At 44.0% G+C, this 57,671-nt stretch carries 54 protein-coding genes (1 of these 54 only partly in view); 26 read left to right on the forward strand and 28 right to left on the reverse strand.

What is annotated here, in order from left to right; translation table 11 throughout:
- The first annotated feature begins 187 nt into the window (after nt 1-187).
- Nucleotides 188-1,045: a bifunctional methylenetetrahydrofolate dehydrogenase/methenyltetrahydrofolate cyclohydrolase FolD gene (folD, locus tag B3014_RS09000; RefSeq protein WP_289244013.1), complete on the forward strand. Its 858-nt coding sequence runs from the start codon at nt 188-190 to the stop codon at nt 1,043-1,045.
- Nucleotides 1,046-1,084: 39 nt separating this feature from the next.
- On the opposite strand, the gene cysS is transcribed toward folD, so the two are convergent.
- Both cysS and B3014_RS09010 read right to left on the reverse strand, forming a co-directional pair.
- Nucleotides 1,085-2,476, reverse strand: a complete 1,392-nt coding sequence (gene cysS, locus B3014_RS09005) for a cysteine--tRNA ligase (RefSeq protein WP_289244014.1) — start codon at nt 2,474-2,476, stop codon at nt 1,085-1,087.
- 1 nt (nt 2,477) lies between these two features.
- The gene (locus B3014_RS09010) at nt 2,478-4,151 is read right to left on the reverse strand and encodes a glutamine--tRNA ligase/YqeY domain fusion protein (RefSeq protein WP_289244053.1); all 1,674 of its coding nucleotides are present in this window, start codon (nt 4,149-4,151) and stop codon (nt 2,478-2,480) included.
- A gap of 344 nt (nt 4,152-4,495) precedes the next feature.
- Between B3014_RS09010 and B3014_RS09015 the strand changes: the two genes are divergently transcribed.
- On the forward strand, nt 4,496-4,996 hold the full coding sequence (locus B3014_RS09015) for a peptidylprolyl isomerase (protein ID WP_289244015.1): 501 nt from the start codon (nt 4,496-4,498) through the stop codon (nt 4,994-4,996).
- Nucleotides 4,997-5,040: 44 nt separating this feature from the next.
- On the forward strand, nt 5,041-5,796 hold the full coding sequence (locus tag B3014_RS09020; protein ID WP_289244016.1) for a UDP-2,3-diacylglucosamine diphosphatase: 756 nt from the start codon (nt 5,041-5,043) through the stop codon (nt 5,794-5,796).
- On the opposite strand, the gene B3014_RS09025 is transcribed toward B3014_RS09020, so the two are convergent.
- The 8 genes from B3014_RS09025 to ffh all read right to left on the reverse strand — a co-directional run bounded on the left by B3014_RS09025 (nt 5,782) and on the right by ffh (nt 11,422).
- Nucleotides 5,782-6,495: a DsbC family protein gene (locus B3014_RS09025; RefSeq protein ID WP_289244017.1), complete on the reverse strand. Its 714-nt coding sequence runs from the start codon at nt 6,493-6,495 to the stop codon at nt 5,782-5,784. The genes B3014_RS09020 and B3014_RS09025 overlap by 15 nt on opposite strands.
- Before the next feature lie 7 nt (nt 6,496-6,502).
- A complete protein-coding gene (locus B3014_RS09030) occupies nt 6,503-6,988 on the reverse strand; it encodes a YajQ family cyclic di-GMP-binding protein (protein ID WP_289244018.1) in 486 nt (161 codons plus the stop codon).
- 73 nt (nt 6,989-7,061) lie between these two features.
- Complete coding sequence (gene xerD / locus B3014_RS09035) at nt 7,062-7,961, reverse strand: site-specific tyrosine recombinase XerD (RefSeq protein ID WP_286305433.1); 900 nt, start codon at nt 7,959-7,961, stop codon at nt 7,062-7,064.
- A gap of 108 nt (nt 7,962-8,069) precedes the next feature.
- Nucleotides 8,070-8,414, reverse strand: coding sequence for a 50S ribosomal protein L19 (rplS, locus tag B3014_RS09040; RefSeq protein WP_286305434.1), 345 nt, complete (start codon nt 8,412-8,414; stop codon nt 8,070-8,072).
- A gap of 13 nt (nt 8,415-8,427) precedes the next feature.
- Nucleotides 8,428-9,171 carry a tRNA (guanosine(37)-N1)-methyltransferase TrmD gene (gene trmD / locus B3014_RS09045; RefSeq protein ID WP_289244019.1) on the reverse strand — a complete coding sequence of 248 codons (744 nt, stop codon included), beginning with the start codon at nt 9,169-9,171 and terminating at the stop codon, nt 8,428-8,430.
- Nucleotides 9,172-9,184: 13 nt separating this feature from the next.
- On the reverse strand, nt 9,185-9,703 hold the full coding sequence (gene rimM / locus B3014_RS09050; protein ID WP_286305436.1) for a ribosome maturation factor RimM: 519 nt from the start codon (nt 9,701-9,703) through the stop codon (nt 9,185-9,187).
- Between the two features lie 19 nt (nt 9,704-9,722).
- Nucleotides 9,723-9,971 carry a 30S ribosomal protein S16 gene (gene rpsP, locus B3014_RS09055; RefSeq protein WP_286305437.1) on the reverse strand — a complete coding sequence of 83 codons (249 nt, stop codon included), beginning with the start codon at nt 9,969-9,971 and terminating at the stop codon, nt 9,723-9,725.
- Between the two features lie 83 nt (nt 9,972-10,054).
- Entirely contained in the window at nt 10,055-11,422 is a 1,368-nt protein-coding gene (gene ffh, locus B3014_RS09060) for a signal recognition particle protein (protein ID WP_286305438.1), read from the reverse strand.
- 156 nt (nt 11,423-11,578) lie between these two features.
- Here ffh and B3014_RS09065 point away from each other — a divergent pair, with 156 nt between their 5' ends.
- The 10 genes from B3014_RS09065 (at nt 11,579) to amt (ending at nt 25,005) form a co-directional block, all read left to right on the forward strand.
- A complete protein-coding gene (locus B3014_RS09065) occupies nt 11,579-12,376 on the forward strand; it encodes a cytochrome C assembly family protein (protein WP_289244020.1) in 798 nt (265 codons plus the stop codon).
- A gap of 6 nt (nt 12,377-12,382) precedes the next feature.
- On the forward strand, nt 12,383-13,663 hold the full coding sequence (locus B3014_RS09070; RefSeq protein ID WP_289244021.1) for an HlyC/CorC family transporter: 1,281 nt from the start codon (nt 12,383-12,385) through the stop codon (nt 13,661-13,663).
- Between the two features lie 2 nt (nt 13,664-13,665).
- The gene (locus B3014_RS09075; protein WP_289244022.1) at nt 13,666-15,603 is read left to right on the forward strand and encodes a hypothetical protein; all 1,938 of its coding nucleotides are present in this window, start codon (nt 13,666-13,668) and stop codon (nt 15,601-15,603) included.
- 65 nt (nt 15,604-15,668) lie between these two features.
- Nucleotides 15,669-18,137, forward strand: coding sequence for an AsmA family protein (locus B3014_RS09080; RefSeq protein WP_289244023.1), 2,469 nt, complete (start codon nt 15,669-15,671; stop codon nt 18,135-18,137).
- Nucleotides 18,138-18,205: 68 nt separating this feature from the next.
- Nucleotides 18,206-19,246, forward strand: a complete 1,041-nt coding sequence (gene mutY / locus B3014_RS09085) for an A/G-specific adenine glycosylase (protein ID WP_289244054.1) — start codon at nt 18,206-18,208, stop codon at nt 19,244-19,246.
- Nucleotides 19,247-19,254: 8 nt separating this feature from the next.
- Nucleotides 19,255-19,524, forward strand: a complete 270-nt coding sequence (locus B3014_RS09090; protein ID WP_091713471.1) for an oxidative damage protection protein — start codon at nt 19,255-19,257, stop codon at nt 19,522-19,524.
- A gap of 292 nt (nt 19,525-19,816) precedes the next feature.
- A complete protein-coding gene (locus tag B3014_RS09095) occupies nt 19,817-20,026 on the forward strand; it encodes a cold-shock protein (protein ID WP_286305444.1) in 210 nt (69 codons plus the stop codon).
- A gap of 125 nt (nt 20,027-20,151) precedes the next feature.
- On the forward strand, nt 20,152-20,919 hold the full coding sequence (locus tag B3014_RS09100; RefSeq protein ID WP_289244024.1) for a DUF4197 domain-containing protein: 768 nt from the start codon (nt 20,152-20,154) through the stop codon (nt 20,917-20,919).
- Between the two features lie 78 nt (nt 20,920-20,997).
- Nucleotides 20,998-21,762, forward strand: a complete 765-nt coding sequence (locus tag B3014_RS09105; protein ID WP_286305446.1) for an elongation factor-1 alpha — start codon at nt 20,998-21,000, stop codon at nt 21,760-21,762.
- Between the two features lie 192 nt (nt 21,763-21,954).
- Nucleotides 21,955-25,005 (forward strand): ammonium transporter, encoded by a 3,051-nt coding sequence (amt, locus tag B3014_RS09110; protein ID WP_289244025.1) that lies wholly within the window; start codon nt 21,955-21,957, stop codon nt 25,003-25,005.
- A 6-nt stretch (nt 25,006-25,011) separates the two neighbouring features.
- Here the strand turns inward: amt and B3014_RS09115 are convergent, their stop codons facing one another.
- The 3 genes from B3014_RS09115 to ung are packed head-to-tail and all read right to left on the reverse strand — an operon-like array spanning nt 25,012 to nt 29,535.
- Nucleotides 25,012-26,907, reverse strand: coding sequence for an ATP-binding cassette ATPase Uup (locus tag B3014_RS09115; RefSeq protein WP_289244026.1), 1,896 nt, complete (start codon nt 26,905-26,907; stop codon nt 25,012-25,014).
- Nucleotides 26,908-26,909: 2 nt separating this feature from the next.
- On the reverse strand, nt 26,910-28,805 hold the full coding sequence (locus B3014_RS09120) for an ATP-binding cassette domain-containing protein (RefSeq protein WP_289244027.1): 1,896 nt from the start codon (nt 28,803-28,805) through the stop codon (nt 26,910-26,912).
- Nucleotides 28,806-28,848: 43 nt separating this feature from the next.
- Complete coding sequence (gene ung / locus B3014_RS09125; protein WP_289244028.1) at nt 28,849-29,535, reverse strand: uracil-DNA glycosylase; 687 nt, start codon at nt 29,533-29,535, stop codon at nt 28,849-28,851.
- Between the two features lie 179 nt (nt 29,536-29,714).
- Here ung and B3014_RS09130 point away from each other — a divergent pair, with 179 nt between their 5' ends.
- Nucleotides 29,715-30,209, forward strand: a complete 495-nt coding sequence (locus tag B3014_RS09130) for a hypothetical protein (RefSeq protein WP_286305450.1) — start codon at nt 29,715-29,717, stop codon at nt 30,207-30,209.
- Nucleotides 30,210-30,276: 67 nt separating this feature from the next.
- On the opposite strand, the gene B3014_RS09135 is transcribed toward B3014_RS09130, so the two are convergent.
- Nucleotides 30,277-30,801 carry a Spy/CpxP family protein refolding chaperone gene (locus B3014_RS09135; RefSeq protein ID WP_289244029.1) on the reverse strand — a complete coding sequence of 175 codons (525 nt, stop codon included), beginning with the start codon at nt 30,799-30,801 and terminating at the stop codon, nt 30,277-30,279.
- Nucleotides 30,802-30,917: 116 nt separating this feature from the next.
- On the opposite strand from B3014_RS09135, the gene B3014_RS09140 reads away from it, so the two are divergent.
- Both B3014_RS09140 and B3014_RS09145 read left to right on the forward strand, forming a co-directional pair.
- Nucleotides 30,918-31,604: a response regulator transcription factor gene (locus B3014_RS09140; protein WP_286305452.1), complete on the forward strand. Its 687-nt coding sequence runs from the start codon at nt 30,918-30,920 to the stop codon at nt 31,602-31,604.
- Nucleotides 31,605-31,612: 8 nt separating this feature from the next.
- Nucleotides 31,613-33,064: a sensor histidine kinase gene (locus tag B3014_RS09145; RefSeq protein WP_289244030.1), complete on the forward strand. Its 1,452-nt coding sequence runs from the start codon at nt 31,613-31,615 to the stop codon at nt 33,062-33,064.
- 5 nt (nt 33,065-33,069) lie between these two features.
- Here B3014_RS09145 and B3014_RS09150 read toward each other — a convergent pair whose 3' ends face one another.
- Nucleotides 33,070-33,543 carry a hypothetical protein gene (locus B3014_RS09150; protein ID WP_289244031.1) on the reverse strand — a complete coding sequence of 158 codons (474 nt, stop codon included), beginning with the start codon at nt 33,541-33,543 and terminating at the stop codon, nt 33,070-33,072.
- Between the two features lie 521 nt (nt 33,544-34,064).
- On the opposite strand from B3014_RS09150, the gene msrB reads away from it, so the two are divergent.
- The 3 genes from msrB to B3014_RS09165 all read left to right on the forward strand — a co-directional run bounded on the left by msrB (nt 34,065) and on the right by B3014_RS09165 (nt 36,374).
- Nucleotides 34,065-34,463 carry a peptide-methionine (R)-S-oxide reductase MsrB gene (msrB, locus tag B3014_RS09155; RefSeq protein WP_286305456.1) on the forward strand — a complete coding sequence of 133 codons (399 nt, stop codon included), beginning with the start codon at nt 34,065-34,067 and terminating at the stop codon, nt 34,461-34,463.
- Nucleotides 34,447-34,707, forward strand: a complete 261-nt coding sequence (locus B3014_RS09160; protein ID WP_286305457.1) for a GIY-YIG nuclease family protein — start codon at nt 34,447-34,449, stop codon at nt 34,705-34,707. Before msrB ends, B3014_RS09160 begins: the two co-directional genes overlap by 17 nt.
- Before the next feature lie 65 nt (nt 34,708-34,772).
- Nucleotides 34,773-36,374 carry an ABC-F family ATPase gene (locus B3014_RS09165; protein WP_289244032.1) on the forward strand — a complete coding sequence of 534 codons (1,602 nt, stop codon included), beginning with the start codon at nt 34,773-34,775 and terminating at the stop codon, nt 36,372-36,374.
- 47 nt (nt 36,375-36,421) lie between these two features.
- On the opposite strand, the gene B3014_RS09170 is transcribed toward B3014_RS09165, so the two are convergent.
- A complete protein-coding gene (locus B3014_RS09170) occupies nt 36,422-37,846 on the reverse strand; it encodes a dihydrolipoyl dehydrogenase (protein ID WP_289244033.1) in 1,425 nt (474 codons plus the stop codon).
- A 23-nt stretch (nt 37,847-37,869) separates the two neighbouring features.
- On the reverse strand, nt 37,870-38,079 hold the full coding sequence (locus B3014_RS09175) for a dodecin (RefSeq protein ID WP_007145985.1): 210 nt from the start codon (nt 38,077-38,079) through the stop codon (nt 37,870-37,872).
- A gap of 193 nt (nt 38,080-38,272) precedes the next feature.
- On the opposite strand from B3014_RS09175, the gene B3014_RS09180 reads away from it, so the two are divergent.
- From B3014_RS09180 to B3014_RS09205, 6 genes are all read left to right on the forward strand, one after another.
- Entirely contained in the window at nt 38,273-40,105 is a 1,833-nt protein-coding gene (locus tag B3014_RS09180; protein WP_286305460.1) for a DEAD/DEAH box helicase, read from the forward strand.
- A gap of 112 nt (nt 40,106-40,217) precedes the next feature.
- Nucleotides 40,218-41,447, forward strand: a complete 1,230-nt coding sequence (locus tag B3014_RS09185; RefSeq protein ID WP_289244034.1) for a nucleoside recognition domain-containing protein — start codon at nt 40,218-40,220, stop codon at nt 41,445-41,447.
- 153 nt (nt 41,448-41,600) lie between these two features.
- A complete protein-coding gene (locus B3014_RS09190) occupies nt 41,601-42,239 on the forward strand; it encodes a 2OG-Fe(II) oxygenase (RefSeq protein WP_286305462.1) in 639 nt (212 codons plus the stop codon).
- Nucleotides 42,236-42,775 carry a peptide deformylase gene (gene def, locus B3014_RS09195; RefSeq protein WP_289244035.1) on the forward strand — a complete coding sequence of 180 codons (540 nt, stop codon included), beginning with the start codon at nt 42,236-42,238 and terminating at the stop codon, nt 42,773-42,775. Before B3014_RS09190 ends, def begins: the two co-directional genes overlap by 4 nt.
- A gap of 7 nt (nt 42,776-42,782) precedes the next feature.
- On the forward strand, nt 42,783-43,337 hold the full coding sequence (locus B3014_RS09200) for a pyridoxamine 5'-phosphate oxidase family protein (RefSeq protein ID WP_289244036.1): 555 nt from the start codon (nt 42,783-42,785) through the stop codon (nt 43,335-43,337).
- 3 nt (nt 43,338-43,340) lie between these two features.
- Nucleotides 43,341-43,970 carry an NAAT family transporter gene (locus tag B3014_RS09205; RefSeq protein WP_286305465.1) on the forward strand — a complete coding sequence of 210 codons (630 nt, stop codon included), beginning with the start codon at nt 43,341-43,343 and terminating at the stop codon, nt 43,968-43,970.
- A 5-nt stretch (nt 43,971-43,975) separates the two neighbouring features.
- Here the strand turns inward: B3014_RS09205 and B3014_RS09210 are convergent, their stop codons facing one another.
- The 4 genes from B3014_RS09210 to B3014_RS09225 form a co-directional block, all read right to left on the reverse strand.
- Complete coding sequence (locus B3014_RS09210; protein ID WP_289244037.1) at nt 43,976-45,025, reverse strand: DUF3549 family protein; 1,050 nt, start codon at nt 45,023-45,025, stop codon at nt 43,976-43,978.
- Nucleotides 45,026-45,038: 13 nt separating this feature from the next.
- Complete coding sequence (gene argJ / locus B3014_RS09215; RefSeq protein ID WP_289244038.1) at nt 45,039-46,265, reverse strand: bifunctional glutamate N-acetyltransferase/amino-acid acetyltransferase ArgJ; 1,227 nt, start codon at nt 46,263-46,265, stop codon at nt 45,039-45,041.
- The gene (gene secA / locus B3014_RS09220; protein ID WP_289244039.1) at nt 46,265-48,982 is read right to left on the reverse strand and encodes a preprotein translocase subunit SecA; all 2,718 of its coding nucleotides are present in this window, start codon (nt 48,980-48,982) and stop codon (nt 46,265-46,267) included. Before secA ends, argJ begins: the two co-directional genes overlap by 1 nt.
- Nucleotides 48,983-49,128: 146 nt before the next feature.
- Nucleotides 49,129-50,043, reverse strand: coding sequence for a M23 family metallopeptidase (locus tag B3014_RS09225; protein ID WP_289244040.1), 915 nt, complete (start codon nt 50,041-50,043; stop codon nt 49,129-49,131).
- An 81-nt stretch (nt 50,044-50,124) separates the two neighbouring features.
- Between B3014_RS09225 and B3014_RS09230 the strand changes: the two genes are divergently transcribed.
- Nucleotides 50,125-50,526 carry a DciA family protein gene (locus B3014_RS09230; RefSeq protein WP_286305471.1) on the forward strand — a complete coding sequence of 134 codons (402 nt, stop codon included), beginning with the start codon at nt 50,125-50,127 and terminating at the stop codon, nt 50,524-50,526.
- On the opposite strand, the gene lpxC is transcribed toward B3014_RS09230, so the two are convergent.
- The 7 genes from lpxC to murC form a co-directional block, all read right to left on the reverse strand.
- Nucleotides 50,523-51,440, reverse strand: a complete 918-nt coding sequence (gene lpxC, locus B3014_RS09235) for a UDP-3-O-acyl-N-acetylglucosamine deacetylase (protein WP_286305472.1) — start codon at nt 51,438-51,440, stop codon at nt 50,523-50,525. The genes B3014_RS09230 and lpxC overlap by 4 nt on opposite strands.
- Nucleotides 51,441-51,513: 73 nt before the next feature.
- Nucleotides 51,514-52,668, reverse strand: a complete 1,155-nt coding sequence (ftsZ, locus tag B3014_RS09240; RefSeq protein ID WP_286305474.1) for a cell division protein FtsZ — start codon at nt 52,666-52,668, stop codon at nt 51,514-51,516.
- Between the two features lie 50 nt (nt 52,669-52,718).
- Entirely contained in the window at nt 52,719-53,969 is a 1,251-nt protein-coding gene (ftsA, locus tag B3014_RS09245) for a cell division protein FtsA (protein ID WP_286306070.1), read from the reverse strand.
- Complete coding sequence (locus B3014_RS09250) at nt 53,969-54,754, reverse strand: cell division protein FtsQ/DivIB (protein ID WP_289244041.1); 786 nt, start codon at nt 54,752-54,754, stop codon at nt 53,969-53,971. Before B3014_RS09250 ends, ftsA begins: the two co-directional genes overlap by 1 nt.
- The gene (locus tag B3014_RS09255) at nt 54,754-55,692 is read right to left on the reverse strand and encodes a D-alanine--D-alanine ligase (protein WP_289244042.1); all 939 of its coding nucleotides are present in this window, start codon (nt 55,690-55,692) and stop codon (nt 54,754-54,756) included. Before B3014_RS09255 ends, B3014_RS09250 begins: the two co-directional genes overlap by 1 nt.
- Nucleotides 55,689-56,579 (reverse strand): UDP-N-acetylmuramate dehydrogenase, encoded by an 891-nt coding sequence (murB, locus tag B3014_RS09260; RefSeq protein ID WP_289244043.1) that lies wholly within the window; start codon nt 56,577-56,579, stop codon nt 55,689-55,691. The genes B3014_RS09255 and murB overlap by 4 nt, the downstream gene beginning before the upstream one ends.
- On the reverse strand, nt 56,576-57,671 hold the 3' portion of the coding sequence (gene murC, locus B3014_RS09265) for a UDP-N-acetylmuramate--L-alanine ligase (RefSeq protein ID WP_286305477.1). It continues 329 nt past the right edge of the window; the window shows 1,096 of its 1,425 coding nt (coding positions 330-1,425); the start codon falls outside the window, past its right edge; its stop codon occupies nt 56,576-56,578. The genes murB and murC overlap by 4 nt, the downstream gene beginning before the upstream one ends.

The following is a 57,671-nucleotide window of genomic DNA, read 5'->3' on the forward strand; positions in this document are numbered from 1 at the left end:
CCCTCTGGTCCCAAACCAGATGCGCTACCAGACTGCGCTATGCCCCGACTTAATTCGAGAAGTCATCCCCGAAGAAGGCGAAATAATACGTGGTTAGAATTTAAGAGTCAATCACTGTTTTGATATTTTTTGCTGTTCAGCTCACATCATGCGATCATAGCCGCTTTTGCATAAGCGGGAATGATGAATGAGCGCAAAGATTATCGATGGCAAGGCAGTTGCAGCTGACCTGAAACAACAATTGAAATTAGCGACGGCAGAACGATTAGCAGAAGGAAAACGTCGTCCAGGTCTTGCGGTCATATTGATAGGCGCTAATCCGGCATCGCAGGTCTATGTAGGTAGCAAACGAAAAAGCTGTGAAGAAATTGGATTCAAATCTGAAGCCTATGATCTTCCAGAAACAGCGACCGAAGAAGAGTTACTCTCTCTGATTGATAAATTAAATCAAGATGACGATATTGATGGCATTCTGGTGCAATTACCTTTGCCTCAGCACATTTCTGCGGAAACAGTGATTGAACGAATCGCCCCACATAAAGACGTCGATGGCTTCCATCCATATAATATCGGCCGTCTCGCTCAACGTAATCCACAACTCAGACCATGTACACCAAAGGGAGTGATTACCCTACTACGCACTACCGGAGTCGATCTCAAAGGTCTCGAAGCTGTGGTAGTAGGTGCCTCTAATATAGTTGGTAGGCCTATGGCACTGGAATTATTATTGGCTGGCTGCACTACCACCGTTTGTCATCGCTGGACAAATAATCTCGAAGAGCAGGTTCGTCGTGCTGACTTATTAGTGGTCGCCGTAGGTAAAGCGGGTTTTATTCCTGGTGAATGGATAAAACAAGGTGCCATCGTCATTGATGTCGGTATTAATCGCTTGGAAAATGGCAAACTCACTGGTGACGTAGAGTTTGAAAAAGCCAAAGAAAAAGCCAGTTGGATAACCCCCGTACCAGGTGGTGTCGGTCCTATGACCGTGGCGACACTTCTGGAAAATACCTTATTTGCTGCAGAAACTTTGCACAAAGACTAGCTCTGTAAGCGCCTGCTAGAAAGCAGGCGCTTATATTCACTACACACGACGCCAGCTGGTTTTACCAGCCGCATCTTCAAGCACGATACCCATTTCCGTCAACTCATCGCGAATCTCGTCAGCACGAGCCCAGTTTTTATCCGCTCTGGCCTGATTACGTTCAACCACTAAGCTATCGATATAATCAGCTTGTTGATCAGAGTCGCCATCTCCGGTCAGGAATTTGTCTGCATCTTGCTGAAACAAACCAAGTACCTCACCAAATGATGATAACAGGCCAGCAAGATAAGCCACATTATCTGATTGACCTTGCTCTCTCGCCTTGTTTATCGCTTGTCTGACATCAGCCATCACTGACAGCGCTAATGCGGTATTGAAATCATCATCCATAGCCGATTTGAATCGTTGACCGTATTCCTCATCATCCTGCCAACGAACACTTTCTGCCGTATCCACATCACGCAAAGTCGTGTAAAAGCGGGTTAATGCAGATTTGGCTTGATCCAGTTGATCTTCAGCATAATTCAAAGGACTACGATAATGACTCGAGAGAATAAAATAACGAATCGCCTCGGCCGGATACAGCGCTAACACTTCACGCACCGTGAAGAAATTGCCCAGAGACTTAGACATTTTTTCATCGTCTATACGAACAAAGCCATTATGCATCCAGTAATTGACTGACTGACAATCGTGAGCGCCTTCGGATTGTGCTATTTCATTTTCATGATGAGGGAATTGTAAATCCTGTCCACCACCATGAATATCAAAGCGCTCACCCAAGCAGTGTGCTGACATCGCTGAGCATTCAATATGCCAGCCAGGTCGTCCTGGTCCCCAAGGTGATTCCCAAGCAGGTTCATCAGCTTTGGCCGCTTTCCACAAAACAAAATCAAGAGGATCTGTTTTCGCTTCATTGACTGCAATTCGTTCACCAGCGCGTAAGTCTTCAATATTACGACCAGATAATTTGCCATAACTGTCGAATTCGCTGACGTCATAATACACATCGCCATTATCGGCTTTGTAGGCCAGCCCTTTGTCCATCAAGGTCTCAATCATCGCCAGAATTTCTGCCATTGATTCAGTTGCCTTAGGCTCAAGATCAGGTCTGAGAACACCCAAAGCATCTGCATCCTTATGCATTTCTTCAATATAACGCTCAGTCAAAGATTGAATAGATTCGCCATTCTCTGCTGCACGTTTAATGATTTTGTCGTCAATATCCGTAATATTTCTCACGTAGGTCACGTTATAACCTAGTGCACGTAAGTATCGGGTCACAACATCAAAAACAACCATTACCCTTGCATGACCAACGTGACATAAATCGTAGACCGTCATACCGCAGACATACATGTTGACTTTGCCTTCATGTATGGGAGTGAAAACATCTTTCTGTCTGGTAAGGGTGTTATAGATTTTTAGCATATTAGTTATTCTTCGACGTATCTTCTTTTAAACTGATAGTGAGATTAAATACCGGAGAGTCAGCGGTGTGATCATAACGGTCGCTAACAAAATAGCCTTCTCGCTCAAACTGAAAAACCGTTTCTGGTTTACAATCCACTATAGCAGGCTCTGCAAGTGCTTTAATCACTTTCAATGACTCAGGGTTCACATCATCCAGATAATTACCCGTTTCTTTGCCAGGTGCTTCGGCCAAAAACAATCTATCATACAAACGTAGTTCGACTTCTTTGCCTTCTGTTGCTGACACCCAATGAATGACGCCTCGAGGCTTCATTTCAGGTGGTGGATTCTGCCCCACGGTATCATGCACTAATGAGGCAATCACTTCTATCACGTCACCGCTATCATTTTTAATAACGTCATCCGCTTTGATTACATAGGCACCACGCAAACGCACATAGTCCCCTATCACTAAGCGTTTGAATTTTTTTCGGCTCAGACTGGTGTCTTCAGTAAAATCGGACGCATCGATATAAATCGTTTGGGTAAATGGTATTGAGCGGTGACCCATAGACTCTTGCTGCGGATGATTCGCGACTTCAAGCCATTCAGTGTTGTCAGCGGCATTAGTGATCGAGACTTTTAATGGGTTGAGCACGCACATGGCCCGTGCTGCGTTTTCATTCAAGTCATTACGAATTTCAAATTCCAACTGTGCAATATCCACCACACCGTCTGTTTTGGCTACGGCAAGTCCATTACAAAAAGCGCGAAGAGCTGCTGCGGTATAGCCACGTCTTCTCATACCTGAGATGGTTGGCATTCTCGGATCATTCCAACCAGCGACAATTTGATCATCAACTAGTTGTTTCAAATTACGCTTACTGGTCACTGTGTAGTTCAGATTCAACCGTCCAAACTCATATTGCTTTGGCTTGGAAGGTACTGGCAGGTTTTCAATAAACCATTCATATAAAGGACGATGGTCCTGAAACTCCAGTGTACAGATACTGTGCGTCACCCCTTCAATCGCATCGCCCTGACCATGAGCAAAGTCATAGCTAGGATAAATACACCATTTGTCACCGGTTTGGTGATGTGCTTTTTTACGTATGCGATAAAGAATCGGATCACGCATATTCATATTCGGAGAAGCCATATCAATCTTCGCCCGCAGCACACAAAAACCTTCGTCAAACTCACCCTGCTTCATTTTCTCAAACAAAGTCAGGTTTTCTTCAACACTACGGTTACGGAAAGGTGACTCTTTACCTGGCTTGGTTGCCCAGCCGCGATATTCGCTGGCTTGTTCAGCGGTCAGATCGCAGACATACGCTTTACCCTGTTTGATGAGGTGAATAGCCCAAGCGTAAAACTGTTCGAAATAATTAGATGCATAATGTACATCCCCTGCCCATTGAAAGCCCAGCCATTGCACATCATCCTTGATAGCTTCAATGTACTCCTGTTCTTCCTTAGCTGGATTGGTATCATCAAAGCGTAAGTGACAGTCACCGCCGAACTCTTCAGCTAAACCGAAATTCAGACAGATAGATTTCGCGTGACCAATATGGAGGTAACCGTTTGGCTCAGGTGGAAAACGTGTGACGATTTTGCCAGTCACCCTTCCCGTATCAATATCTTCCTGAATGATAGGACGAATAAAATTATGATTAACAGCAGACTCGGACATATTGAATGACAAATTTTTTATGAAAACGCGCATTATACGCTCTCCGTTAGGCTGGGTAACAGCGCTGTTTTTCATCCTGATATAGAAAACCGCTAAATCCTGAACGATTGTTCTTTCATATAGCCCCATTGTCGATTCACATTGAATCCCCTGTTTGTGATAGACATAGTTCAGTTATTACAAGATAGCGACCTGTTTATTCCCATCAGCCCCCATATTGCTCTATCATGTTGTGTTTGAAATTGATCCGGGCCCTTTCCGTTATGATCAGACATTTTACGCAAATATTGCTATGGCTATTTGCCACTTTTTCTTTTTCAATACAAGCAGATGGGATATCCAAAATGCCACAAGTCAAACTTGAAACCAGTCATGGTGACATCGTTATCGAACTCAATGAAGATAAAGCGCCTGTCACTGTTGCCAACTTTCTTAACTATGTTAACGAGGGTTTCTATGACGGTACGATTTTTCACCGTGTTATCAAAAATTTTATGATTCAAGGCGGTGGTTTTACTCAAGAATTCCAACAAAAACCCACCAAATCAGCCATTGAGAATGAAGCTGACAATGGTTTGAGTAACAAGCGAGGCGCTGTTTCTATGGCGAGAACCAATGATCCTCATTCAGCCACTGCTCAATTTTTTATTAACACTGTCGACAATGGCTTTCTTGATTTTCAGGGTAAAGTACCCAGCGGTTGGGGCTATGCCGTATTTGGTGAAGTCATTGAAGGTATGGATGTCGTCGACTCGATAAGAGAAGTCGATACAACTATGCGTGGACCACATCAGGATGTGCCTGCTGAAGACATCATTATCATTAAAGCCAGCGTCATCAATTAATCAGATAAAACCTGCTTGTTGTTACACAAGCAGGTTTCTTTCTTATGACCAAACTATTTATCTCTGACCTTCACTTAAATCCTGCCAAGCCTGAATTAACCACGCTAGCCTGTCAGTTTCTTCAACAACAGGCTGATGCTGTTTCTGAGATTTATATTCTGGGTGATATTTTTAATACTTGGTTAGGAGATGACTTAGTCCCTGCTGAGTTTTCTGATTTCACCGACACTCTGCGTTCATTGACCAAAGCCGGAATAAACCTTTATCTGATGGTGGGTAACCGTGATTTTATGCTCGGTAAAGCATTCGCAGACGCTGTGAATGCCACATTGATTAAAGACGGCTTCGAGCTCGATTTGGCAGAGACACCAACCCTGTTATTACATGGTGATAGTTTATGTATTGATGATGTCAGCTATCAACGTTATCGAAAAGTGGTGAACAATCGTTTTCTGCAATGGTGCTTTTTAAAGCTCCCCGCCCGTTTTCGCCAAAAAATATCCGACAAAATAAAACAACAAAGTCAGCAAAAGAAACAATATAAATCCAGCCAAATCATGGATGTGAATCAGGCCGAAGTTGAGAAAGTGATGTTTGAGAGTAATGTCAGACTACTGATTCATGGTCATACCCATCGTCCCGCCATTCATCAAGTTAGATTGAGAGACAATCAAGATGCCTATCGCGTTGTATTAGGTGATTGGGAAAATAAAGTCAGTTATCTTTTGGTCGATGATCAGCAACTCACATTACATGATCACCGACTAGATAATCAGCAGCAAACTTTACGATTGCGATGAATTTTCGTCCAGTACCTGAATCAACTTTTCAGGTGGCAAATAGCCAGGCAAATTCTGGCCAGACTCGAGAAAAATAGAGGGAGTGCCTTGTACACCCAGTTGCTGACCTAATTCGAACTCAGCTTTTACCGGATTAGCGCATGTCTTTGTAGGAATTTCCTGACCCTGTTTTGCCTTGGTCATAGCTTTCTGTCTATCGGCCGCACACCATACATTGACAGCATCATCATAAGATTTAGACCCTATCCCACCTCGCGGGAAAGACAGATATCGGACTCGAATGCCCAAATCGTTGTATTTCTCCATTTCAGCGTGCATCTTACGGCAATAGCCGCAATCAATATCAGTAAACACAGTAATGGTGTATTTCGCTTTTTGGGGACCGAAGATAATCATATCTTTTTCATCAAGCTTGGCTAAAGCATCTTTACGTAAACTCACCCGACGTTGTTCAGTAAGATTGATTCTTGAATCCAATGACACCATGTCACCCTGAATCACATAACGGCCATCTTTAGAAAAATAGAGAATTTGACCATTAATAACGGCTTCATAAAATCCAGTATCGTCTACCGCTTTTAGGCTAGTAACTTTTACATCGGGTAATGACTTTTCTATCTTTTTACGGAGCTCATCATTATCGGCGTGGACGACACTGACACCGAACAAAGACAGTACTAATATGGCATATTTCAACATGGAGTTATTAATCTCTAAAGTTATTAAACTGTAATGGCATATCGATTTTATCGTGACCTTTTAGCATGGCAATAATAGATTGCAGTTCATCACGCTTTTTTCCCGTTACTCTGACGCTCTCGCCTTGAACCGCTGCTTGCACTTTCACTTTACTTTCTTTGATGAGTTTAACAATCGTTCGGGATAAGTCTTTGTCGATACCTTCTCTTACTAAGACATCCTGTTTACGCATTTTACCGTTACCTACAGAATCTTTGACTTCTAAACAGCTGACATCAACGCCTCGCTTGACGAGCTTGAGTCGTAAAATATCGAGAAGTTGATCTAACTGGAAATCACTATCTGCATGCATTGTGAGCACTTTGTCAGACTGCTCTACTTTGGCATCAGTTCCACGGAAATCAAACCTGTTCTTTAACTCTCGGTTTGTTTGGTCCACTGCATTGGCAAGTTCATGTTTATCGACTTCAGAAACGATATCAAAAGAAGGCATCTGTTCACCTGATTGCGCTATAAAATCGAGCCAGTTTAGCATTAATGTTTGATAGCGTCAGGCTTATCAACTCTTAGCCACGCGGGTGGTGCTGGCCGTGTAATTGTTTTAATCGCTCTTTGGCTACGTGAGTATAAATTTGTGTTGTGGATAAATCAGAATGACCGAGTAATAACTGCACGACCCGTAAATCTGCGCCATGATTGAGTAAATGTGTTGCAAAGGCATGTCTTAATGTATGGGGTGACAAATGCTTATCAATACTTGCTTGGCTGGCATAACGTTTAATGATGTACCAAAAGGCCTGCCGAGTCATTGCCTTGCCTCGGCGAGTAGGGAATAAGTCATCCGTGATTTGCCCATTCAATATCGCAGGCCGACTTTCGTAGAGATAGTCCTGTAACCAATCCAATGCAATTTCACCAATGGGCACCAAACGTTCCTTGTTTCCTTTGCCAATACAACGAATCAGACCTTGCCGAAGATTAACTTGCTCTAACTGCAATGACACCAGTTCAGAAACCCGAAGTCCTGCTGCGTAAAGCAGTTCTAGCATTGTTCTATCTCGTAAGCCAAGAGCATCAGTAATATCTGGTTGAGCTAATAACGCTTCGACTTCTGTTTCCGTCAGACTGTCAGGTAAAGATCGACCTAGTCTTGGTGAGTCTAGCTGGGCCGTCGGATCGGAATCACGAATATCTTCACGCAATAAATAGCGGTAGAATCGTCTCAGAGAAGATAAAAGTCTGGCTTCACTTCGGACTTTTCTTCCTTCGCGTAAGCGCTGGCTTTGATAGCGTTGGATATCTAATTGCGTGGCTGAGACTAAATCAATATCAAACTGATTCAACCAGGCAGAGAAGGCTAATAAATCTCTACGGTAAGCGTCCACTGTATGTTGACTTAGCCCAGATTCTAACCATAAGCTGTCTAGGAAAGGTTCAAGATAATAAGAAGGTTGTGGCTCGCTCATATAACTACTGTTAAATATCCGATATTTAATAGTAACAACTAAGCAATAAAAAAGGGCAGTGTGTACACACTACCCTTTCTTTCCAATCGTCTGTTATGACAATTCGGATTATAGCTTTTCTTTAATACGTGCTGCTTTACCAGTCAAATCACGTAAGTAGTAAAGTTTAGAACGACGGACATCACCGCGACGTTTTACTTCAACACTGGCGATTGAAGGGCTGTGTGTTTGGAAAACACGCTCAACACCGACACCACTAGAAATTTTACGAACAGTGAATGCTGAGTGCAGACCACGGTTGCGTTTAGCAATAACGACACCTTCGAACGCCTGTTCACGTTCACGGTCGCCTTCTTTGATTTTAACTTTAACAACAACAGTATCACCCGCTGAAAATTCAGGGATATCCTGTCTCACTTGTTCAGCGTTAAGCTGTTCGATAATGTTACTCATTGTTAACTCCCAACTAATCCTGCCCGCTCTCGGCAATAAACTCTTTTAATAACGCAGCCTGTTCATTAGTCAACGTGTCTTTGTCTAATAAATCAGGTCGTCGCAACCATGTTCGTCCCAAGGACTGTTTGAGACGCCATTTACGAATTGCTTCATGGTCGCCTCCCAGCAATACCTCGGGTACTGACTGGTCATCTAAAACTTCTGGTCTGGTGTAATGTGGGTAGTCCAGCAAGCCAGCTACAAAAGAATCTTGCTCTGCAGACTGCTCATCACCTAATACACCGGGTATCAACCTGGCCATGCCATCGATCATCACCATGGCTGCCAATTCTCCACCACTAAGGACGTAGTCACCTATCGACCACTCCTCATCAATTTCTTTTTCTATCAAGCGTTCATCAACGCCTTCATAACGCCCGGCCAGCAGAATCAACTTCTCTTTACCAACCAGTTGTTGCAGACTTTCCTGGTCCAGTTTTCTGCCCTGCGGTGAGAGATAGATAACCGTTGCATCTTCACCCAGCTTTTCTTTTGCTGATGATATTGCCTCTTGCAGAGGCGCAACTTTCATTACCATACCAGGACCACCGCCATATGGCCTGTCGTCTACAGTTCGATGTCGGTCATAAGCAAAATCTCGCGGATTCCAGTAGTCTACTTTCAATAAACCATTTGTTACCGCTCTGCCTGTTACACCGTAATGAGTAACCGCATCAAACATTTCAGGAAAAAGGGATATCACACCTAAGTGCATTATCCGTCTCCCATCAATAGTCTTTACTCCAATCAACTTGGATTAGTTCTTCATCCAAATCGACCAGTTTTACAATCTCATCCACAACAAAGGGAATCAATATCTCAGTTTTATTGCCTTCAGCTTTAACAACCAACACGTCATTTGCACCGGTTTCAAGCAGATGGTCAACTTTTCCTAATATTTCTTGCTGAAGATTGATTACGGTCAGACCTTCTAAGTCATTCCAATAAAACTCATCTTCATCAACAGGTTCCAGTTGAGATTTTTTAATCGCCAACTCAGCACCAAGTAGTGGCTGAACCTGATCGCGGTCTGTGACGTTCTCAATTCCCATCACAACCCCTTTTCCTTGCAAACGGCCTCCAGATACTTTTATCTCAAGCCATTCACCACGTCTTGATAAAAACAGTGGTGAATATTGCAGGATATTCGCCCTAGGTTCAGTAAAAGAATACACTTTGACCCAACCTTTGACGCCAAAGGCACCGGATATTTTACCTACCGGGATAAACTCCTCGGATGTTGACATATCCTAGCGCCCTTGCGATTTATGCTGCTTTTTGTGCTTCTTCAATCAGCTTAGCAACGCGTTCTGATGTTTGCGCGCCTTGGCTGATCCAATGAGCAACACGGTCTAAGTCAACGCGAAGCTTTTCTTCTTGACCACGAGCAACCGGGTTGAAGAAACCAACGCGTTCGATGTAACGACCATCACGCTTGCTGCGTGAGTCTGTTACGACGATACCGTAAAAAGGGCGTTTTTTTGCGCCACTGCGTGTCAATCTAATTGTTACCATAATTTAGCCCGTTGAAAACTGGATCGGAAAACCGTCGTATTCTACGCAACTCTCCGATATTTGAAAAGTCCTTTTAACACTTATTAGAAAGGAAGGCCTCCACCCATCGGAAATTTACCACCTAAACCTCTCATCATTTTGGCCATCCCGCCTTTAGAACCCATCTTCTTCATCATTTTTTGCATCTGGCTAAACTGTTTTAGAAGACGATTCACATCTTGAATTTGTGTGCCACTCCCCGCGGCAATTCTTTTTTTGCGCGAGCCTTTAATAATTTCAGGCTTTTGTCGTTCTTTCTTCGTCATGGAATTGATAATAGCTTCGAGCTTGGCTAACTCTTTATCATTCACCTGCTGTTTAGCCGCAGCCGGAATATTCCCCATGCCAGGCATTTTTTCCATTAAAGAACCTATTCCGCCCATCTTGCCCATTTGGCGCAATTGTTCCTGAAAATCTTCCAGGTCAAAGCCTTTACCTTTTTTCAGTTTATTAGCCAGCTTTTCTGCCGAGCCAACATCCATTTTACGCTGAGCTTCTTCGACCAATGACAGCACATCGCCCATTCCGAGGATTCGTGAGACAACACGATCAGGATGGAAAGGTTCAAGTGCCGCTGTTTTTTCACCCACCCCCATAAACTTAATGGGTTTACCAGTAATATGTCTTATTGATAAGGCAGCACCACCACGAGCATCACCATCTGTCTTAGTGAGAATGACCCCTGTCAGGGGTAAGGCTTCATTAAATGCTTTTGCGGTATTCGCGGCATCTTGGCCGGTCATACTATCGACGGTAAATAACGTTTCAATCGGATTAATAGCAGTATGAATCTGCTTAATCTCATCCATCATGTCATCATCGATATGCAATCGACCAGCCGTATCAATGATGACCACATCGACATAATCTCGCTTTGCTTGCTCTATGGCATCACGAGCGATATCAACCGGATTTTGTGAAGACTGGCTGGGGAAAAATCGAGCATCAACTTCTTTTGCAAGTGTTTCTAATTGATCAATCGCGGCAGGTCGATAAACGTCCGCACTAGCGACCATGACAGATTTACGCTCACGTTCTTTTAGCCATCTGGCTAACTTCGCCACACTGGTTGTTTTACCTGCACCTTGTAGGCCAGCCATTAAGATTACAGCGGGTGGCTGGGTATTAAGATTCAGTGATGAAGAGCCATCGCCCATGACAGCGACGAGTTCATCATTAACGATTTTTACTAAAGCCTGACCTGGCGTTAAACTACGGAGAACATCTTGCCCCATCGCGCGTTCTTTGACATTTTCAATGAACTCGCGCACCACGGGTAGAGCGACATCAGCCTCAAGTAATGCCATACGTACTTCACGAAGTGTTTCTTTGACATTTTCTTCAGTGATACGTCCCTGACCACGAATTTTTTTGAGTGTACTGCCGAGTCTATCGCTTAAGCTATCAAACATAGATCACCTTGTTAGCTGATGATGTCCTAATAAGAATTTTAGGATTAGTTAATTCAATACACCATTATAACTGATATATTGTTTCGGTCATTGTTACATCGTTATATTATTGAAGTAATAGGGTAAAAAAATTAGGTTCAAGGATCACACATAATTATGGCAATAGCGAATGCATTAGCATTTCTACTTTATTTAAGCAGTAGCGTTATTCTTATCAGACGTTTTGTACAAAAGGATCCAACGTCAGTCAATGCCAGTATCCCCGTTGGGATTTTGATCATCATGGCATTACTTTTTCATGGCACAGATATCTTTTTTACTATGAAAAATGCTGGAGGTTGGGAACTGGGTCTGTTTACAACGTTTTCACTGACCACTTGGCTGATGGCATTTATCGCGTTGATTATCGGTTTTCGTTTACCTAACGCGCATCCAGGCATTATTGTCTATCCTCTGGTGGCCTTGAGCTTGATGCTAAAGGTGGAGCTCCCCTCTCCTGAGCCTCCATCTATCTCTCAACCCGCATTGGAATGGCATATACTATTATCGCTTGCCGCTTATAGTTTTTTTATGCTCGCTGCCATACAAGCCATCATCCTAGCGGTCCAGGAAAAACAACTTCATCAACGTCACCTGAATGGGTTAATCCGGAAACTACCGCCCCTACAAACGATGGAACGGGCCCTCTTTCAACTCTTGAGCAGTGGCTTTGTACTATTGACGCTGGGCTTGATTACCGGCCTGATGTTTGTTGATGATCTCTTTGCTCAACATCTTGTGCACAAGACCGTCCTATCTATCATTGCCTGGTGTGTATTTGCCAGTCTGCTTTGGGGAAGATGGCGATATGGCTGGCGCGGACAAACAGCAGTGAAATGGACACTTGCTGGATTTATTTTTTTGTTACTTGCTTATATGGGCAGTAAATTCGTTCTTGAATACTTAATGAGCTAACGGTTTATGCTAGAAGAAACCTCTATATTGGTTCTATTCCTTATCCTGTTTTTTTTATTGTTTCTGTCGGCATTTTTCTCAAGCTCAGAAACGGCGTTAATGTCACTCAACCGTTATCGTCTGAGACATTTAGAACAAGAAGGTCACCGTGGCGCGGTGATTGCCAGTCAGCTATTAAATCGCCCCGACAGACTGATCGGCCTCATTCTACTTGGCAATAATTTCGTCAATATCCTCGCTTCAGCTATCGCCACAGTCATTGGCATAAAACTGCTTGGTGAAAACGGTATCGTTGCCGCCACGTTTGCACTCACCCTTATTGTGTTGCTTTTCGCGGAGGTCACACCAAAAACACTGGCAGCCTTACACCCTGAAAAAGTCGCTTTTCCAGCCAGCTTTGTATTGAAACCTCTACTATTCTTGTTATACCCACTTGTCTGGTTCACAAATGGTATTACCAATAATATGGTCAGACTGTTTGGTGTCTCACCTGAACAAGCGGCTACTTCTGCGATTAATACTGAAGAACTGCGGGTCGCACTAATGGAAGCGGGTAGCATGATTCCGACACGTCACAAAGACATGCTGATGAGTATCCTTGATCTGGAAAAAGTGACAGTGAATGACGTCATGGTGCCAAGAAATGAAATCGAAGGTTTGGATATCAATGCCCCCTTTCCTGAGATTGTGCAACAACTCTCTCATTGTGGTCATACCCGTTTACCTGTTTATGAAGACAGTATGGATAATATTGTGGGTATTCTTCACCTACGCAAAGCCTTACATCTCATCTCCCAGAATAATCTCACTCTGGACAGTCTCCGCAGTATCATTAAAGGCGCTTACTTTGTTCCAGAAGGCACGCCTTTAAATACACAACTCATCAACTTCCAAAGAAATCGCCGTAGAACAGGGCTGGTTGTGGATGAATATGGCGATCTATTAGGCCTGATAACACTGGAAGATATTTTCCGGGAAATCGTAGGTGAGTTCACTGCTGATACCATTGACGAAGACAAAGATATTCATCCACAAAATGATGGCAGTTATCTTATCAACGGTACGGCCAACATTCGCGAAATAAATCGAAATAATACCTGGGACTTACCAACAGATGGCCCTAAAACCATCAACGGTCTCGTGCTTGAGTATCTGGAAAGTATCCCTGATCCTGGCGTCAGCGTTCGAATGGGAGAATACGTTATTGAGGTCATTCAGACATCAGATAACGCCATTAAAACTGTACGTATCAGACATTTACAGTCTGAACTGGAACAGGAAGAATAAACTTGTCGCTCAGATATATAAAATTATCTGGTCTGAGCGAAAGTGAAAGTCGTGCCTTAAAATCGATGTTACGTATCGCATCGCCCTTACTCACTTGTCAGTGGAGTATTACAGAAAAAGATGATGCTGATTTAGAAATTTATAGTTTTGACTCAGCTGCAGGGCTCAAAGCGTGGAAAAGTCATTCCTCCACCCTGGCCGCACTGTTGACTCACCAGTCTGAGCATAACGATGCCATTGATATCATTTTCAAAAAACCGCTACATAAAACCCAGTTTGCTGAAACACTAAACCTGGCAGCAGAACAATTGTCAAAGCACTATTTGCAGTTAGCAGATGAGACTAATTTACAACCAATTCAAACCGATAAAAAAAGCTGGCTCAGCAAAATTACAGACTTTATACGTATTCAAAAAAGACCCGCGCCCCACCTTCCTGCATTGAACTTGCAAGTCATTACGCATGAAACAAGTACGGCTTCAGCAATAAAAGATCCAGCATTACTACTGATATGGATCAACCAACTACCCCATGATTTTTATCAACGAGTCCCTTCTTTATTAAGCAACCTGAAAGCGCTTCTTCATCAGAAAATCAAACCAGGCCTCTTATTGCAGCTATTAGAAATGTATCGGGCTCAGGTCAACGAACTATTGTTCACCCGAGATATCGCCGCAGTAAAGCGTGATTTATATATCAACACGGAAAGTCTTCGTACGATAAGCCTGATAAACGAGCTCATCAGTTTGCTGTCCATAGCCTATCAACAAATCATTCAGGTTCATTACCAACGTGGGAAAACGCCACTTGCTAATCCAATCATGTTGTTGGCACTGAACAGAACGGCTGAGATGCTTAGCTTGCAGTTACTTCATAACTTTCAGTACTACCGGCTAGCCCCAACTGGCGCCTGGAAACAGCTGCACGAAATGCTTATCTATCAAGAACAAGCACAAACTTTACATCAGGACGTCTCCGTTAAACCTTATTATCAAAGTCGTAGTTTTTTCGAAATATATGGCCAGATTGTTCTGACTGCATTGACCGATCCTTATAGTCAGATGAGGTTTGATGTGCTGCGCTTGTACAGACTTATGGCGCAATTCACCGATAAGGTTGTGATCGACAGCATGTCTGAACAGCAAAGTAAGGTAAATAGTCGCTTCTTACTACTGGGGCACTTCTGCATTGATGCTAAGCAGGATATCTGTCCACAACCACTTCATAAAACAGACATACCAATAAGACATGACCCAACAAGTCGGCGTCTGGACACACAAGCCGTATTAAGAGCCATTGAATCAACGTTACGCGATGCAAAAAGTCATCGTACACAGACGGTTATGTCGTCGGAATTGAGACTGGTCAAACATATTATTCCTCAACTCAACACAACTTATGAGCGACGTTTTGAACGTATCAGAGTACAGTCATCCAAGCCCATACATATTAGTTTAGGTCTAGAGTCAGTTCATCAAAGCCTTCAAGGTAATGTCGTCAATGCGCTGGAGTGGCAATTAATTAATAAGAGCCAGACAGGGTTGATGGCAAAGCGCGCGAATAAAGGCTGTTATCACCTAAATATCGGTGATTTTGTGGGTATTTTCGAAAAAAACAGCCTTCTTATGCTGGCTGTCATCAAATGGTTACAAATTGATATCCATAATGACGTCCAGATTGGGCTTGAACAAATAGAGGGACGACCAGTTCCTGTAAAATGCCACCCCGAGAATGATGAGGAAGCACATCCTGGTTTGTTACTGGAGACAGAATTTGATTCTCGCTCACACATCATTTTGACAGACAAAGGCTTATTCTCACCCAAAAGAAAAATACGGCTCGAAGGGCAAAATCTATCTAATTCAATTATTGCTAATGGGCTTATCGACAGCAGTTTGGATTATGAAATTTTCAATTACAGCCTCAATCTTGGTTCATAAATGCGTGTCGATCGCATATCATGGATGGACTTGTCGAGATAAAAACTCAAAAACGGAATACCAATATGCGTACCTTTATAAAAATTGTCGTCTTTTTAATCGTTATTGTTATAGCAGGCCTTATCGCTCTGCCATTTTTCATCGATCCTAACGACTATAAAGATGAAATTTCACGTGAAGTAGAAAAAGTCACTGGACGAAATTTGACTCTACAGGGTGATATTGGTTTATCGGTGTTTCCCTGGATTGCCCTCGATCTAGGTCCGCTGTCACTAAGCAATGCAGAGGGTTTTAAAGCAGATACATTTGCTAAAGTTCAGGCCGCAGAAATTCGTATCAAGCTTATTCCGCTACTAAAAAAGCAGTTAGAAATGGATACCATCATCCTCGATGGTCTTGTACTTAATCTTGAAACAGATAAAAGCGGAAAAACCAACTGGGATGATCTGGTTAAGCCTGATGCCACAGAAGAAGCAACAGCTACCGAGACGGAATCTACAGCTGATTCTGATGAACAATCCAGTCCCGCATTACAAACCATCACCGTTGCTGGCATCAAACTCAGCAATGCTAATATTCTCTGGTCAGATGCGTCTAAAGGAGAAAGTTATCAGTTACGTAATCTTAATCTGACAACGGACCCTCTCGAACCAGGCGTTCCTACGGCTGTTGATATGGACTTTGATGTCATCAGCACAAAACCAGAAGCCAAAGCGCATGTCACACTGACAACCAATGCTGCTGTGGACATGGAGAAACAGCAATATGCCTTAGAGGGCTTCTCATTCTCAGCCATTGCAGAAGGTAAAGAGCTGGCTTTCAATCAGGCTGATTTATCTCTGAAAGGTGATCTTAAAGCGGATCTAGCAAAACAATGGGTGGAAGTAAGCGACCTCGCGCTAGCAGCCAAAGCATCAAATAACCAGCAAAAAGTGGATGCCAAATTAACGGGACAAGTCACTTCCAATCTGGCTACCCAGCAATCCAATATCGATAATTTAGATATCACTGCCACCATTCAGGATCCAAGCTTACCTGATGAACAAGCTGAATTTCACCTGACCAGTGGCATCAAAGCTGATTTAAAACAAGAAACCCTCACCGTGTCTGCTCTTGTATTAAAACTGCAGGATTTACTCCTTGAAGGGGATATTCAGGCGAGAGATATCCTCAAAGAGAAACCGACCTTTGCAGGCAGCATTCATATCCAACCTTTCAGCTTAAGAAAACTGGCATCTGATATGAAAATCGAATTGCCTGAAATGAGCGATGAATCCACACTGGAGAAAGTCGAACTTCGTTCAGAACTGAGTGGTTCTATCAATCAAATTAATCTAAAACAGCTGGCTCTGACTTTGGATCAAAGTAATCTGACAGGACAATTTGCTGTAAGCAATTTCAGCAAACCTGCGTTCAATTTCAATCTGAAACTGGATCAAATTGATGCAGATCGCTATATGCCGCCTGCAAAAGAAGAAAAAGAGACAGATAAAACTCCAACCACAACTGACAACGCAAACAAAGCAGCGACAGCTGAAGAAGCTCTACCACTGGATGCATTACGCCAAATCAATGCGAAAGGCAGCATTGATATTGGCAAATTAAAAGCCACAGGCCTGAACAGTGAAAATATTCATATCTCCATTGATGCCAACGATGGCGTGGTTAAGCTGACCCCACTTAAAGCAAACTTATATCAAGGACAATACAACGGTAATATCATTCTTGATGCACGCAGTGACGCATTAAAACTGTCACTGAATGAACAAGTAAAAAATGTTCAGGCTGGCCCCTTACTCAAAGACATGACCGGGGATGCCAAAATCAGTGGAACCGCCAATGCAAATGCCAAGTTAACAGGCTCTGGAGCCACTGTTTCACAAATCAAGCAGACCCTGACAGGTAATGGTGGCTTTGCTTTTACAGACGGTGCATTGCAAGGTATCAATATTGCCGAAATTATTCGTAAAGCCAAAGCGGCTTTAAAAGGTGAGTCACTGCCTGCATCTGACGCGCCCGTTCAAACTGACTTTTCCAGTATGTCTGGCACGTTTACGGCAAACAATGGTGTTATCAACAATCAGGATCTCGCCGTTAAATCCCCTTTGCTGCGTATCGATGGCGCCGGCAAAGCAAACCTGGCAAATGAAACACTAGACTATGGCTTAAAAGTCGCTGTCGTCGGAACAAGTAAAGGTCAAGGCGGTAAAGAGCTTGAAGAACTTAAAGGTGTGACCATTCCCATCAAAATCACTGGCACATTCTCAGAACCTAAACCCACCGTGGACCTCGCTAATCTTGTCAAAGATAAAGCAAAAGAAGAACTCAAATCTAAAGCAGAAGAAAAGCTTAAAGAAAAACTGGGAGATGATTTAGGCGGTCTTCTTGGTGGCAAATTAGGAGGTTCAAAAGCCAAGTCTGAAACTCAATCAACAGAGGCGGAGAATGCAACTGATGCTGAGTCTGAAGAAGAAAAGTCCTCTGATAAAAAATTAGAAGATGCCGTCAAAGATAAATTGAAAAACTTCTTCTAAACGCTAAATACTCTTTTCGTATCTGCCCGCCTTGATACACCATCAGGCGGGCTTTTAATTTGAAAAACATGACAAAACCTTTCCATTTCGCTGATGCATTACTCGACTGGTTCGATCACTACGGTCGTAAGAATCTGCCCTGGCAACAAAATCCAACGCCCTACCACGTCTGGTTGTCTGAAATCATGTTGCAGCAAACGCAAGTTTCCACTGTCATTGATTACTACACACGATTTATTCAGCGCTTTCCCAGCGTCTACTCATTAGCCGAAGCAAAACAAGATGATGTTTTAGCGTATTGGTCAGGTTTAGGTTACTACGCCCGTGCTCGTAATTTGCACAAAACAGCTCAAATAGTCAGCGCAGACTACACCGGCGCTTTTCCAGAAACGTTAGAAGAACTGATCAATCTACCAGGTATTGGACGCTCTACCGCGGGTGCGATTCTGACACTCGCCTATCACCAGAAATATCCTATTCTAGATGGGAACGTGAAACGCGTCCTGACACGTTTTTTTGCGATAGATGGCTGGCCTGGCAATAAAAAAGTAGAAGATAGTTTATGGGAAAAAGCGGAATCACTACTGCCCGATAAACGTATTGCTAATTATATTCAGGCACAAATGGATTTAGGGGCAACACTTTGCACACGAAGTAAACCGGACTGCCCACGTTGCCCATTACAATCCCACTGTTTAGCCTATAACAATGGTAACCCCACAGCTTATCCAGAAAAAAAACCTAAAAAAGCCATCCCTACCAGAACATGTTATTGGCTTGTCTGTCAGAATAACGATGAGTTGTTTATGGAGCAAAGACCTTCAACGGGTATCTGGGGCGGTTTATGGAGTTTTCCAGAGCGTCCGGATAAGCAGGATCTGATGGCTTATTGTGAGCAGACTTTGCATTTTTCTATCGATGGCATTGAAGAGTTACCTGAAATGACGCATGTGTTTAGCCATTTCAGATTAATGATTCGACCACTCTTAATAAAATCACGTATTAATGCTGTGACCGACAACAGCATCGGCAACTGGTATAAAATAAACGACATTATGCAACTGGGTCTTCCGGCACCAGTGCGTTCTTTTTTACACACTTTACAATAGAGGCAAATATGGCACGCACAATACACTGTGTAAAACTTAACAAAGAAGCCGAAGGTTTAGACTTCCCCCCTTACCCTGGTGAAATGGGAAAAACGCTTTATGAATCTGTTTCAAAAGAAGCATGGCAAATGTGGTTAAGCCAACAAACCATGCTGATTAACGAATATAGGCTGTCACTTGCCGATCCTAAGTCGCAAGCATTTCTGAAAACTGAAATGGAAAAATTCTTTTTTGGTGAGGGTTCGGCACCTCCAGCAGACTTTGTTCCAAAAGGATAAAATCCGCAAACCAATCAAAAAAATGAGGGCTGTTAGATTTAACGGCCCTTTTTTTATTTATCACCAAAAGCTATTACATTGCCAATAAATATATATAAAACAATTTAATAAAACATAAATCATCTTTGCATTCAGACTTAACCCAGGATATGTAACAAAAAAAATATTGCTTTTTATCATAAATAAAGTGTCTTTTTTTTATTTTATATGGTTACAATGCCATTAAGCTTCTTAGAAGTGTCAATCGGTCAACAAGGAGTTGTGCCGATAGTGTTATTAAATTGAGGTTGATATGGCAGAGCAAGTTACAGGTAAAGTTAAGTGGTTCAATGATGCAAAAGGATTCGGTTTTATAGAGCAAGTTGATGGTCCAGACGTATTTGTCCATCACTCAGCGATTAAGTCAGAAGGCTTTAGAACATTGAAAGAGGGTCAAACAGTTACCATGGAGGTAACTCAGGGGCAAAAAGGTCCGCAAGCAGAAAACGTCATCCCCGGTTGAGTAAGAAGTAAACCAAAAATAGAAAGGCCGTTCAGCCATCACTGCACGGCCTTTTTCATTTCAAAATGCTTTAAATAAAGCCATAGAAATAATTGATAGAACGACTATTGCAGCAAAGGACTCACATGAAATTAACACCAACCAGCATCATTTTAGGCATTGCTTTCAGCTTCACTACTTCTCATGCCATGGCAGACTGGGGCGGTTTAGTTAAAGATATGCAAGAAAATAGTAAAACATTACTCAATTCCTCTATCTCAGACGCTACATCATCCAAACAGTCTAACAATCTGGATATATCTACTATTATTTCTGGTCTTAAAGAAGCATTGAAGGTAGGCAGTGAGCGTGCCGTTGCGAGTGTCAGCCAACCGAACGGTTATCTAAAAAATGCCGATATCCGTATCCCACTCCCTCCTCAAATTGAAAAAGTGGGTATGGTAATGCGCCAGTTTGGAATGGAAGGTCTGGCAAATGAATTTGAGACCAGTATGAATAGAGCGGCTGAAAAAGCGGCACCACAAGCAACGACTATTCTAGTCAATGCTATAAAAGCCATGAGCATTAATGACGCGAAAAAAATATTGAATGGTGGTGACAACGCTGCAACACAATATTTCAAACAGCACACAGGGGAAGAACTACGAACATTATTCAAACCAACCATAGAGGAAAGTCTGGACCAAGTGGGCTCGACTAAGTACTACAATCAGCTCACCGATAAAGTTGCAGACGTACCTGTGGTAGGAAAAGAGATTAATATGGATTTACCTGATTATGTGACTGAACAGGCTCTTGATGGCTTGTTTACCATGTTGGCAGCTGAAGAGAAAAAGATCCGGGAAAACCCAACGGCTCGCACAACAGAATTGCTTAAAACTGTATTTCAATAATGAATCTTTCTCAATAGCTACTATTGAACGATTGAATGTAATAACATAGCGCTTACATAGAAAATAAAGGAAAAATTCATGGCTCAATCGCACAAGCTGAACCTCGCCAGTCAAGGCACTTCATTAAAAGCTTTGTTTAGTGGATACCTGATGGTGGTCGCTGTTGGCTATCTGATGGCTATCGTTCAGATTCAACTCACGCATGGCTTGGCGGATGGTAAATACGGTCTATCTGTTGATGATATTGTTATCAGCTATTATGGCAACCGAAATAACTCTTTATTGGAAAACAAACTAAGTGGCTCAATGAAACCGATGGCGAGTGATGAAGATCGTGCTGCCATAGTCACATGGGTGCATCAGGGCGCCACTGAAGCCGCTTATGAAGGCACTGGTATTAAACAAATCTTTGAAGCCAATTGTATCCCATGTCACAACGCTGACTCAGGTATGCCTATCCCTGACTACACTGATTTTAAAAATATCAAAGAACGTGCGGTTGTAGACACCGGCGCCTCATTCCAGTCACTCGCTCGTGTCTCACATATTCACTTATTTGGTATTGCCTTTATCTTTATGTTTGTAGGTTTAATCTTCAGCTTGGCTTCAGGCGTACCTAAAGCACTGAAAGTCACCGCAATAGTGACACCTTATGTCTTCCTAATTGTTGACATTAGCTCATGGTGGCTGACAAAACTTAATCCAAACTTTGCATGGATGGTCATCATAGCCGGTGGCGCCATGGCGATGTCATTTGCCTTTATGTGGTGTGTATCGATGTATGAAATGTGGATTATGCCAAAACGCCACAGTGACGACCGTGATGCATTATTAGACGAATAAGTCATCACAAAACACTACTTAAAACTCAAGCCATTTACCCCTTTCGGGTAAATGGCTTTTTTATTTGTTTCTCTTCAGAATAATGGTTGGTCTATCGGGAAAGTCTTCCATTTCGTTATATAACGTATAGATTTATTTTCTGAAATATCGTAAAAACAGAATAAATCAGATCTAGAAAGGGTACCCCCAGTCGTGGATACATTATGGTTACTTTGCTCAGCTTGCCTTGTGTTTACTATGCAGGCCGGATTTCTCTGTTTGGAAAGTGGCTTGGTCCGCAGTAAAAACAGCATTAACGTCGCCGCAAAAAATATCACTGACTTTACTATATCCAGCGCCATCTTTTGGTTAATTGGCTTTGGCATTATGTTTGGGGATAGTGTTTCTGGCTTTTTTGGTTTAAGCCATTTTATGTTTGGGGATACCCCCACAGCTAATGCCACCACTTTCTTTATTTTTCAGATGATGTTCTGCGGCACTGCCGCCACCCTGGTTTCTGGTGCCGTAGCCGAACGCACCAGTTATATTGGTTATGTGATTATTACAGTGACTATCACCTTATGTATCTACCCTATTATCGGTCATTGGGCCTGGGCAGGTATTTTCACAGGCACTCCCACAGGCTGGCTTGAAATGCTGGGATTTGTTGATTTTGCTGGCTCAACAGTTGTGCACTCTGTCGGTGGCTGGGTAGCCTTAGCGGCTATTTTGATCATTGGGCCACGTATTGGACGCTATGATGTCGATAACCGGCGTATCCCTGGCAGCAATCTGCCCATGGCCGTGTTAGGTGCGATGCTTATCTGGTTTGGGTGGTTTGGCTTTAATGGTGGCAGCACACTGGCCTGGTCAGATAATGTGCCCAGTATATTACTCAATACTTTAGTTGCCGCACTTTGGGGTGGTATCTCAACCACCCTTCTGAAATACATCTCCGACGGCTATGTTGATGTATTAATGATTATTAACGGCGTATTAGGCGGTTTAGTCTCTATTACAGCAAACTGTCATGCAGTGAGCAGTGACCAGGCGTTTTTAATTGGCATCATTGGTGGGATTATCGTCTTTTATGGTGACAAGCTGCTCGAGTGGAAAAAGATCGATGATGCTATCAGTGTTATTCCTGTGCATTTATTTGCAGGTATCTGGGGTACGGTTGCACTCGCATTACTGGGCGATCCTGCCAAAATTGGTACAGGGTTGAGTCGATTAGATCAGTTAGAAGTGCAACTTTTAGGGATTGCCAGCATCGGTCTTTACAGTTTTGTCATTGCCTATGTAGTGTTCAAAATAATCAATCACTTTTATCCACTGCGTGTTGATGCGAATGCAGAATTAATCGGGCTCAATGTGGCGGAGCACCGTGTCAGTACCGAAGTTTTTGACCTTCTTGCTGCCATGCATCACCAGCAACAAAAGTCTGATTTTTCATCTACTGTCCCTGTTGAGCCTTTCACTGAAGTGGGTCAAATTGCTCAACAATACAATCGCGTTATAGATAAGGTTAATCAAGAGATAAAACAACGCGATCAAGCATTCTCTGCTTATAAAGAGAGTGAGTTTCGAAAAGGTGCCATTTTGCAGGCAGCCATGGATTGTATTGTGACTGTCAACGAACGCGGAGAAATTATTGAGTTTAATCCAGCTGCTGAGCAGTGTTTTGGTATGTCGAAGCGCTCAGTGATGGGACAAAACTTTTTTGCTTTATTTATTACTGAACAGTCTCGTACTGCAGCGATGAATAATTTATCACAAGGCTTTGTCAGTGGTGATGGATTGGTGCTGAAACGACACAATATTGCTGAGTTAACACGAAGTGATGGCGAAGAGTTTCCTGCTGAAGTAGTCATCACACAAACTACAGACACAACACAGCCGCGTGTCGAATATACCTTGCATATCCGTGATATTACCCAGCAAATAAAGCTACAGAATCGCCTTAAACAACTGGCTTATAACGATCCGCTCACCGGGCTCTATAACCGTACTTATTTTATGAGCCATTTAAAACAGCTACTGCAATATCATCAACAAACCCCCGGTTCGGTCGTGTTGATGTTTCTGGATTTAGATCAGTTCAAAAAGATTAATGACAATCTAGGTCATAAAGCCGGTGATGAACTGTTATGCGAAGTCGCTCATCGTCTCGGTAAAGTAACACGAGAACTTGATCTGGTTGGACGCTGGGGTGGTGATGAGTTTGTCATTGTCCTGTCTGGTGATATCACGCTCGAGAATGCCGAAAGCAAAGCCATGGATATTTTGAGTGTGATGCGGGCTCCAGTGACCTTGGCTCAACAAAATCTGGTCGTGCCTACCAGCATTGGTATTGCTATATCCGTAAACGGTCAGGTTCAAGCTGAACAGCTGTTACAGCACGCTGACATTGCTATGTACAAAGCCAAGCAGGCAGGACGCAACACCTATCGCGTTTTCCTTGAAGAAATGAGCGAAAAATCGCTGCAACATTTTCAACTTGAACATGCATTACCTGATGCTATCAAGAAAAATCAGTTATTTTTGGAATATCAACCAAAAGTGTCTTGTGAAACCAGTGAAGTAGTCGGTTTTGAAGCCTTATTACGCTGGAAACACCCGGATCATGGCTTAATCATGCCTGGTGACTTTATTCCGGTTATTGATGAATCCAATATGATCATAGATGTGGGGGAATGGGTCATTGAAAATGTCATCAAGCAGTTGTCAGCATGGCGTGATGCCGGTGCGACCCTATTACCCATCGCCATCAATATCTCAGGTCATCACCTGCACTCCAATACATTAAGCGCTTATGTTGAAAAACTGATGACGCAGTATGGCATCCGCGGCGACATGATGGAATTTGAGATTACTGAAGGTGTATTAACCGGCAACACAGAAGAAAGTATTGCGGCTTTGTCAGCGTTGAAAAAAACGGATATCCGCTTATCGATCGACGATTTTGGCACCGGCTATTCCTCACTCAGTTACCTGAAAAAATTTCCTGTGGATGTGCTGAAAATTGATCAGGCCTTCATTAGAGAGTGCAGTATCAATATTGAAGATGCCGCGATTTGCAAAGCGATTATTACATTAGCCAAAAGTCTTGGCCTGGAAGTCATCGCAGAAGGCGTTGAAAATCAGGAACAATTACAGTTCCTGAAACAACACCACTGCGATGTTTATCAGGGATATTATTTCAGCCGGCCGATAGCAGCAAAACACGTCATGACGTTATTAGAGCAAAACCTTTCTGTGACTTAAACCTGCTTAGCTGTTGGCCTTTTCCTCCAACAGCTCCCAGCGTTCGAAAGCTTCTGACATTTTTGCTTCTAATTCAGACAGTGCTTGTTGAACCTGGCTGACTTTGTCTGCCTCTTGCTGATAGAAATCTGGCTCCGACATCTTTGCTGTTAAGGCTTCCTGCTCCATTTCCAGCTTTTCAATAATGGCTGGCAACGCTTCAAGATCCAGTTTTTCCTGATAAGTCAGTGTGGATTTCTTTGCGGGTTTACTCGCTGGCTTTTCAACTGCAGGTTTAGTTTCAACTTTTGGTTTGTTGTTTTGTGTTTCCGTGCGTTGTCTTAACCAGTCATCATAACCACCGACATATTCACGTAGTTCGCCGTCGGTATCAAACACAATACTGCTGGTGACCACATTATTAATAAAAGAACGATCATGGCTGACCAACAGTAAGGTACCAGAGTAGTTCAGCAACAAATCTTCCAGCAATTCCAATGTCTCAGCATCGAGATCATTAGTCGGTTCGTCCATCACCAGTAAGTTAGCAGGTTGGGTAAACAGTTTCGCTAGTAACAGCCGATTTCGTTCGCCGCCAGATAAGGCTTTGACCGGTGTTCTCGCTCGGTCAGGCGTAAACAGAAAGTCCTGCAGATAACCAATAATATGTTTACGGCTACCGTTAATTTCTACGTGATCACTACCCTGTCCCACGTTTTCAACCACCGATTCTTCTTCATCGAGTTGGCTGCGTAATTGATCAAAGAAAGCAATTTCCAGGTTGGTACCGAGTTTCACTGAACCGTGTTCAGGTTCGATTCTTTTCAACAAGATGGATAACAGCGTACTTTTACCGCAGCCATTCGGACCAATGATACCGATACGATCACCACGCTGAATGACAATAGAAAAATCGTCAAACAACATTTTGCCATCATAACTTTGGCCAATATGTTCAGCCTCTAATACCAGCTTGCCGCTTCTGTCAGCTTCCTGCAGTTGAATATTTGCTGTTCCCTGACGCTCACGTCGTTGACTACGCTCTTTACGCAAAGCTTCCAAAGCTCTGACGCGGCCTTCATTACGCGTGCGACGAGCCTTGATGCCCTGGCGAATCCAGACTTCTTCCTGAGCCAGTTTTTTATCAAACTGCGCATTTTGTTCAGCCTCTGCCGCCAGCAACTCTTCACGCTTTTTCAGGTAGTTTTCATAGTCACCAGGGAAGCTGACTAGATTGCCACGATCCAGTTGAACAATACGTGTGGCTAATGCCTGCAGGAATGTCCGATCATGGGTGATAAACAAGACTGTGCCACCATAACTTTTCAAAAAGCCCTCAAGCCAGGTGATCGATTCGATATCCAAATGGTTAGTCGGCTCATCGAGCAAAAGAATATCTGGCTGTTTGACCAATGCCTGTGCCAGTAACACCCGACGTTTTTTACCACCAGATAAACTATCAAATTCTGCATCAGGGTCTAAAGACAGTTTGGAAATAACCGTTTCGACGCGTTGCTCTAGTGACCAGCCATCGGCCGCTTCAATTTTATGCTGTGCTTTTTCGAGTTTATCCAACAGAGCTTGTGAGCTATCTGTTTGTAGTTGATGAATAATATCGTGATATTCCACCAGCAGCGGCGCCACTTGTCCTAAGCCTGCCGCCACCACATCAAATACTTTGCCGTGTGTACCACTGGGGACTTCTTGTTCCAGACGCGAAATGACGAGGTCTTGAATACCGATCATTTCACCTGAATCAGCAGTGACTTCACCTGCAATCAATTTCATCAGTGTCGATTTACCGGCACCGTTGCGACCAACTAAACACACTCGCTCACCACGATCGAGTTGAAAATCGACGTTATTTAATAAATTTGGACCGCCAAAACTGACGGTGATTTGCTTTAATGACAGTAATGCCACAGTTATTCCTCAGCAGCTTGTGCTGCTTCTAATTGTTCGCTGGCATCAAACCATTGCATTTCAGTTTCTTCCAGCTGTGTTTTAAGATCCGCCTGCTGTTGTAATAAGCCTTTTAACTTATCCTTGTTAGCATCGGTATAAAGTGCTGTGTCGGCAAGTTGCATTTCTAGTGTGGATAACGCTTCATTGAGCTTCTCCATCTTCTGCTCGGCTTTTTTCACCGTGTTACGAAGCGGTTGCAGCTTCTGCCGTTGCTGAGCGGCGAGTTGTCTGTCCTGTTTTTTATTATTAATCGCAGTAGACGACTCGGCTGTTTTTTCCGGTTTATCTTTATTTAATAACCACTGACGATAATCATCCAAATCGCCATCAAATACGGTCGCCTGCCCATTCGACACCAGCCATAAATCATCGGTGACCGTGCGCAGTAAATGTCTGTCATGCGAGACAACGACGAGTGCGCCTTCAAAATCCTGCAAGGCTACAGTCAAAGCTAAACGCATTTCCAGATCAAGGTGATTGGTTGGTTCATCCAGTAACAATACGGCCGGTTTCTGATAGACCAGAATAGCGAGCACCAATCTGGCTTTTTCACCACCAGAAAATGGCGCAACCGGCTCTAATGCTTTGTCACCGTGGAAACCAAAACCACCGAGAAAATTTCGGCACTCTTGTTCTGAAGCCAATTTATTCAAACGTTGGATGTGCTTTAAAGGACTGTCATCTGGTCTTAGCTGTTCCAGCTGATGCTGAGCAAAATAACCAATGCGAATCTCTTTGCCTTCTTTACGTTTACCGCTCAGAGGCTCTAACACGCCGGCAATGAGCTTAATCAATGTCGACTTACCCGCCCCATTCGGCCCTAACAGCCCGATTCGTTCTCCCGGTGCCAACCGCATTTTGATATTGCTGATCAGAGGCTTATTTTCATCATACCCCACCGACGCTTTATCTAAATCCAACAAAGGTGTGGCCAGACGACTTGGCGGGAAAAATTCAAAATGAAACGGTGAATCCACATGGGCTGGTGCGATTAATTCCATTCGCTCCAGCGCTTTAATACGGCTCTGGGCTTGTCGAGCTTTTGTTGCTTTGGCCTTAAAGCGCGTCACAAAACTGCGCATATGGGCAATTTCACGCTGTTGCTTTTGATGGGCTGCTTGTTGATTTGCTAGATGTTCAGCTCGAGCCAGTTCAAAGTCTGAGTAGCTACCGGTGTATAGTTTTACACGCTGTTGTTCAATGTGCGCGATATGTGTGACGACCCGATCCAAAAAATCGCGGTCATGCGAAATCACGATTAACGTACCAGGGTATGCTCGCAACCATTCTTCCAGCCAATAAACGGCCTCTAAATCCAGATGGTTAGTTGGCTCGTCCAGGAGTAATAAATCAGAACGGCACATTAATGCTTGTGCCAGATTGAGTCGCATTCGCCAGCCACCTGAGAAAGCGGTAACAGGCCAGCTCTCTTGCTCAGCCGTAAAACCCAAGCCATGTAACAGTTTGCCTGCACGGCTATTTGCTGTGTAGGCATCAATCGCGGCCAATTTATCGTGTAACACGCTGACTAGGTGACCATCATGATTGGCTTCTGCTCCAGCCAGTTGTTGGTTCAATTCAGTTAACTCCGCATCACCTTCCAGTACATAATCCAGTGCAGAAGTGTCCACCGCCGGTGTTTCCTGGGCCACATGAGCGATGGTCCAGACATCAGGAATCGACACCTCACCGGTATCGGCATGAAGTTGTTGACGTAACATCGCAAACAAACTGGATTTACCGGTACCGTTTGCACCAGTCAGACCAACCCGCTGTCCGGGGTGAACAATAAGATTGGCTGATTCAAACAGTAATTGCGTGCCGCGACGAAGAGAGACTTGATTGAACTTTATCATGGCACGAATTGTATCAAGGCCCGGGCCTGTCTAGCAGAATTTCTTACGATGCGGTCTCGGGTAACTGCCAGTTTATGGGTGATAGCCCATGTTGTGTCAGATAGTCATTCGCCTGACTGAAATGACGACAGCCAAGAAAGCCGCGATGCGCAGATAATGGCGACGGGTGAGGTGCTTTTAAAACCAGATGTTTCTGCGGGTCAATCACGCTACCTTTTTTCTGGGCGTAGCTACCCCACAACATAAACACGACATTTTCACGTCGTGCATTTATGGTTTCGATGACTTTATCAGTGAACTGTTCCCAGCCTTTACCTTGATGGGCATTGGCATTTGAATCTTCGACGGTTAATACCGCATTGAGTAACAAGACGCCCTGCTTCGCCCACGACTCCAGATAGCCATGTTTGACAGGCATCACACCGAGATCGGCCTCTAGCTCTTTATAAATATTCACCAGTGATGGCGGCACTTTGACACCGGGTTTGACCGAAAAGCATAAGCCATGAGCCTGACCTGGCTGATGGTAAGGATCCTGTCCGAGAATGACGACCTTTACCTCATCAAGTGGGGTGGTTTCTAAAGCATGAAACCAATCAGCGGAATGAGGATAGATTTTTTTATGCTGATCTTTTTGCTGACGTAAAAACGTCTTCAGATTTTGCATATAAGGTGCTTCAAATTCTGACGCCAAAACGGTCTGCCAGCTGGGCGCATGTTCCAGAACCATGTTTATTCCTTACAAAAAACTCAAGGTATGATACCGAATGTTATTGACTGTAAAACAGCTTTCACAGGATAAATGCGATACAAGAAGTTTTTCCTTAAATAAAACAGGAGAATATCCGATAGGGTCATCATCTCCCTGATGCTAGCCTATGTGTATTGTTTATTACAGGTGTCACCTTCGTGAGAACACATTTACACATCCTCATCAGTCTTTTTATGATTGGGCTCCTAAGCGCCTGTGACAACAATGAAGAAGACTATGACCTGAGTGCTTCTGATACGACAGTGCCATCACCACTAGAAAAAGAGGATATACCCCAATGGCTGGAAGCCTACGATGATCTGACACCTCAAGACTGGCTGATTTTACGCAGTGCCGCCGCATTGAGAGGTGAAGTGACAGATCGTGACCATCGGGTTGAAATTTTGAAGCACGCCTCACAACACTTCCGTGAAAGTCCACGCATGATTGCCAACAGAGCGGTACAGTTGGAAGACATGTTGTTAGAAATAGGTATTGAAGAGAGCGCTGTTAGCCTGATAGATATGTTTACCCACTTGCCAACCGAAGGCACGCCTCATAATTTCTCAGCGTATTGTCAGTACTATTTTAATATGCGGTCAAAAGGCTATCATCAAGGGTACGCCCTCACCCAATTATCAAAACTGAAATAAATGCAGCAGCTCTCCCTATCACTTGGGACGGGAGAGAGGATTGGTCAGGGAGAGCCGTGCATATTCTCTAGCCGGGAAATGGTGCATTAAAACTCAGCATCTTAAGTTTTAATGCTTGGCGTTGTTGCTCGGTAAGCACTTCAAATAGCTCATGAGAAAACTGAGCCTTTGTTAACTTATAACGTTTGTGAATGACCAAGGATTGATCAATTAATTTTTCCAGCCTGTGCTTATCAAAATCATCAGACAATGCCATTTCTTGAATGCGGCGTCTGACTTGTCGTGCCTTCTCTCGATCCTCCTCCATTAAGTCGCGCTCTTTTTCCAGCAACATTAAAATTTTTGAATTTTGAGCCGGAGTTAAATTGAGATCGTGTAAGAAAAACCCCACATCATCAGGCTTTGGTTTGTGTTGCATGTTTGGGTGCATCAACGGCACTTCATGATGTTTTATGTGATTGGCCTCACCATTCATAGGATTAGCGATGGCAACAACAGGCAGAATAATCATCAGTAAAATTATTTTCTTTATCATTGTCTTTAACCTACTTTCAGGCCAATCACTTTGAACTTGAGAGCCAGTATCACGCATCAGCATGTTAACGAGGGTTAGAGAAAGGTAAAAACAAGTAAAGATTGCTTGCTAAAGCTGGAGCCATCATTCAGTACACTCTATGATGGCAGCATCAACAGAATAAGGAGTTGACTGTGGCGAATGTACTCATCATTGACGATGATGCTGAATTGGTTGAATTATTTGAGGAGTATCTGGAGCAAGAACAGTTTCAGGTGAAAAGTAGCTTAACCGGTAAAGTTGGTTTGGAAATGGCGCTCAGTGGCTCGTTTGACTTGATTATTCTGGATATGATGTTGCCAGATATTTCAGGCACAGAAATCCTGCTACAAATTCGCCAGAAAAGTCTGATTCCGGTACTGATGTTCACCGCGAAGGGTGATGATATTGATCGTATTATAGGCCTGGAGTCTGGTGCTGATGATTATGTGCCCAAACCCTGCACACCAAGAGAGCTCGTTGCTCGTATTCGTGCGATTCTTCGGCGAATGGATGCTGTTATGGTGGATATGCAGTCACAGGATATTCAAATAGGTCCTCTTCAACTGAGTGCTCAAAAACGACAGGCCTTGTGGTTTGAAAAGCCACTGGAGTTGACCAGTACTGAATTTAACCTACTCGAAGCATTGGTGCGTAAAGCCGGTCAAGTTGTCAGCAAAGATGAACTATCTCAACGCGCACTGGGTCGGCCATTGGTGCGGTTTGACCGCAGTATTGATGTGCATATGAGCAGCATTCGTCAGAAACTGGGCAATCAGCAAGACGGACAGTCCTATATTCAGACAATAAGAGGCAAAGGTTATCAATTCATTCGGGAATAATCATTAGGATGAGTAAGTTATTCTGGAAATTCTTTACTGTGTTCTGGCTGGCATTATTATTAGCCGGACTCAGCGTGGGAACGGTCGTTTGGTTACATCATAAATCCATACAAGAACAAGCCAATAAAACCGATCCGGAAATCGATGTTGATGCGCATGCTTTTGTCTCAGTCGCCGCCGAAATTTTCAGCTATGGTGGTAAGACTGCATTAATTACTTTCTTGGAAAAAGCGCATCATGCACCATTTCCAGACGTCTATGCCATCGATGATAAGGGGAATGACGTACTGGGTCGCTCTATTGATCCCAAAGTTGTGGGCTACGCGCGAGCATTATTTCTGCAGGGGGAGTTCCCCCTCGCCATCCGCTACGTTTCTGATAAAGAAAATAATGCATTACTCTTTTTCTCGCCAATAAAACGCGGGGTATCAGAAACACTCTTTATCGGGCCACCGCATGAGCGACGTGAGTTTGGGCCAGCTCCCATGCTCAATGAACCTTTTCCAACACCACCCTTTGAAACCAGGCGCATTCCCCCTCCCCCCTCTGAAACCGTGCCCTATCCACTCGTTTTATTGATTGGCTCTGGTTTGATTGCAGCGATTTTTTTTAGCGCGTTGCTGGCCTGGTACTTTACCAAGCCCATCGGATTACTGAGACAGTCTTTCTCAAAGTTAGCAGAGGGCCAACTTAACACCCGTATAGGGAACAAAATGGGGCATCGACGAGATGAGTTGGTGGAACTGGGCCAGAATTTTGATGATATGGCCGGAAAGATTAGTCATCTAATGTCAGCACAACAACGCCTTTTACACGATGTCTCACATGAACTTCGTTCACCACTGGCGAGAATGCAAGCGGCCATTGGTATTGCTGAACAACAACCAGAGAAAACGCCAGAAATATTGAATCGTATAGAGCGGGAATCACAACGCATGAGCGATCTGGTCGGTGAATTACTCGTCTTATCCCGTCTGGAGACTGGCGTGACGGATAATGTTCATGTGGAGATTAGCTTGAATGATCTGCTGGATGAAATTATCAGTGATGCCCGTTTTGAAGCCAGTAGTAAACAGATAACAATCCATTACACGATTGCTGAAGATATTTTTATTACTGTAAGAAGTGAATTGATACACAGAGCTATCGAAAATATTCTGAGAAATGCTATTAAGTTCTCTCCTGAAAATGCAGAGATCACTCTGCGGGTAACAACGGACAGCATAAAGCAACGTTTATGTATTGTGATCGAAGACAACGGTCCTGGTGTTGCAGAAGCCGATATTGAATCCATATTCAAACCCTTCTTCCGGGGACAGCTCACACATAGAAATGACAGTATAGGTTTAGGTTTGGCTATCGCGTATCGAGCGGTGAGTGCACATCATGGTGAAATTAAAGCAGCTAACAGGCAGGAAGGTGGTCTTCGAGTTGAGGTCGAATTACCCTATAAAAAATAATCCGTTTAGGCGGTTAAAGAAACATGGCGTTTAACATTAGTTTCAAGGCTTAACGCTTCTTTATCGTTTATTTGAGCTGAACTCGTCGCTTTGGGTTTCTGATTAATTGTATCGACATCACTCACCAACACACCGACATCATCAACACGAAGATTGTATGCTTGAGGCCGTTTTTCTGGCTTGCCATCATTCGCCTGTATTCGTATAGCTAGCTCATTAGCGAGTTCATATTGCTTATTAGGAATTACGCCTTGGCCATCTATTATTTCGTTAGCATCATTTTGCAATGAAAAAGAAGATTTATTGGTATTGGCTCGACTTTCCGCTATCTGCTGAAGCGCTTTTTCTATCGTGTCTTTATCAAGAAAGCTCTGCTCTTCTTCATTCAACTTTGCATAAATAGCATTGGCCTTCTCAGTTATATTCGATGACCTTGAATATTGATAATGCAGATTATTAGATAGACCGTTTATAGCCATAACTTTACCCTTATCCTTTTTAAGGATGACGATAGCTTTAAAGCTATGTCACTTAGTTATCTCACACTATATTTCTATTAACTTATTGATAATAGACAGGAAAAAGTAAACCTATGTAAAAGCATGTAAAGGACTCATGAACACACGGAGCAGAGAAATGACGCTGATGTTTAGTCTAACAACGCTGCCTAAACAAAAAACATGATCTTTTTCTATGAGTTAAGCAACTGACTTAAATAGAAAAATACTAAACCTCCAATTAATTTCAAAAAACTACTTGCTAATTTAAATGATAATCATTATCATTATTAACCGATGGAGTTGATAGGAATTTGTGACAACAAAGGCCGACCTACTCCCTCTCTCTTAAATCTGAAATCCGAGTTTGTTGCCAGTCTTTTGGCTGGCAACTTTTTTTTCAGTCACTCCCCGTCGATGGCTTTCAAAAAATCCCTTTGAGCTGATTTTTCTACGTGTTTTGCCTACAATGTTATTTTTTCTAGGTACAACTTTGACAAAAAATGCCTGACAAACTGATAAAATCTGACGCTGAATGGCGTGAAGAACTGAGCGAAGATCAATTTTATGTAACGCGTCAGTCTGGCACAGAACCCGCATTCTCTGGCATCTACGTCGATCATGATGATCAAGGCGTCTATAGATGTACCTGCTGTAAACAAGCCTTGTTTTCGTCTGAAAATAAATTCGATTCTGGTTGCGGCTGGCCAAGTTTTTCTGCTCAGATATCTCATGGCGTGGTCAACCATCTGGCCGATCACAGTCATGGCATGGACCGGACAGAAGTACGCTGTCAACACTGTGATGCACACTTAGGTCATATCTTCGACGATGGTCCGGCACCCACAGGGCTTCGTTATTGTATTAATTCGGTAGCACTCGATTTTGACGACCAAAACTGAATGGACGGTTTATATCATCGAGGCAGATAACGGTCATCTCTATACCGGTATCACCACTGATTTATCGCGCCGATTTCAAGAGCATCAAGCCGGCAAAGCTGGTGCGCGTTTTTTTCACACCAGTCAGGCAAAAAAGATTGTCTACCAGGAAACACAGCCTGATCGCAGTCAAGCTTCCAAACGTGAGGCAGCTATAAAAAAACTCAGCCGACAGGCGAAATTAGCCCTTATCGCTACACGCTAACAATCTGTATAATGGCGCTTTTTTTCAGCGTCATTCTTGTCGCAATCAGATAACAGGATATTGCCTTGCTCAGTACTGCAAATATCACCATGCAATTTGGTGCTAAACCCCTATTTGAAAATGTGTCCGTCAAATTTGGTGACGGCAACCGTTATGGTCTCATTGGCGCTAATGGTTGTGGTAAGTCCACCTTTATGAAAATTCTCGCTAAACAACTTGAACCTACCTCAGGCACGGTTATGCGTGACGTGAATGAATCATTTGCCGTGTTAAAGCAGGATCAGTTCGCGTATGAAGATCAACGCGTTATTGATGTGGTAATCATGGGGCAACCTGAGTTATACGAAGTCCACATTGAGCGTGACCGCATTTATAACCTGCCAGAAATGAGTGAAGAAGACGGTCTCAAAGTCGCTGAACTGGAAGGTCAGTATGCAGAAATGGATGGTTACACCGCTGAATCACGTGCCGGTGAACTACTACTGGGTGTCGGCATTCCTGTTGAACAGCACTACGGCCCGATGAGTGAAATCGCACCAGGTTGGAAACTCCGTATTTTACTGGCACAAGTGCTGTTTGCTGACCCGGATATCATGCTGCTTGACGAGCCGACTAACCATCTGGATATCAACACAATCCGCTGGTTGGAAGACACACTTAATCAGCGTAACAGTACCATGATTATCATTTCGCATGACCGCCATTTCCTGAACAGTATTTGTACACATATGGCCGACATGGACTATGGTGAACTGCGAATCTATCCAGGTAACTATGACGAATATATGCTGGCATCGACACAGGCCCGTGAACGTTTGATGGCGGATAATGCAAAGAAAAAAGCGCAGATTAAAGAACTTCAGGGCTTCGTTGCTCGCTTCTCTGCGAATGCATCCAAAGCGAAACAAGCCACTTCTCGCCAGAAACAAATGGAGAAAATTCAGTTGGAAGATATCAAACCTTCCAGCCGGGTCAATCCCTTTATCCGTTTTGATCAGGAAAAGAAATTATTCCGTAATGCCTTAGAAGTCAGCAAAATCACCCAGTTTTATGAAACAGATGAAACCTCATTATTTAAAGACTTTAGCTTTATGACTGAAGTTGGTGAGAAAATTGCCATTATCGGCCCCAATGGTATTGGTAAAACCAGTTTAGTCAAAACCCTGGTAGGCGAGCTTCCACCTAAATCAGGTGAAGTGAAATGGTCAGAGAATGCCAATATTGGTTATTACGCGCAGGATCATGATCATCTATTTAAAGATGATTTGACCCTGTTTGAATGGATGTCTCAATGGGCCGGACCTGAAGACGATGAACAAGTCATCAGGGGCACTCTGGGTCGCTTATTATTCTCGGGCCACACCATCGACAAAAAAGCCAATGTGTTATCTGGTGGTGAAAAAGGTCGGATGTTATTCGGTAAATTGATTCTGCAACGTCCGAATATTCTGGTCATGGACGAACCCACGAACCATATGGATATGGAATCAATTGAATCGTTGAATATGGCTTTAGAACAATTTGAAGGCACGCTGATCTTTGTCAGTCATGATCGTGAATTTGTCTCTTCACTCGCGACACGCGTCTTTGATATGGAAGCCGATGGTATTACGGACTTCCGTGGTAGCTATGATGAGTATTTAAAAAGTCTGGGTGTAACAAATTAATTCAGCAAAATAGCCATAAGGCTGGGAGCGTAAGCCCCCAGCCTGAATTAATCTAAGGCTTCGGCCTGGAAGGCATCACAACGGGATAAGTCAAAACTGTGTGATGTTTGTATTTTCTTATTCGCATCACGCAAAGCTGTTCGCATCCCCTCTTCCAGTACCGGATGATAAATTGGCATCGACAGCACTTCGGTTCCCGTCAATTCCTGACTGATAGCCAAAGCTAGCGTATGAGCCATGTGCTCAGCCGCAGGACAAGCCATTTCTGCCCCCAGAATCTTTCCAGATGATTTATCCAAGTAAACCCGCATCACTCCCTGATTTCGTTGTGCAGCCCGCGCCCTTCCCTGATCTGTAAAGCTCGCTTCCCCTATGACGATTGTCTGCTGATCAAGTTGTTGCAAAGCAGCCCCCACCACAGCACAGCCTGGTTCACTGAATACAATACTGAGAGGTATACGACGACAATAGGCTTCTACATGGTCACTCATTACATTATGCCCTGCGATACGCCCTTCATCAGCCACTTCGTGTAATAACATTTTATCGGCCGCCGCATCACCAGCGATAAATACCGCTGAGCCTTCTATTTGAGTCGTATTCGGATTAATGTCTGGCATCCCCTTGTCATTGAGGCTAACATCCAGTTTATTCAGTCCCATGCCATCCAGATTGGGGCGTCTACCCACTGCTACCAGCACTTGATCCACTTCCAATTCACTTTTCTGAGTGATGACTTTGACCCCGTTTTCAGTCTCCTCTAAATCCGCTTCAGTTTCTGTGTAGAGCGTAAATTCTTTAGCCAGTGTTTCGTGCAATGCCTCACTGACCTTTTTATCTGTCAGTCCCGCCAACATAGACTCTGCGCCAAATGCCGTGACTTCGATACCCAATCGTGACAGAGCCTGAGCCATTTCAATACCAATAGCCCCCAGACCGATAACAGCGATCCTGGGCTTTAAATCAGTTTGTTCAAACAAGATATTGGTGGTGAGAATTTTATTGTTGCCTATTTGCTCCCACTCAGGCGGTAGTACAGGTCTGGAGCCAGTGGCGATAATGATCTTTTTGGCGGTATACACATCATCGTTCACTCTGACAGTGTTGGGCCCTGTGAGCGTGGCCCGACCGGTGATCACCTTATCCTCAATCTGACTGATCGACTTTAATGTACTGGAAACAAAATAATCTCGTATATGACGCAGCCGGCGTAATACCGCCGGTATATCAATACTGAGTTGTTCCGCATTCTGGATACCAAACTCAGCAAAAGTATGACGACGGTGATAAGCATTTGCCGCTTCAATAAGCAGCTTGGATGGCATACAGCCAACTCGGGCACAGGTGGTGCCATATTCACCTTCGTTAATTAACAAAAACGCATCCGTTTTCTTCTGCACTTGCTTGAGCGAGGCTAAACCTGCGGTACCTGCCCCGATAATAATGACATCGGTCTGGGTTGTATTTGACATGATAGTCCTTTTAGGAGCGATATTTAATCTTCGATTCTAAACCCAACTTTGATGGTGACCTGCCAGTATTTCACACCATCATTTTCAATATAACCACGGGTTTCAATCACTTCGAACCAGTGCATATGTTTGACCGTTTCACCGGCTTTTTTGATGGCATTTTGAATCGCCTGATCGGAACTTTCACTTGAACTACCGGTTAATTCAATCAGTTTATAGGTATGTTCACTCATCTCTGTCTCCTCACTGTCAGAAAGTCATTTGAATTTCCATCATAAAACCTAAAACCCGACATTACCAGAAATGCGCAATATCACATTAAACAAATGATTTTTCTATCTTTTGCCATTTCAGGATCGTATAATATGCCGTTTATCATCCCGCTCCTCAGTTTTGCGTTCAAAACTGACATTCACAGGTTTTTGCATGTCCACAGAACAACTTGACTCGATCCCCTCATTCAGTGAGCTGGGTATCGCTCCCGCTATTGTCAAAGCAATCAAAGAAGCCGGTTACGAAACACCGTCACCGATTCAAGCCCAAAGTATTACGCCATTATTAGAAGGTCGTGATTTGCTGGGTCAGGCCCAAACCGGTACAGGTAAAACGGCCGCCTTTTCTCTACCTCTATTAAGTCGTTTGAATGATCGTCAAAAGACACCACAAATTTTGGTACTCACCCCCACGCGTGAGTTAGCTATTCAAGTCGCTGAAGCCATGCAAGGTTATGGTCGTCATATGAAAAACTTCCATGTGTTACCTGTTTATGGTGGTCAAAGCATGGGCATTCAATTACGCCAGTTACAACGTAGCCCACAAGTTATCGTCGGTACGCCTGGTCGTATTCTTGATTTGATTCGTCGCGGTAAATTACCCCTCGAAGATTTGAAAGCACTGGTTCTGGATGAAGCTGATGAAATGCTGCGCATGGGCTTTATTGATGATGTTGAAACCATTCTGAAAGAAACACCAGAAACACGTCAGGTGGCTTTATTCTCAGCCACCATGCCTAAACCAATACACCGTGTTGCACAGCGTTATCTCAATAATCCTGTTGATGTGCATATCAAATCAAAAACATCGACGGTAGATACGATCACACAACGCTACTGGCAGGTAACCGGGTTACATAAACTGGATGCATTGACGCGCATTCTTGAAGTTGAAGACTTTGATGGCATGATTATCTTCGTGCGTACTAAAAATTCGACAGTGGATTTATCTGAAAAGCTAGAAGCACGTGGTTACGCCAGTTCACCACTAAACGGTGATATGAATCAGGCGCTACGTGAAAAAACCATCGAAAGAATGAAAGCAGGCAAGATTGATATCTTGGTTGCCACCGATGTGGCTGCTCGCGGTCTGGATATCGAACGTATGAGCCACGTCGTCAATTACGATATTCCTTATGACACCGAATCTTACGTTCACCGTATTGGTAGAACGGGTCGTGCAGGCCGTAAAGGTGAAGCGATTTTATTCGTCTCTCCTCGTGAAAAACGTATGTTGGGTGCGATTGAAAAAGCCACTAAACAGACGATTACTCGGATGCAACTGCCTAGTAGCGAAGATATTGCTGACCGTCGTGTTATGGCCTTTAAACAAGACCTGACAGAAACCATTGAATCTCAAGATCTCGCTTTTTTTGAAAATCTGATTCGTCAGTATCAAGAAGAACATAATGCGGATCCGATTGAAATGGCTGCCGCCCTTGCCTTCCAGGTACAGAAAAGTCGTCCTTTAAATCCTCCTGTTGTCCATTCAGAACGCAAACAACCTAGAGAGCGAGCTGAGCGTGGTGATCGTCCTGAACGAGCGAATCGTGGTGAACGTGGTATGCGTTCAGAAAGACCACCAAGAGCAGAACGTAGTCCTCGCCGTCAGGCAGCTCATCAGGCTGAAGAAGGTATGAAGACATACCGGATCGAGGTCGGTGTAGAACAGAATGTCGAGCCAAAGCATATCGTGGGTGCTATCGCCAATGAAGCTGGTATGGATAGTCGTATGATTGGCCGTATTACGATTAATCAGGATCACAGCCTGGTTGATTTGCCTGATGGTATGCCAAAAGATATTTTCCAGCATTTAAGAAAAGTCTGGGTTAATAATAAGCAGCTCGAGATTAGTCTGCCCGGCGCTGAGGCAGATATGTCATCTGCGAGATCAGAAAGAAAACCTCGCCGAAATGGACCGCCAGGAAAAACCAAGAAACGTCCAGCCATAGCCGCAAAAAAGCAAAGAAAAGCTAACCGCGACTAAAGGCCATATAAGCACTCAAAAGAGCCCGCAAGTGAATCGTACTGAGCGGGCTTTTTTATGTCTTTATTCCCACTAACTTCCGCAATGCAGACACTCATGCCACAATACGCGCATGCTGAATATTATCTGGATGGCTTTTTTTCTCATCGCGTTTCTCGTTGCCTTGTTTAAATTACTGGTACTGGGCGATCAGTTAATATTCACCCAACTCATGCAAGCCATGTTTGAACTGGCCAAAACCGCCTTTGAGATTTCTCTCGGGCTGACAGGTGTGCTGGCACTATGGTTGGGTATCATGAAAATCGGGGAGCGAAGCGGCTTTATTCAATTACTGACGGCGGCTTTAACACCATTATTTCAACGCCTCATGCCCGATATTCCCAGAAACCATCCAGCTATTGGGGCCATGGTGATGAATATCTCTGCTAATGCACTTGGTCTGGATAATGCCGCGACGCCGCTGGGCATCAAAGCCATGAAGGAACTACAGAAATTAAATCCGTTCAAAGATACTGCCAGTAATGCCCAAATACTGTTTCTGGTGATTAATACCTCTGCTGTCACCTTGTTTCCCGTCACCATCTTTACTTATCGTGCACAAATGGGCGCAGCCAACCCAACCGATGTCTTTATTCCCATTCTAATTGCCACATATATCTCTACTTTGGTTGGTTTACTCAGTGTGGCATGGGTACAGAAAATTAATCTTCTGGATCGTGTTATTTTGGCTTATCTGGGTAGTTTCACAGCGTTTGTGCTGGCCTTACTCATCTATTTTTCTCATCTACCGCAGCAAGAAATGGTCAGCCAATCGTCGTTAATCAGTAACCTGATTTTATTTACCCTGATCATTATATTTATCACAGCCGCCTGGAAAAAAAGGATCAATGCTTACGATGCCTTTGTTGATGGGGCAAAAGAAGGGTTTGAAACAGCCATCACCATTATTCCCTATCTGGTAGCTATGCTCGTAGCTATTGGTGTATTTCGCGCCAGCGGTGCTATGGATATGCTTGCTGAAGGCTTACGCTATATTATTTTGAGCCTGGGTTTAGATGACCGCTTTATAGAAGCCTTACCCACCGCATTGATGAAGCCTTTTAGTGGCAGCGGCGCACGAGCAATGATGGTCGATACGATGCAAGCCTATGGTGCAGACTCATTTTCCGGACGACTTTCGGCTATTGTTCAGGGAAGTACTGAAACCACCTTTTATGTTTTAGCAGTCTATTTTGGCTCTGTTGGTATCAAGCACATCCGTCATGCTATCGGCTGTGGACTCGCCGCAGATATAGCTGGCATTTTGGCGGCTATCACTGTCGCCTATTGGTTTTTCGGCTAGTAAGTAAAAAAAACATACCTACCCAAGAAAAATTTGCTAAATTTTGCAACCTGTTCAACCCCTTACCTCAATGGAACCAGCAGGTCACCCGACTAACAGCACTCCATCTAAGTAATTGGTCTGGTTTTATTTGTCCGTTTGGAGATTCCATGCTTGAAGCCACTACTACAACCTACTGAGTCAGCGTACGATCTTATCGCCGATACCATCGCCGATCGCGGCTACTGTGTTCTTCCACAACTTCTTCACGCTAATCTTAATCATGCCCTTCATCAGCGTGTCATGAATTTAGATGATGATGATTTCAAACGCGCAGGTATTGGACGAGAACAGGATTTTCAGTTGAATAACGCTGTTCGACGTGATCAAACTCGTTGGTTAACCCCAGACAATAGCACTGATAAGGCTTATCTCGATCAAATGTCAGAGTTTAGGCTCGCTATAAACCGCCGACTGTTTATGGGCTTGTTTGACTATGAAGCTCACTACGCACATTACGCACCCGGCGCTTTTTATAAAAAACATATGGATGCTTTTAAAGGTGAATCTAACCGGGTTTTAACTACCGTGCTCTATCTCAACCCAGAATGGCAGGAAGAAGATGGCGGTCAGTTGTTAATTTATGCGCCTGAGACTAACACTGTCATTGAGACGGTCAACCCAAATTTTGGCAGTTTTGTTATTTTCTTGAGTGAGGAGTTTCCTCATGAAGTAGTCAAAAGCTGTCGAGATCGTTACAGTATTGCTGGTTGGTTCCGATTACATGATCCTTTACAAGCCCCGTTGATATGACAAAAGACTTCACTATTTTTCAGTTAGGGCACCCAGTGCTTCGCCAAGCAACTGAAAAAGTTGAAGATATTCTAAATCCTGAGTTCCAGGCTCAACTCGATGCGCTCATGGAATTTGTTCTTGAAAAAGGTGGCATGGGCATAGCAGCGCCACAAGTGGGCATCTCACAACGTTTTTTTATCATGTCTTCCCATCCTAATGCCCGTTATCCGCATGCGCCTGATATACCTGCGTTTTTTGTCATTAATCCAGAGATTATTACTACCTCAAATACACAAGAAAAAGATTGGGAAGGTTGTCTGAGTTTACCCGGTATTCGTGGTTTAGTTCCGCGTCACACACATATACAGGTTCGTTACCAAATGCGTCATGCAGAATGGGTCGAAACGCATTATGATGATTTTCTAGCACGTGTTTTTCAGCATGAATTTGATCATCTGCAAGGACATGTTTTTCTTGACCGTGTTGAGACAAATTTTGACATCATGATGGAACAAGAGTGGCAGAAACTAATGATGACAAGAACAGAGAGTTAAAAACCATATGGGACAAAAGTTTGATGCCTTATCTGATCGCTTAATCGAATTCATCCAACAGCAGCACATTTTTTTTGTGGGCACGGCAACAGAAGACAGTCGGGTTAATATTTCGCCTAAGGGAATGGATTCTTTGCGTGTACTGACACCAAATAGAGTGATTTGGCTAAATGTCACGGGTAGTGGTAATGAAACCGCTGGTCATATTCAGCAATTGCCAAGAATGACAGTCATGTTCACTGCATTTCATGGTAAGCCAATGATCCTGCGTCTGTATGGTACTGCCAAAGTCATTCATCATAATGATGCCGAATGGAGCGACTTATATCACTTATTTGATGCCCTTCCCGGTGCACGGCAGATCTTCGATCTCAGCATTGAGCTCGTGCAAACATCCTGTGGTATGGCCGTCCCTTACTATGCTTATCAGGGCGAACGCGAACAACTCAATAATTGGGCTGAAAAAAAAGGCGTTGAAGGGATTGAAGACTATTGGCGAGAAAAAAATGCCAAGACCATTGATGGCATTGTGACTGACATTGAAGATAAGAATTTAAGCTAAAGCATGCTCGAATATACGGAATACACAAAATTTCTGGTGTCATTAATCGCCATTGTTAATCCCCTAGGCATTATTCCAATCTATATTAGCCTGACTGCTGACTATAGTAGTGCTGAACGAGCGAAGATCGCGCGAACCGTCATTATTGCAGCGACTACTATTCTGCTGGTGACAGCCTTTTTCGGGCAATGGGTATTAGAGTTTTTTGGTATCAGCATCAATTCATTTCGTGTTGGCGGCGGTATCCTGCTCTTATTAATGGGGATAGGAATGCTACATAACACCAGTAAGGGCTTGAAACAAAATCATGAACTGGCACAACAGTCTGGTGAGTCAATTGCCGTCGTGCCTCTCGCCATGCCCCTACTGGCAGGTCCTGGCGCCATCAGTACCGTCATCATCAATGCATACAAAGGACATGGTGTCGCTCATTACAGCCTGATTGCTCTGGACATCATTCTGCTGGGCTTACTGCTATGGATTTTATTGCTGCTTGTGCCGTGGATAGCAAGACGTATGTCAAGCAATGGTATTAACATTGCGACACGTATTATGGGACTGATTCTCACAGCCATCGCCGTTGAATTTATTGCCAATGGTCTGAAAGGCTTATTTCCTGCTTTGTCCGCTTAAGCTTCTTAACCGAACATCTTTCCGACTTGCTGCGTCAACTCAGCTGAGCGATTTGGGTTACGTAAAGCAGACATAACCTTGTCTCGCATGGCAGGCATATACATTAAGTCCGCCAATATATGGCTAAAGCCTTCATAATCAGCTTCATTAATAGCGAGCCTCTCAACATATAGCTGACAGAGTTCAGGCTCTTCAAGCACTTTCCAACATCTACCAGCGATAACAGCTAGGACTTCGATATGACGGCTGATGTCTGAACAAAGCACTTGCTTGACCATACTTTCAACTATGCCCTGAGCAGAACTATTTGACACAGCCCTTAGGCAGGCACAAATTTCTGCCATATCAGGCTGATTCTGTTCCAACTCATTCTTCAATCGCCACTGTAGTGCTTCGACCAGATTATTAGCGGGCTCTGCATTTTCCATAAAAGACGTCAACATATGAAAAGGTTGAGGCGGTAATTGAGGCAGGGTTTGTATTATGGCTTTCGTCAACGCTCTATCATCAGTTCTCACTGCCACATCAGCCACACCCTGCATGCCGAGCACTTGCCAACTGTCGAACGATTTTTGCCCAGTAAAATACGCAAAGGCCGCTTCATAGAATGACGAGGCTTTTAAACTCAGACTCTTTGTGGCCTGAGCATTAAAGGCGGCCATCCGATCTTCACGAGGATTAAAACTGTATGGACTATCTTTTAGGGCACCTTCTATGTAATTTCCATCTGCAGCTGCGAGTAAACACTCACCAACTCTATCCAGAACCATCACCAGAAACTCATCTCGCGCCGCTTGTATCAGCAAGCCCTGCTCATCAAGCGGAAACTTCAAAAACCAGACGTAATGTCTATCTGTGAACTGAGGATGCCAAAAAATAATGCCAAATAAGGCTGTACGTTGAAACGGATAAGGATATGGCACTTCAGCCGCTTCAAAGCGGGTAAATTTCTTTGCACTCAGCTTGGTCACTCTGCGTCCCATATCAAAAACACGATAATGGGCGCCACTCTGCTCTAAGAAATCACTTAGGGTGGTAATGGTATTGTCGCTCATGGATAGCTCTAGCTTAAGTGCGATACTCTGCGTTTATTTTCACATAGTCATACGAAAAGTCACATGTCCAAACTTGATCATGTGCAGCACCACGGTTCAATTTCACCGTGATGACAATTTCAGACTCGGCCATGACAGCCTGCCCCTTCTCTTCAGTATAATCTGGATCAGGCTGGCCGGATTTAACGATACAGACATCATTAATAAAAATAGACACACCTGATAAATCAAAATCAGCTAAACCGCTTCGTCCCACTGCCGCAAGGATTCTTCCCCAATTTGGATCAGAAGCAAACAGTGCTGTTTTGACTAATGGTGAATGGGCAATGGTATAGGCAACCTGGCGGCATTCTTCCTGGCTCTGTCCTTGCTCTACATTAATGGTAATGAACTTGGTCGCACCTTCACCGTCACGTACGATAGCTTGCGCCAGATAACAACAAATATCATTCATTGCCTTTTGCAAGGCTTCGCCTTCTTCTGAGGTAATCTGAGTAATCTTTGCATTGCCTGCCTGGCCAGTGGCCATTAGCACGCACGCATCATTTGTAGAGGTATCACCATCCACCGTGATGCGGTTGAAAGAATGATTCATGGCATTGTTTAGCATGGTGGTTAAAACAGCATAATCCACGTTGGCATCAGTCGCGATATAAGCCAGCATCGTGGCCATATCAGGTCGAATCATGCCGGATCCTTTAGATATACCGGTTATCGTAACGGTTTTGCCAGCTAATTCAACTTGCACAGACTTCGCCTTAGCGAGCGTATCTGTTGTCATAATGCCTTGAGCAGCGGCTAACCAGTTATCAGCTGTTAGACCATCATAGGTATCAGCCAAAACGGCACGGATCTTATCGACAGGTAATGGTTGACCTATTACACCTGTAGAGAATGGTAAAACATTCGCTTCATTGACCCCAGCGACTTCTGCTACAGCCTGACAACACGCTTTAGCTGCAACCAGGCCAGCTTCACCAGTACCGGCGTTAGCATTGCCAGAATTAATTAATAAATATCGTGTCGCTTCAGCTGCTTGATGCTGTTTCGCCACAATGACAGGGGCAGCACAAAAAGCATTCGTTGTATAAACCGCGGCTGTCTGTGTGCCTTCAGCGAGTTCTATCAATACAACATCTTGTCTGCCTGGCTTTTTTATTCCTGCACTAGCCGTGGCAAGGCGAATACCATCAATGGCCAGTAAATCTTCCGCCTTAGGTGCTGACAAATTGACTGCCATTAACGAATAGCTCCATGACATTGTTTGAATTTTTTACCACTGCCACATGGGCAAGGATCGTTACGACCGATTTTACTGCCGTCACGAGTATAAGGTTGATGAGCAGCAAGATCTTCTTCTTGATTCTCTTCACTGGCTAGTTGTTGAGCCTGCTCGTGTTGATATTCCATTTCAGCTGTCTGACGGCGCTGTTCTTCAACCGCTTCCACATCTTCTTCAGCTCTAATCTGTACGCGAGAGATGAGTTTAATGACTTCATGCTTAATATTGTCGAGCATAGCTTTAAACAGGCTAAACGATTCACGTTTATATTCCTGCTTAGGATCTTTCTGTGCGTAGCCACGTAGATTAATCCCTGTACGTAAATAATCCATCTGGGCCAGATGGTCTTTCCATTGGGAGTCCAGCGTTTGTAACATGATGGCTTTTTCAAAGTGACGCATTAATTCTGAGCCAACCGCTTCTTCTTTTTGTTTGTATGCCTTCTCTGCTTCTCCTACGATGCGTTCTCTTAATGACTCTTCATGTAAAGAGTCATCATTTTCTAACCATTCGGCTACAGGTGCTTCAAGAGCAAACTCTTCTCTGAGTGCTTCCTCTAAGCCTGAAATATCCCACTGTTCATCAATGCTATTAGGTGGAATATACATACTGATAACATCATTAATCACCGTGCTGCGCATTGATGAGATGGTCTCTGAAACATCGTCTGCAGCCATCAGCTCATTACGCTGCTCGTAAACAACCTTACGTTGATCGTTGGCGACATCATCAAATTCGAGCAATTGTTTACGAATATCGAAGTTATGCCCTTCCACTTTGCGTTGGGCATTTTCAATGGCACGTGATACCCAAGGGTGTTCAATAGCTTCACCCTCTTCCATGCCTAATTTCTGCATGAGTCCAGCCATCCGGTCTGAAGCAAAAATACGCATTAGATTATCTTCAAGAGACAGATAAAAGCGTGTTGAGCCGGGGTCACCCTGACGACCGGAACGGCCACGAAGTTGATTATCAATACGACGAGACTCATGACGCTCAGTACCAATGATATGCAAACCACCTGCTGCTAATACCGCTTCATGACGGTTCATCCACGCTTGGCGGATGGTTTGTTTTTGCTCGTCACTTGTATCTTCTGGCAAACCATCTAACTCAGCATCTAAACTACCGCCGAGCACAATATCGGTACCGCGACCAGCCATATTGGTGGCAATCGTTACCGCTGAAGGCATACCTGCATTCGCAATAATGTGTGCTTCTTTTTCGTGGAATTTAGCGTTGAGTACTTCGTGTGGGATTTTGGCCTTTTTAAGCAGGCTATGAAGATATTCTGAGCTTTCAATAGACGCTGTCCCTACCAGGACAGGTTGTCCACGCTTCACACAATCTTTTACATCTTCCAGAATGGCATCGTATTTTTCTTTTGCGGTGAGATAAATACGGTCTGCTTCATCTTTACGTTGCATTTCTTTGTGGGTCGGAATGACCACAACTTCCAGGCCATAAATGGATTGCAGCTCGTAAGCTTCAGTATCCGCAGTACCTGTCATGCCCGATAATTTAGAATACAGACGGAAATAGTTCTGGAAAGTGATAGAGGCTAAGGTTTGATTCTCGTTTTGAATCTTCACATTTTCTTTGGCTTCAACCGCTTGGTGTAAGCCTTCAGACCAACGACGACCGGGCATGCTTCTTCCGGTGAATTCATCGACAATGACAATTTGGTTATCCTGAACAATGTAGTCCACGTCGCGTTGGAACAAGACATGCGCACGTAACGCAGCGGTGACGTGGTGCATTAAACCAATATTGGCCGCATCATATAAGCTGGCATCGGCTGATAACAAACCGATATCAGTGAGCATCGACTCAATTTTTTCATGACCGGACTCGGTAAAGTGAACCTGCTTATTTTTTTCGTCCAGTGTGTAGTCACCTTCTACGGTAACGTCATCGCCCTCACCTTCTTGTTTGCTCAAGCTAGGGATAAGCGTATTAATTTTTTGATATAACTCTGAACTGTCTTCTGCTGGCCCAGAAATGATCAGCGGTGTTCTGGCTTCGTCAATCAGAATAGAGTCAACCTCATCGATGACAGCAAAATTTAATTCACGCTGGACTCTCTCTTCCAAACGAAACGCCATATTGTCACGGAGGTAATCGAAACCAAATTCATTATTGGTGCCATAGGTGATATCACAGTTATAGGCTTCACGACGTTCATCATTACCCAGGCCGCCAACAATAACGCCTGTTGTCAGTCCAAGGAACTCATATAGTTTACCCATTTGCGTGGCGTCACGTTTTGCAAGGTAATCATTAACCGTGATGACGTGAACACCTTTACCTTCAAGTGCATTCAAATAGACAGCCAATGTCGCAACAAGTGTTTTACCTTCACCGGTTTTCATCTCAGCGACTTTGCCATCATTCAACACCATGCCACCGATTAATTGGACATCGAAGTGACGCATGCCGAGAACACGTTTACTGGCTTCACGCACAACGGCAAAAGCTTCAGTCAATATGTCATCGATAGTTTGGCCATCAGCAAGACGCTGTTTAAATGCCTCAGTTTTGGCTTGTAACGCCGGGTCATCAAGTTGTTCTATTTCTGTTTCAAACTTGGCAATCTCATCTATCGTCTTACGCATTTTTTTCAATACGCGCTCGTTACGACTACCAAAAATTTTACTGAAAAACTTGCTAACCATTTTTTCGCCTTAAACTGTGTTGATTACGGCGTGAACACCGATAAAAGTAATAAACTTGTGATTATAACGCGGACAAAGTCAGTGTTTGTAGATCACATTGTTTCATGTGGAGACTTCCCACAAATAAAACAAGAGCTCAAAAGAATTTACTTGATAAAACTATAAGGATTGATATGTTGGCCGTCACGTAAGACTTCGTAGTGAACGTGTGGGCCGGTTGACCGCCCTGTCGATCCCATCAGCGCCACCACTTCACCCTTACTGACGCGCTCGCCCTTACTCACCTTTATTGTTTTATTGTGGGCATATCGTGTGACATAGCCGTTACCATGGTCGACTTCGACTAAGCCACCATAACCGCCACGATCACCCACCCAGCTGACAATACCATCGGCTACAGCCATGACTGGACTGCCTTCTTTGCCGGCAATGTCGATACCTTCATGGAAGGTTTTTTTACCATTAAACGGGTCGATACGATTGCCATAAAATGATGACACCCAGCCATTTTTAACCGGTTTACCTTCAGGAATACCTGCCGCAATATTTTCTTTTGTGATGAGATACTCTTCAAGGGCATTTAATGTATCACTCTGACCACGTAATTGACTTGATAGCTGTTGGATACCTCTTTCCAGTGCCTCACTATTAAGAGGCGAGCCATCATGTTCAATACCACCTTGACCAGGATGCTCATCTAAAGAAAAGTCTTCTGTCTCAAAGCCTGCAATTTGCGCCAGACGCTCACTGAACATTTTCAAACGTATAGTTTCTGCCTGTAAACCACCGAGCTGTTTGGCATAAAAATCTTGTAAATTTTCTTCTTGATTTTCGTCCAGGTTCTGAGTGGTATCGATGGGATTTGAACTAGAAGAGAGAGTAGGAACGGGGACAGGCTGGAGATTTTCTGTTATGCGGTCTGTATAGAGCCATTTCGCCAGGCTATAGCTACTAACACTAATAAGGCATGTCAGCATCAGCATCAGCACGAACAAACTGGATCGCGTTAAATGCCAATGCTTATGGGTCTTGCTGTTTGAGGATATAATGATAACCTGCATTGTTATCCTTTTTCAGTCACTTAAAATAATATGTCAAAAAAACCTGAGCGCATTGGTCAACTCTATCAAAACGATAACCAGATGAAATGGTTATCAATTCGCGCCCAAAAACTGAACAAGCTTAACACCATTTTACAAAAAAGCCTGCCTTTAAAATTTAGTAATCATTGCACATTGGCAAACATCACGGAAGATAAAATCATCATTCTCACTGATAAAGCCAATTATGCGAGTTTATTGCGCTTTCAGGCTGCCTTTATTTGTAAAACCTTATCAGCGCATTTACCGAATCCAGTAAAAAAACTGGAGGTCAAAGTCAGACCACAAAGCGAACCGCTTAAATCGAAAATGAATCCGAATACGCTCCGTGTATCAACTGAAACGGCAGAACTTCTAACAAGTACTGCCGCTGAAATGCAAGACGGCCCATTAAAGGCCGCCTTGAATAAACTCGCTAAACGTCAATCCAATCAGAAAAATTAGCTTGAAATTGAGGCAGCAGGTCGACTAAAAAGAATGGGGGCATCTTTATCGTCTTCGAAGCTGACCAACTCCCAGGCATCTTCCTGAGCTAATAATTTCCGTAATAATTTGTTATTCACCTCATGTCCTGACTTATGGCCTTTGAAAGCACCAATCAGACTGTGTCCCAGCAAATACAAATCACCGATGGCATCCAGCACTTTATGACGAACAAATTCATCTTCATAACGTAAGCCATCTTCATTCAACACACGGTAATCATCAACCACGATGGCATTATCCATACTGCCACCTAATGCCAGATTGTTTTCGCGTAACTTTTCGATATCTTTCATAAAACCAAATGTGCGTGCACGACTGACTTCACGAACAAACGATGTGGAGGAGAAATCAACATCGACTTGTTGAGGTCGTCCAGTAAATGCAGGATGCTCGAAATCGATAGTAAATGACACTTTAAAACCATCAAATGGTTCAAATTTCGCCCATTTATCACCGTCTTCCATCACAACTGGTTTTTTGATGCGGATGAACTGTTTAGCCACATTCTGCTCTTCAATACCTGCCGACTGCACCAAGAACACAAATGGACCGGCACTGCCGTCCATAATGGGTACTTCAGCTGCATTCAGGTCAATATAAGCATTATCAATACCTAAGCCGGCAAATGCAGATAATAAATGCTCCACTGTTGAAACACGTTGACCATGTTCAATCAGCGTGGTCGATAGAGCGGTTTCACCCACATTCTCAGCTTTTGCCTGAATCTCGACAACCGGGTCCAGATCCACTCTACGAAAAATAATGCCTGTATTAGGGGCGGCAGGTCGCAGGGTCAGATATACCATCTCACCACTATGCAAACCGACACCGGTCGCACGAATCACATTCTTCAATGTTCGTTGCTTTATCACGGTGTTTTACCCCCTTAAACAGTTACAGATCAAAGCATAATATCATAAGCAGAATATAAGCAGCTATACTAAATCAATCCGCCTGACGACGCAGAAAGGCTGGAATATCCAAATAATCCATATTGACATCTCCGTTGGCGACTTGTTTCTGCTGGCTATCTTTACCATTGCGAATGACTGTTGGTTCATCGTAATCGATTTCAACTGGCTTTTTCACAATTTCAATTTGTGGTGCAGCTTCTTCCGGCGCTTTCGCTACAGCGACTCTCGGTGCGCCTAAACCTGTCGCCACAACGGTCACTCTCAACTCGTCAGTCATGTCTGGGTCAATCACGGTTCCAACAACTACTGTAGCGTCATCTGAAGCAAATTCTTTAATGGTGTTACCCACTTCTTCGAACTCACCGATACTCATGTCCAGACCAGCAGTAATATTGACCAATACGCCACGGGCACCAGCCAAATCGACATCTTCTAATAATGGGCTTGAGACCGCTAATTTCGCGGCTTCACGTGCACGATGCTCACCTTTAGCATGCCCCGTGCCCATCATTGCCATGCCCATTTCTGACATCACAGTACGAACGTCAGCAAAGTCAACGTTAATCATACCTTCACGTGTGATTAATTCAGCAATACCCTGAACAGCACCTAACAAGACATCATTGGCTGATTTAAAGGCATTCAGCAAAGTCATATCTTTACCCAGTACCTTCAATAACTTCTCGTTCGGAATGGTAATCAACGAATCAACATGTTGACCTAATTCTTCAATACCCGCTTGCGCAATTTTCATACGCTTGCCACCTTCGAATGGGAAAGGTTTGGTAACGACAGCTACCGTCAGAATACCCATTTCTTTGGCCACTTGAGCAACGACCGGTGCAGCACCTGTGCCAGTACCACCACCCATACCGGCTGTGATAAAGACCATATCTGCACCATCGATCACTTCCATGATGCGTTCTCTGTCTTCTAACGCTGCTTGACGACCCACATCAGGATTGGCACCTGCACCCAAGCCTTTAGTAATGTCACCACCCAGTTGCAGTTGTGTGGTTGCTGAGCTTTTACGTAATGCTTGAGCATCCGTGTTTGCACTGATGAAATCCACCCCTTCAATTTGGTTGACAACCATATGCTCAAGCGCATTACCGCCACCACCACCAACACCAATCACTTTAATGACAGCATTTTCACTGTATGTATCAATTAATTCAAAAGTCATAACTTCTCCCCCAAAAAATTGTGTAAAACAAACATGCTCAATTACTCAGCTTAAAAATTCCCTTGGAACCAGCTTTTCATTCTTGCCAGCATGCCTTTTAAGCCTTCACTTACTTTAATTTCACCATGCCCTGGGGCATGCTCCTGATTGCCAAATAACAGCAACCCAACACCTGTTGCATGAATTGGGTTACGCACCACATCAACAAGTCCCCCGACATGCTGTGGCACTCCCAAACGCACAGGAAGGTGGAAGACCTCTTCAGCAAGCTCAATAGCGCCTTCCATTTTCGAACTACCGCCTGTCAGCACAATGCCCGCAGCCAGTAATTCTTCAAACCCACTACGACGTAGTTCAGCCTGAACTAACATCAATAATTCTTCATATCTCGGCTCAACCACTTCAGCTAGAGTTTGTCTAGCAAGCTGACGTGGTGGCCTGTCCCCCACACTCGGTACCTCAATGGTTTCATCTTCACGAGCCAGTTGTGTCAATGCACAGGCGTATTTAATTTTGATTTCTTCGGCATATTGCGTGGGTGTGCGTAATGCCACGGCGATATCATTGGTGACCTGATCGCCGGCAATCGGAATCACTGCTGTGTGGCGAATCGCGCCATCAACGAACACAGCTATGTCCGTGGTTCCACCGCCGATATCAACGATACAAACACCCAGTTCTTTTTCGTCCTGATCTAAGACAGAATAACTGGATGCCATTTGCTCAAGCACAATGCCATCAACTGTTAAACCACAACGTTCAATACATTTTGTGATGTTCTGAGCCGCACTGACAGCACCCGTAATCAGGTGAACTTTTGCTTCCAAACGTACACCTGACATCCCAATTGGTTCACGTATGCCTTCCTGGTTATCGATAATGTATTCCTGTGGCAATACATGCAGTAATTGTTGGTCTCCGGGGAAATGCACAGCTCGTGCTGCATCCATCACCCGATCAATATCGCCCTGAGTCACTTCCTTATCGCGAATAGCCACCGTTCCATGAGAATTCAGGCTTCGAATGTGGCTTCCGGCAATACCTGCATAGACTGAATAAATCTGGCAACCGGCCATCAATTCAGCTTCTTCAATCGCACGCTGAATCGACTGCACTGTCGATTCGATATTGACGACAACCCCTTTTTTCATGCCTCTGGCAGGGTGAGAACCAATGCCAATAATTTCGAGCGCATTATCATTGGGGCCGGCATCAACAACAGGTGCCGCAACAATTGCGACAACCTTTGATGTACCGATATCCAATCCAACGATAAGTTCTCTTTCAGTTCGTTTCGACATCATACTGTTCCATTAAAGTCAGGTTGCTGGCCGGATTTCCATACCACTGCCAGCCCATTGGTGTAACGCATATCAATTTCTTTAATCAGGTCTTTAAATGTACCTAGCCCACCCAAATAGACGTTAACAAAGCGGGTCAACCTGTCTTCATCATCTGTACGGCCCAATTTAAGATGTAATCCTTCTTTAAAATCTACTTGCCAGGCACGGCGTTTATCCATGCTCATACTGATGACTCGTAAGCCCAGCACATTCACTTTTTGCTGAACATCGACCAATCGTCGCGACAGCATTTCACTGGTGCCATCTGGGCCATGCAACTGAATCAAACCATCAGGCATTGTGTCTTTGCTGGGCTTAAACACTTTTCCGTGACGGTTGACCAAGCCATCATCATTCCAGCGAGCAACCGCTTCATGCTCAGCAACCATCAAATGCAAGGTATCTGGCCAGATTCGTCTCACCTGTATTTGCTCGACCCAAGGCAAGGTCTCACCTGCTTTTTGAATACTGGCTACATCTACATCTAAAAAACTGCCTCTGACAAAAGGCATCACCGCTTTGACTAACTCATTTCTGTCGGTATGGCGTAAAGTGCCATCTACCGTCACGTGCTTCACAGGCAAGGTATCGGCTTCACGCAGATACATTCCTCCCGCCACTAAGACGACGACCAAAGCCAACGTGGCGGCATGTTTGAACAATTTTTTCCATGCCAGTGGCGACCTGGGCTGTTTTACCTTAGCTGGCTCTTGTAATATGGCGCCTCTCCGCTGTTTAGCCATCAGCCCTCACCTCTGAAGCTTGTTTCTAAAATGCGGCAGACTAAATCATCGAATGACATTCCAGCTTGCTTCGCAGCCATGGGGACTAGACTGTGATCGGTCATACCGGGAACACTGTTTGCTTCAAGTAAAAACAGATTGCCTTGCTTGTCACGCATAAAGTCGATACGCCCCCATCCTTGCATGCCTAGGGCATTAAAGGCTTTTAACGCGATGTCTTGCATACCCTGTTCAACATCGGCTTCCAAACCACAGGGACATAAATATTCAGTGTCGTTGGCGTGATACTTGGCGTCAAAATCATAAAATTCATGTGGCGTTTTTAAACGGATGGCAGGTAGAGCTTCACCGTCTAGAATGGCAACGGTATATTCCTCCCCGTGTATCCACTGCTCAGCGATAACATCGGTGTCATATTTCAATGCCAAATCAATGGCCTGTTGTAATTCACTGTGGTCATTGACCTTGGACATTCCAATGCTGGAACCTTCGTTAACAGGCTTGATGATGAGAGGTAGCCCTAAATCAGCAACTAATTCATCCGTATTGGTTTGTGCACACACAGGAACAAACAGGGCAGTTGGTAAACCCTGTTGAATCCACGCTAATTTGCTCAATCGTTTGTTCATGGACAGTACAGAAGCACTAATTGCACTTCCGGTGTAAGGCAGATTGATGGCCTGTAAAAAACCTTGAATTTCACCATCTTCACCGCCACGTCCATGGAGGACGATAAACGCACGATCAAATTCACCACTGTTCATTTTTTGACAGATATCGAAGCTGACATCGATGCCATACGCATCGATACCACTACGTTGTAAGCCAGCTAATACCGCATTGCCACTAATGAGTGAAATCTCACGTTCAGCAGATCGGCCGCCCATCAGTACAGCAACACGACCAAATTCAGCAGCAGACACAGTGCGTTTTATCATGATGGCTCTCCGATTATATGAACTTCTGGAATCAGCTTAACGCCATGCTCTTGCTCAATCCGCTGCTGTACTTCAAAAATAAGTGTCTCAATGTCTTTTGCCGTGGCATCACCATTATTGACGATAAAGTTTGCATGTTTATCTGACACACTGGCACCGCCCACTGTGAGTCCTTTCAGACCACTGACTTCAATCAAACGACCAGAAAAGTCGCCGGGTGGGTTTCGAAAAACTGAACCTGCACAAGGTTGATTGGTGGGTTGACTGATATTTCTTTTTTTCAGTAGGTCACGGATAAGCTCCAGCTCAATCTCTTTATCACCTTGTTCAAACCGCATTTTTGCTGCTACGAACCACTGATTTTCTGGCAAGTTCACATGACGGTAACTCACCTCAAACTGATCAGCATTGTAGAGATGCAACTCACCTTGTTTATCAATTGTTGTGACTTCTACGACGGAGTCCCATGTTTCAACACCATGAGCACCAGCATTCATGGCTAAGGCACCACCTAAAGTACCCGGAATCCCTGCCCAGAAAGCAGCGCCTTTTAAGCCAGCCTTCGCCGCCTGTTTCGCTAACTTGCTGCAATAGAGCCCGACTTCTGCCGTAATCTCATTATCAATGACATCGATGGTTTGCAATGCGCCTGCGGTGACAATCACAGTGCCGGCAAAACCGCCATCACGTATTAATAAGTTACTACCCAGACCGACCCATAGCACAGGTTCTTCTGCAGGTAGTTGTTGTAAAAACAGGGCGAGATCATTTCTGTCGGTAGGACGGTAAAGCTGTTTTGCCGGCCCTCCTACACGCCATGAGTTATAACGAGACAGTGGCTCATTTGTTTTTAGTTCGCCTTTTAAAGTCCGAGGTAATGCCATCATTCAGCACCCCCATCGTTTAAGATCTCAGGTAAAGCCTGTGCCATCCGGCCGATATCTCCAGCACCTAATGTCAACAACACATCGCCGTCTTGTAGAAGGCCCGGTAATAATGCGTAGAGTTCCTGCTTGTCTTCTGCAAATACAGGCTCAACCTGGCCACGCAAGCGGATAGCCCGACATAAACTACGTGCATCTGCCCCGGCAATTTTTGCTTCACCGGCTGGATAGACCTCTAACACAACCAGCACATCAACACTGGATAAGACATGCGCAAAATCTTCAAACAAGTCACGTGTGCGTGTGTAGCGATGAGGTTGGAATACCAAAACTAAACGGTTATTTGGCCAACCACCTCGTGTGGCGGCAAGCGTGGCTGCGATCTCAGTCGGATGATGCCCATAATCATCAATCAACATGGCCTGACCTGTACCCGCTTTAACCTGACCCAGCAGATTAAAGCGTCGTCCTACACCATCAAACTTCAGTAAGGCTCTTTGGCAATCAGTGACACTGACATCAAGGTTACGTGCTACAGCCATGGCAGCAGTCGCATTCAAGGCATTGTGTAAGCCAGGCATATTCAATGTGACAGGGAAGCTCTGTCCTGAACGTTTCTCTACCACGGTGAAAAAGCTTTGCCCCTGATGCTGCGTCAGTTCCATTAACTGATAATCAGCATCAGGGTTTTGTCCGTAAGTGATAAACGGTCTGGTTACATCAGCCAATAACGATTGGATAACCGGATCATCAAGACATAACACTGCCAGTCCATAGAATGGTAAGTGATGAAGAAATTCAATGAAGGTGGCCTTCAATTTGCCAAAATCACCGTCATATGTCGCCATATGATCTTCATCAATATTCGTCACCACCGCAATCATTGGCTGCAGGTATAAGAATGATGCGTCACTTTCATCAGCTTCAGCGACCAGATAACGCCCTGTACCCAAACGCGCGTTCGTGCCGGCACTATTTAAACGTCCACCAATCACAAAGGTAGGATCCAGCTCGCCTTCGCTTAATAAGGCGGCTATCAAGCTGGTTGTTGTGGTTTTACCATGCGTTCCTGCTACAGCAATGCCATAACTAAAT

Origin of the sequence: Methylophaga sp. UBA678, assembly GCF_002299105.1 — a bacterium.
In the GTDB taxonomy this organism is placed as follows: Bacteria; Pseudomonadota; Gammaproteobacteria; order Nitrosococcales; family Methylophagaceae; genus Methylophaga; species Methylophaga marina.

What these genes read in the sequence shown, in the direction of transcription:
- folD (WP_289244013.1), top strand. Translation starts at nt 188, where the DNA reads ATGAGCGCAAAGATTATCGATGGCAAGGCAGTTGCAGCTGACCTGAAA.
- cysS (WP_289244014.1), bottom strand. Translation starts at nt 2,476, where the DNA reads ATGCTAAAAATCTATAACACCCTTACCAGACAGAAAGATGTTTTCACT.
- B3014_RS09010 (WP_289244053.1), bottom strand. Translation starts at nt 4,151, where the DNA reads ATGTCCGAGTCTGCTGTTAATCATAATTTTATTCGTCCTATCATTCAG.
- B3014_RS09015 (WP_289244015.1), top strand. Translation starts at nt 4,496, where the DNA reads ATGCCACAAGTCAAACTTGAAACCAGTCATGGTGACATCGTTATCGAA.
- B3014_RS09020 (WP_289244016.1), top strand. Translation starts at nt 5,041, where the DNA reads ATGACCAAACTATTTATCTCTGACCTTCACTTAAATCCTGCCAAGCCT.
- B3014_RS09025 (WP_289244017.1), bottom strand. Translation starts at nt 6,495, where the DNA reads ATGTTGAAATATGCCATATTAGTACTGTCTTTGTTCGGTGTCAGTGTC.
- B3014_RS09030 (WP_289244018.1), bottom strand. Translation starts at nt 6,988, where the DNA reads ATGCCTTCTTTTGATATCGTTTCTGAAGTCGATAAACATGAACTTGCC.
- xerD (WP_286305433.1), bottom strand. Translation starts at nt 7,961, where the DNA reads ATGAGCGAGCCACAACCTTCTTATTATCTTGAACCTTTCCTAGACAGC.
- rplS (WP_286305434.1), bottom strand. Translation starts at nt 8,414, where the DNA reads ATGAGTAACATTATCGAACAGCTTAACGCTGAACAAGTGAGACAGGAT.
- trmD (WP_289244019.1), bottom strand. Translation starts at nt 9,171, where the DNA reads ATGCACTTAGGTGTGATATCCCTTTTTCCTGAAATGTTTGATGCGGTT.
- rimM (WP_286305436.1), bottom strand. Translation starts at nt 9,703, where the DNA reads ATGTCAACATCCGAGGAGTTTATCCCGGTAGGTAAAATATCCGGTGCC.
- rpsP (WP_286305437.1), bottom strand. Translation starts at nt 9,971, where the DNA reads ATGGTAACAATTAGATTGACACGCAGTGGCGCAAAAAAACGCCCTTTT.
- ffh (WP_286305438.1), bottom strand. Translation starts at nt 11,422, where the DNA reads ATGTTTGATAGCTTAAGCGATAGACTCGGCAGTACACTCAAAAAAATT.
- B3014_RS09065 (WP_289244020.1), top strand. Translation starts at nt 11,579, where the DNA reads ATGGCAATAGCGAATGCATTAGCATTTCTACTTTATTTAAGCAGTAGC.
- B3014_RS09070 (WP_289244021.1), top strand. Translation starts at nt 12,383, where the DNA reads ATGCTAGAAGAAACCTCTATATTGGTTCTATTCCTTATCCTGTTTTTT.
- B3014_RS09080 (WP_289244023.1), top strand. Translation starts at nt 15,669, where the DNA reads ATGCGTACCTTTATAAAAATTGTCGTCTTTTTAATCGTTATTGTTATA.
- mutY (WP_289244054.1), top strand. Translation starts at nt 18,206, where the DNA reads ATGACAAAACCTTTCCATTTCGCTGATGCATTACTCGACTGGTTCGAT.
- B3014_RS09090 (WP_091713471.1), top strand. Translation starts at nt 19,255, where the DNA reads ATGGCACGCACAATACACTGTGTAAAACTTAACAAAGAAGCCGAAGGT.
- B3014_RS09095 (WP_286305444.1), top strand. Translation starts at nt 19,817, where the DNA reads ATGGCAGAGCAAGTTACAGGTAAAGTTAAGTGGTTCAATGATGCAAAA.
- B3014_RS09100 (WP_289244024.1), top strand. Translation starts at nt 20,152, where the DNA reads ATGAAATTAACACCAACCAGCATCATTTTAGGCATTGCTTTCAGCTTC.
- B3014_RS09105 (WP_286305446.1), top strand. Translation starts at nt 20,998, where the DNA reads ATGGCTCAATCGCACAAGCTGAACCTCGCCAGTCAAGGCACTTCATTA.
- B3014_RS09120 (WP_289244027.1), bottom strand. Translation starts at nt 28,805, where the DNA reads ATGATAAAGTTCAATCAAGTCTCTCTTCGTCGCGGCACGCAATTACTG.
- ung (WP_289244028.1), bottom strand. Translation starts at nt 29,535, where the DNA reads ATGGTTCTGGAACATGCGCCCAGCTGGCAGACCGTTTTGGCGTCAGAA.
- B3014_RS09135 (WP_289244029.1), bottom strand. Translation starts at nt 30,801, where the DNA reads ATGCGTGATACTGGCTCTCAAGTTCAAAGTGATTGGCCTGAAAGTAGG.
- B3014_RS09145 (WP_289244030.1), top strand. Translation starts at nt 31,613, where the DNA reads ATGAGTAAGTTATTCTGGAAATTCTTTACTGTGTTCTGGCTGGCATTA.
- B3014_RS09150 (WP_289244031.1), bottom strand. Translation starts at nt 33,543, where the DNA reads ATGGCTATAAACGGTCTATCTAATAATCTGCATTATCAATATTCAAGG.
- msrB (WP_286305456.1), top strand. Translation starts at nt 34,065, where the DNA reads ATGCCTGACAAACTGATAAAATCTGACGCTGAATGGCGTGAAGAACTG.
- B3014_RS09170 (WP_289244033.1), bottom strand. Translation starts at nt 37,846, where the DNA reads ATGTCAAATACAACCCAGACCGATGTCATTATTATCGGGGCAGGTACC.
- B3014_RS09175 (WP_007145985.1), bottom strand. Translation starts at nt 38,079, where the DNA reads ATGAGTGAACATACCTATAAACTGATTGAATTAACCGGTAGTTCAAGT.
- B3014_RS09180 (WP_286305460.1), top strand. Translation starts at nt 38,273, where the DNA reads ATGTCCACAGAACAACTTGACTCGATCCCCTCATTCAGTGAGCTGGGT.
- B3014_RS09185 (WP_289244034.1), top strand. Translation starts at nt 40,218, where the DNA reads ATGCTGAATATTATCTGGATGGCTTTTTTTCTCATCGCGTTTCTCGTT.
- def (WP_289244035.1), top strand. Translation starts at nt 42,236, where the DNA reads ATGACAAAAGACTTCACTATTTTTCAGTTAGGGCACCCAGTGCTTCGC.
- B3014_RS09200 (WP_289244036.1), top strand. Translation starts at nt 42,783, where the DNA reads ATGGGACAAAAGTTTGATGCCTTATCTGATCGCTTAATCGAATTCATC.
- B3014_RS09205 (WP_286305465.1), top strand. Translation starts at nt 43,341, where the DNA reads ATGCTCGAATATACGGAATACACAAAATTTCTGGTGTCATTAATCGCC.
- B3014_RS09210 (WP_289244037.1), bottom strand. Translation starts at nt 45,025, where the DNA reads ATGAGCGACAATACCATTACCACCCTAAGTGATTTCTTAGAGCAGAGT.
- argJ (WP_289244038.1), bottom strand. Translation starts at nt 46,265, where the DNA reads ATGGCAGTCAATTTGTCAGCACCTAAGGCGGAAGATTTACTGGCCATT.
- secA (WP_289244039.1), bottom strand. Translation starts at nt 48,982, where the DNA reads ATGGTTAGCAAGTTTTTCAGTAAAATTTTTGGTAGTCGTAACGAGCGC.
- B3014_RS09225 (WP_289244040.1), bottom strand. Translation starts at nt 50,043, where the DNA reads ATGCAGGTTATCATTATATCCTCAAACAGCAAGACCCATAAGCATTGG.
- B3014_RS09230 (WP_286305471.1), top strand. Translation starts at nt 50,125, where the DNA reads ATGAAATGGTTATCAATTCGCGCCCAAAAACTGAACAAGCTTAACACC.
- ftsZ (WP_286305474.1), bottom strand. Translation starts at nt 52,668, where the DNA reads ATGACTTTTGAATTAATTGATACATACAGTGAAAATGCTGTCATTAAA.
- ftsA (WP_286306070.1), bottom strand. Translation starts at nt 53,969, where the DNA reads ATGTCGAAACGAACTGAAAGAGAACTTATCGTTGGATTGGATATCGGT.
- B3014_RS09250 (WP_289244041.1), bottom strand. Translation starts at nt 54,754, where the DNA reads ATGGCTAAACAGCGGAGAGGCGCCATATTACAAGAGCCAGCTAAGGTA.
- B3014_RS09255 (WP_289244042.1), bottom strand. Translation starts at nt 55,692, where the DNA reads ATGATAAAACGCACTGTGTCTGCTGCTGAATTTGGTCGTGTTGCTGTA.
- murB (WP_289244043.1), bottom strand. Translation starts at nt 56,579, where the DNA reads ATGATGGCATTACCTCGGACTTTAAAAGGCGAACTAAAAACAAATGAG.